A 46,178-nucleotide genomic window follows, 5' to 3' on the forward strand; every position below is an offset into this window, starting at 1 on the left:
ACACCCGTTCCCATACCGAACACGGAAGTTAAGCTCTTTAGCGCCGATGGTAGTTGGGGGCTTCCCCCTGTGAGAGTAGGACGTCGCTAGGCAATTAAAACAGTCAGCTGTGTGCTGACTGTTTTTTTATATTTTTCACAAAAAAGGTCAATAAAAATACTTGAAAATATGAAAATAGTATTGTTCTTTTATATATTATATGTTATATTTATATATGTCTTAAAGAGGTCCCGTGGTGTAGCGGTTAACATGCCTGCCTGTCACGCAGGAGATCGCCGGTTCGATCCCGGTCGGGACCGCCATTTATTAAATATACAGTTCTTATGATATGAATATATCGTAAGAGCTTTTTTTATTTTGAACTGAGAATTAGCAGAATTGCTGATATTACTACGATTGGCACTATATTGGTGCGAGTAGCATATCTATAGTAAGTATAGGTTTTTCAAGAGAGGATGGAGATGTGTCCAGGCGAAATTACACTATTGGTAAGCAATTACGTTATGGCAGCTTGCTATTAATAATCTGTGTCTTTCTAGTTGGCTGTGGTAATCCAATTATTGATATAGAAGAAGCGAATTCGTATCATTGGCAAAAACATATGAATGAAAATGAATTTGAGCAATTAAAGCAAGGTATGTCCTATATGGAAGTAGTTGAAATTGCTGGCGGTGGCGCTAGTGAGATGATTCGAAATAATTATTATCAATGGAATGATGAAATACTATTAACACAAGCTTATATTGTTCAATTTAAAGATGATAAATTAGTAGGAAAAGAGGTTATTGCTGTGAAGGGATATTCAACAAGGGAGTAAACACGTCTTCGACATAGAGACGTGTTTATTTTTTTGAAATTAACCCGATACTTTGAACATTTGCGTGTGTTTCGGTAAACTAGAAGTAATGAGCTAGGAGAGGACATAGAGATGAAATTTGAAAAAATAATGAAATCACTAGAAGATACAGAGCATTTTGCCATGAAGCTAGCAAATTTACTTGTGGCACAAGATACAATTACATTAGAGGGCGACTTAGGTGCTGGGAAGACGACATTTACAAAAGCTTTAGCAAAAGGGCTAGGCGTAACTAGAACGGTTAATAGCCCTACATTTACTATTGTGAAACAATATGAGGGCCGTTTACCCTTTAATCATTTGGATGTATATCGTTTGGCTGAAAGTGATGAGGATCTTGGGTGGGACGAGCTATTTTATGGTGATGCGGTATCCGTTATCGAGTGGGCACATTTAATTGAACCGGATTTACCTAAAGAGCGTTTAGGAATTGAAATTTACCGTGTTAGTGAATACGAACGACGATTTGTGTTAATGCCTTATGGCAAGCGATATGAGGCAATATGTGAGGAGCTAATGAGATGATTTGGTTGGGAATTGAAACAGCGAATGCGCCACTTTCTGTTGCAGTTGTTAAGAATGGAAAAGTGTTGGCAGAGGTTGTACAAAATATAAAATTAACGCATTCTGCAGGAGCAATGCCAGCAATTGAAACGATACTAGCTAATGTTGGTGTAAAGCCAAATGAGTTAGATGCAATTGCTGTATCAGAGGGGCCAGGGTCATATACAGGTGTACGAATTGGTGTAACGCTTGCTAAAACATTGGCATGGACATTACAGAAGCCATTAGTCGGTGTTTCAAGCTTAAAAGTATTAGCAACAAATGCAGCTCTTTTTGAAGGACTAATATGCCCTATATTTGATGCACGTCGTGGCAATGTATACACAGCTGTTTATAAAGGGTCAAAGCTTGATGTAGTTATAGAGGATTATCATGATCATATTGAAGGACTGTTAGCCCGTTTGAAGGCTTTAGATGCTCCTATATTATTTATAGGAGTAGATGTCGATCTATTTTGGGATAAAATTGTTGAAGTCCTTGGACATAATGCGTATCGTGCACCTCTTCATGAGGACTTGCCACGTGCGAGTGCAGCCATTAGTTTAGCAAGCACAGCGAAATTACCGAGTGTGGAGGAAGTCCATCATTTTACTCCGCAATATAAACGTATTGCTGAGGCTGAAGCAAACTGGTTAAAAGAGCAAAAGGAGAAAGCACATGAGTAGTAATATAATGTATCGTAAAATGGTATCAGAGGATGTACCAGCGGTTTATGCGATTGAACTTGCTACATTCCCAACGCCATGGACATTGGATTCTTTTTACTATGAGATGAATGAAAATCAATATGCACACTATGTTTTAGCAGTAGATGAGAACAATAGCATAATAGGTTTTTGTGGAATGTGGATGGTCATAGATGCGGCTCAAATTACAAATGTGGCTGTTACAGAGGCAGCTCGTGGTCGAGGAATTGGAGAAGGCTTAATGCGGGAAGCGATGCGTATTGCACGAGAGCACGGAATGGACGTTATGAGTCTAGAGGTACGTGAAACGAATACGGTGGCACAAAATCTTTATCGCAAGCTTGCCTTCCAAGATGGTGGCATACGTAAAGGTTACTATACAGATAACGGGGAGGATGCCCTAGTCATGTGGGTGAATTTATAATGGAAAATCGAGTTATTTTAGCAATTGAGTCCAGCTGTGATGAAACGGCAGCGGCTGTTATTCGTAATGGTTCTGAAATTGTTTCAAATGTAGTTGCTTCGCAAATTGAGAGTCATAAGCGTTTTGGTGGCGTTGTACCCGAGATTGCATCACGTCACCATGTAGAGCAAATTACGGTTGTTATTGAAGAGGCATTAAGACAAGCAAATATGCAGCCATCTGATTTAGATGCAGTAGCTGTTACAGAAGGTCCTGGTCTGGTCGGGGCATTGTTAATTGGCATTAACGCAGCAAAAGCGTTTGCATTTGCTAACAATGTACCGATTTTGGGCGTACATCATATTGCAGGTCATATTTATGCCAATGCACTTGTCCAACCAATGGAGTTTCCACTATTAGCCCTTGTAGTATCAGGGGGACATACGGAACTTGTTTATATGAAAGAACATGGATCATTTGAAGTAATTGGAGAAACGCGGGATGATGCGGCAGGGGAAGCCTATGACAAAGTTGCACGCGTGTTAGGCTTACCATATCCAGGAGGTCCTCGTATAGATCAATTAGCACATGAAGGCCAAGAAGCCGTTGCTTTTCCACGTGTATGGCTTGAGGAACAATCCTATGATTTTAGCTTTAGCGGTTTAAAATCAGCAGTTATTAATTATAAGCACAATATGGATCAACGTGGTGAAGAGATTTCTCCAACAGCAGTTGCAAAAGGCTTTCAGGAAAGTGTAGTTGAAGTACTAACTGCAAAAACATTGCGTGCAGCGCGCGAATATAAAGTTAAGCAAGTAATCGCAGCAGGCGGAGTAGCTGCTAATAAAGGTTTGCGTACATCCCTTGAGGCGGTATTTTCTAAAGAGGGTATTCCGTTTTTTGTACCACCATTGAAATTATGTACAGATAATGCAGCAATGATAGGGGCTGCTGCAACCCCAATGTTTGAAGCAGGTATTCGAGGAAATATGATGATGAATGGTCGCCCAGGTATGGAATTGAAATCATGGGTTGAATAAGCACTTGAATGAGATGGCTCAGAGTTTGATCTGAGTCGTCTCTTTGTTTATTTTTATAAAAATATTATGGCATATAAAATCATGAATAATGCTAGAAAATATATACGTATATTAGAAAAATAATTAATTGACAAATTTTTCAGAAAATTATCCACAGGAAGGGAAAAAAAAGTGCATAAAAAAACTGCGAACATTCGTACTTATGCACAAATTGTGGATAACTTGTGTATAAGTTGTGATTATTCTATATATAGTAGCCCATTTTACACAGAACCATGTGGATTAAATAATTTGAAATTGTGGACAGTGTGGAAAACTCTGTTGATATGTTGGTATTACTAGTTTTATAGTGTGTATAAAGTTGTGGGCATTTTTTGTCGAAAAATAGCACTTGACCAATATATATGAAAAATAAAGGCCAGTAAAGAAAAAAGCCATATGACATAGCATATGACTTTTCGAGATTTTATAAAATAATATTTTCTAGTTCCTCATTTAGCTCGAGCCATTCCATTTCAATGACTTCATGCTGCTCTTTTATAATAGCTAACTCACCTTGTAGTTGTGAAATTTTCTCATGGTCAGTGAAAATTTCAGGGTCACAGAGAGCTTCTTCTAAACGAGCGATTTCTGTAGCTGCCTTTTGCATGTTAACCTCTAATTCTTCAATTGAACGTCTAATTTGGCGCTCACGTTTTTTTGCTTCTCTATCTATTTTGGAGGTAGAGGTCTTTTCAGTAGCTGTTGCTTGTATTTGTGGCTGAGAAGCAGCCTTCATTTGAGCAATTTCAAAAAGTTCCTGTTTTTTCTCAAGAAAATAATCATAATCACCTAAATACTCAAAAGAACCTTCACCAGATAGCTCAACAACTTTCGTTGCAATTCGATTAATAAAATATCGGTCATGTGATACGAATAGGAGCGTTCCGGGATAATCAATTAAGGCATTTTCCAGCACTTCTTTACTATCTAAATCTAAGTGGTTGGTAGGCTCATCAAGAATTAAGAAATTCGCCTTTTGCATCATTAACTTTGCTAATGCCAGGCGAGCCTTCTCACCACCAGATAAAGAGTTGACGGCTTTATCTACATCTTCTCCACTGAATAGAAAGCGACCAAGTACAGTGCGAATGTCTTTTTCATTCATTAATGGCCATTCATCCCATAATTCTTTTAAAACGCTTTTATTGCTAGATAGCTTTGCCTGTTCTTGGTCGTAGTAGCCAATTTGCACATTGGTACCATAACGAATTTCCCCTGCAAGTGGGGATAAATCTTTGACAATTGTTTTTAATAATGTCGATTTACCAACACCATTTGGCCCAACTAGTGCGATGCGATCTTCGCGAAAAGTTCGTAGTGTAATGCCACTAGATATTTGCTTGTCACCGTAGCCAACAGCTAAGGAGTCAATTGAGAGCACATCATTGCCACTTTGTCTTTCTATCGTAAAGCCAAAGCTAGCTGATTTTTCGTTACCGTCAGGAGAGTCCATCCATTCAGTACGTTCGAGCATTTTGCGTCGGCTTTGTGCCATCTTTGTCGTAGAGGCACGGGCTATGTTTTTTTGAATAAAATCTTCAAGCTTTGCTTTCTCATCTTGCTGGCGTTCAAACATTTTTACATCGCGCTCATAGTTTTTCGCCTTTTCGTCTAAATAAGCACTGTAGTTTCCAGTGTATTTCGTAACGCGGTGACGAGAAACTTCATAGACGATAGAGACAACTTGGTCTAAGAAGTAACGGTCATGTGAAACGATTAAAATAGCGCCTTCATAGCCTTTTAAATAAGTCTCTAACCAAGATAGTGTTTCAATATCTAAATGGTTTGTAGGCTCATCTAGAATTAATAAATCTGGCTTACTTAATAGAAGCTTTGCAAGAGCTAAACGAGTTCGTTGTCCTCCTGACAATGAGCTAATTGCTTTTTCATAATCCTCTGGGTAAAATTGCATACCATGAAGAACAGAACGCGTATCAGATTCGTATTGATAGCCTCCTGCATCTTTAAAATCATGCTGTAATTGGTCATATTCGGACATGACCTTTGCATACATTTCTGGATTTTCGTAAACCGTTGGATCAGCCATTTGCTGTTCAAGGGAGCGTAATGTCTTTTCCTGTCCAAGAAGCGGTTCGAAAATTGTCATCATTTCGTCCCAAATTGATAAAGTTGAATTTAGACCCGCATGTTGTTCTAAATAGCCAACTTGTACACCCTTTGGAATAATAATATCGCCAGAATCATATGACAATTGACCAGCGATGATTTTTAGTAAAGTGGATTTACCAGCTCCGTTACGTCCGACTAATGCTACACGATCACGGTGTTGTACTTCTAGTTTGACACCACTTAAAATTTCATCTGCAATAAAGGATTTATATAGTTGATTGACTTGTAATACAATCATTCTTGACACCTCAATTCTTTCTTAGTGTAAAGGATGACGGAATTGCTTGCAATGTCAGTGCTTTACTTATTCTATGCTGTCATGTAAGATTGAAACGATTTCTCTTTAGTTAGTGGCGTAAAACACGCCGTTAACTAAAGGGAAATCCTCCACTTTTATAAGTGGGTGATGAATATGATATGCATTGAGCTCAGTGTGGGTTGAAACCCGTCTGAATCAAGTTAGCGGACCAGCGTATGTCATAGTTTTTATGAGGAGACTCTCAAGCATGCTCAAAAGATTCTAGATGCATGTACGCTGAAATGCAGTTGATTCATATAAGCATGTTTCAAAATGAGTATTCAAATACGCTTAGGTGCATTTGATGTGTTTATAAGGAGGAAAAAGTTTGAAACAAGAAGTAAAAATTCCACAAGCCACAACTAAAAGACTTCCTCTTTACTATCGATTTATCCAAAACTTTGCGCAAGAAGGAATGGAACGTATTTCATCGAAGGAATTGAGCGAGGCGATGAAAATCGATTCTGCAACGATTCGTCGTGATTTTTCTTATTTCGGTGCGCTTGGCAAAAAGGGATATGGCTATGACGTTCAGCATCTATTGAAGTTTTTTAGCCAAACACTTGATCAGCATGAGACAACAAAAGTAGCGTTAATCGGTGTGGGGAACTTAGGGAATGCATTTTTAAAGTATAATTTCCAAAAAAATCATAATACTCATATTGTGGTTGCATTTGACTCAAAGGCACCAAAAGAAGGGAAAATGATAAGTAATATTCCCGTTTATCATCCCGATTTATTAGAAGAAAAGTATGCTGAATATGGTGCAGACCTTGCTATTTTAACAGTATCTTCACGCTCTGCTCAGAAGATGGCTGATCGATTAGCAGCAATGAATGCAAAAGGCATTTTAAACTTTACGCCAGAGCGTATTACCGTACCAGATACTATGAAATTATTAACGATAGATTTGTCGGTAGAATTACAAGCGCTCATTTATTTAATACGAAATAGCGATAAATAAAGGTATTCACAAATCTGTAAACTGTTACAATTGATGGTGTTTAAACTATTGAAATAAATTCGCCAAACGAAAAAATTTAAGTTAAAATGATATATATATAAGAGGAGGTGGCTGCAATGGTTGTGCACTTAAGTGCTTTTACACCAGTTAGCCTAGTTATTATCGGTGTGGTTGCAATTCTAATATTCGGACCAAAGAAATTACCTGAGCTAGGTAAAGCAATGGGTTCTACACTTCGTGAATTTAAAAATGCAACAAAAGGTTTAGCTGATGACGATGACGATACAAAAAAGAAAATAATTGAACATAAAGAAAATGATAACGTTAAGTAAGTTAAGGATGTCAAGTTAATATGAATCCAAGAGAATTAACAGTCGTAGAGCATTTAGAAGAACTAAGAAAACGGCTCTTTATTTGCGCTGTTTTCTTTGTTATTGCACTTATAGTTGGCTTTTATCTAGCCGAACCAATTATTAAACATATTCAATATAGTAAAGAAGCAGAGCAACTAACTTTAAACGCGTTTAAAGTGACTGATCCCCTTGTCGTATACTTGCAAGTGACGGTCATTGTAGCGTTTGTTATAAGTTCCCCGTTGCTTCTTCATCAAATTTGGTTATTTATTACACCAGGTTTACATGAGACAGAACGTAAGGCTACTTTAAAATATATTCCATATTCGTTTTTTCTATTTTTAGCAGGAGCTTCATTTTCTTATTATGTTTTATTCCCATATGTCATGCACTTTATGATGGGTTTATCTGCGAATTTAGATATACAGCAAACAATTGGTATTAACGAATATTTCTCATTTTTGTTTCGCCTAGTCATGCCGTTCGGAATCATTTTTCAATTACCTGTTGTGACATTGTTTTTAGCGCGTTTAGGTATATTAAATCCTGAATTGATGGTGAAATTCAGAAAGTATGCATATTTTGTGTTAATCGTTATTGCGGTATTTCTTGCACCACCAGACTTTATTTCTAACGTTATCGTAGCGATTCCGCTATTTTTAATTTATGAGATTAGTATTATCATTGCACGTAGAGGCTATCGTAAGTTTTTACAAGCCGAGGCGTTGCTTTTAGAGGAAGAGCGTAAAGAAGCAGAACGCGAGCAAGTTGAGCGTTTGTTAGCTGAACAACGACGACAAATTGAAGAATTAAATGACTAATAAAAAGAGCTAGATGTTTTCCACATCTAGCTCTTTTTTTATTGCATTTTTTGCAGTTCTTCTAAAAATTTTTGCAGCGGTTCTGCGTTTAATTGTACAAGTGTAACGAAGCCGTTCAGCATGACGTGTGCAATAATGGATGTCCAAATCCTTTTTGTTTTATGGTATAAGAAAGCAAAGATTAAACCACAAATCGTATATAACAGGATGTGTGAAAAATCAAAATGAATTAGCGCAAAGAAAATGGCACTGACTATGGCTGCCACCCAGAAATTCGTCGTTTGGACAAGTGAGCCGAAAATAACACGGCGGAAGACAAATTCCTCTAAAATTGGGCCAAAAACAACAATTGCTAAAATGGCAATTGGAGCACCTTTTGCTATCGCCACAATATCAGCGGTGTTTTGTGAGCCACCTTCGATTCCAAATACAGCCATTTCTATAGCTGCACCAATCATTTGCCCGAAGAACACAAGGAAGAAACCTAAAACTCCCCAAATAATTGTAAGTGGAATAGTCTCCTTCTTACCTTGATAGATATCCCAAAACGATTGATCGCGAGTAGTTAAAATCAAACTTAAAATCAATGCAATGGCAAAGCTGAGTGCGATATACCAGCCTTGTGTAATAGGGGCCGCTTGTGCATGAGGTAAACCCGTTGTACTCATCACAAATTTATGAAACGGTAAAAGTAACCACTTTCCTGATAATTGCATGACAATGTAAATGATTAAAACATAGAGAGCCGTTTTTTTATGCTGTACGTTTTTTAAAGTATTATTCACAGTCAAAATCCTTTCCATTCATAAGCTACCTTTCTATTGTAGAGGAATATGGAAAGAAAACAAAATTTTTCGTAGTTCTGGCTTGCAAAAAAACAGTTGATTGATTATCATAATAAATGTATTAGCACTCGTTGATATAGAGTGCTAATAAACTTTTAAGAAATATTTAATTAATAGGAGGTTGTTTCACTTGTTAAGACCACTAGGAGATCGTATTGTCATCGAACTAATCGAGGTAGAAGAAAAATCTGCATTTGGAATTGTACTACCAGACTCTGCAAAAGAAAAGCCACAAGAGGGTAAAGTAGTAGCAGTTGGGACAGGTCGTATATTAGAAAACGGACAACGTGTAGAGCTTGACGTTAAAGTTGACGACCACATTATTTTCTCTAAATACTCAGGTACAGAAGTTAAATATGAAGGCAATGAATACTTAATCTTACGTGAAAGTGATATTCTTGCAATTATTGAATAGTAGTTATTATATTAATTAGGCTTAACGAATATTCCATTTCAGGAGGGTAAATTCAAATGGCAAAAGATATTAAATTCTCAGAAGAAGCTCGTGCATTAATGCTTCAAGGTGTAGATAAATTAGCAAATGCAGTAAAAGTGACATTAGGTCCTAAAGGTCGTAACGTCGTTTTAGAAAAAAAATTCGGTTCACCGTTGATTACAAATGATGGTGTAACAATTGCAAAAGAAATTGAACTTGAAAATCCATATGAAAACATGGGTGCAAAATTAGTAGCAGAGGTTGCTTCTAAAACAAATGAAATCGCTGGTGACGGTACAACTACTGCAACAGTTCTTGCACAAGCGATTATCCGTGAAGGTCTTAAAAATGTAACGGCTGGTGCGAACCCTGTAGGAATCCGTAAAGGGATCGACAAAGCGGTAGCAGCAGCTCTTACAGAATTACATGCTATTTCTCGTCCAGTAAGCAATAAAGAGGAAATCGCACAAGTTGCGGCAATCTCAGCAGCTGACGACGAAGTAGGCCAACTAATTGCAGAAGCAATGGAACGTGTTGGTAATGATGGTGTTATTACAATTGAGGAATCTAAAGGTTTCACAACTGAATTAGATGTAGTAGAAGGTATGCAATTCGATCGTGGTTATGCGTCTCACTACATGGTAACAGACACAGATAAAATGGAAGCGGTTCTTGATAACCCATACATTTTAATTACTGACAAAAAAATTACGAATATCCAAGAAGTTTTACCGTTATTAGAACAAGTGGTGCAACAAGGCCGTCCACTATTAATGATTGCTGAAGATGTTGAGGGTGAAGCTCTTGCAACACTTGTAGTTAATAAACTACGTGGAACATTCAATGCTGTAGCAGTAAAAGCACCAGGCTTCGGTGATCGTCGTAAAGCGATGCTTGAAGATATTGCAATCTTAACAGGTGGTCAAGTAATTACAGAAGAATTAGGCTTAGATCTTAAAACTGCTGATATTACATCATTAGGCCGTGCTGCGAAAGTTGTTGTAACAAAAGACTATACAACAATCGTAGAAGGTGTTGGCGGTACAGAAGCAATCGAGCGTCGTGTCGGCCAAATTCGTGCACAACTTGCTGATACAACTTCAGAATTCGATAAAGAAAAATTACAAGAACGCCTAGCAAAATTAGCAGGTGGTGTAGCAGTCATTAAAGTTGGCGCTGCAACAGAAACAGAATTAAAAGAACGCAAACTTCGCATTGAAGATGCATTGAACTCAACACGTGCAGCAGTGGAAGAAGGTATCGTATCAGGTGGTGGTACTGCACTTCTAAACGTATACGCAGCAGTTGAAAAAGCAGCTGATGCAGTTGATGGCGATGTAGCAACAGGTGTGAAAATTGTTCTTCGTGCATTAGAAGAACCAGTTCGCCAAATCGCAAACAATGCAGGTCTTGAAGGTTCAATCATTGTAGATCGCCTAAAACGCGAAGAAATCGGTGTTGGTTTCAACGCAGCAACAGGCGAGTGGGTAAACATGATGGAAGCGGGCGTAGTAGACCCAGCAAAAGTAACACGCTCAGCACTACAAAATGCAGCATCTGTAGCAGCTCTATTATTAACTACTGAAGCTGTTGTAGCAGATATTCCAGAACCAGCAGCACCAGGTATGCCTGATATGGGCGGCATGGGTGGAATGGGCGGCATGATGTAATAAGCCGCTTAACCCTTTGATCTTTTGTATAAGATGAAACGGAATAAAAGCATTTTAACGGAGGCTTCTCATAAGTTCACTGAACTTGTGGGAGGCTTCTTTTTTGTATTTCCATAAGTATGAAAACGGATTTGTCTATTCGGCATAATTAATGTACATAGGAAAACAATAAGAAAATCTTAAGAATTGGTGCATGAGTTTGTTAAGATTTAATTAGTATTATATTCTAATACGAATCCTATAGGGGAAATTATAAGAGCCTAAAGAGATGGAGGAGTGAATGTAGTGAACATTTTGATATGTGATGATGATAAAGAAATTGTAAGGGCTATTAGCGTTTATTTGGAAAATGAAGGCTATCAAGTATTCAAAGCTTACAATGGTATAGAGGCAATCGATCTTATTCGAGATCACGTTATTCACCTAATTATTATGGATATAATGATGCCAAAAATGGATGGCATTACGGCGACAATGAAAATTCGGCAAGATAATATGATTCCGTTAATTATGCTTTCTGCTAAGTCGGAGGATTATGACAAAATACTTGGATTGAATATTGGAGCTGACGATTATATGGCCAAGCCGTTTAATCCATTAGAACTTGTGGCTAGAGTGAAATCGCAGCTAAGAAGGTATACGGCATTTGGGAGTCTTGATGTGAGCAGTCATGTATTTCAAACGGGTGGTCTAATGATTGATGATGAAAAGAAAGTCATTACGGTTGATAAACAAGCAGTTCATTTAACGCCAGTGCAGTATAAAATTTTAAAACTACTCACAGCAAATACGGGGAGAGTATTCACAATCGAAGAGATTTATGAAAAGGTATGGAATGAAAGTGCCATTAATCCAGAAAATACGGTGGCGGTACATATTCGGAAAATTCGAGAAAAAATTGAAATTAACCCGAAAGAGCCGAAGTATTTAAAAGTTGTATGGGGAGTTGGGTATAAAGTTGAAAAATATTAGTCATGCATTTATTACGAAAGTTATTGTGTTTCTAATTGCCATCGCTTGTTTAACTGGTACTGCGAAGGTAATTATCAACATGGAATTAAATGAAGTTCATCTTAGTAGTATCAATCAAGATAATTATTTTGAAAGCATAGCATTCGCCGATGAAAGTTATAGCCTTATCAGCACTTTAGCGCAATTAATCGGAACATATAAAAGTGAAGAATATATTTTAAGCGGTAAGGCACTTACAAAAGAAGAAATGAGAGAAATCGAAGAAGAATTATATAATGATTTCCAATATTCATCCAAATATAATGGAAATTTGAGTGAAGTGGAAAATAGAAAGATATATCAAGAATCATATGCAGATGACATACAAAGTAAAAAAGAAGAACGCATAAGAGAACAAGTACGAGTGTTTTATCGGTTACTCAGCACATTAGATGCATCTGACGGAATCGTTTATTACGCGAGTGATAGTGAACATGTATTCTCTAATAGTGAACTAAATAAGAAAGAGCAATTTGCATCATTTGGTGCTTATATGCAATTTGCGAATTATCAACAAAAGCTTTATCCAAATGAAATGAAAAAAAATAAATACTTAGATTACATTACACAAGATATTGAGAAGTTGAATCCGCAAACAGACGCTATTTATGTGGCATATAAAGAATCTTACTTAGAGCAAAAAATGCAAGAATGGGAAAAGAATAAAGAGGTTGCTAAAAGTTATCTTAATGAATTCATTTTATTTCTGGCAGGGTTTATTGTATCTTTTGCTTATTTAGTAATAGTTATTGGAAAAACGTCATTTAAAGATAAAGAAATTCATTTTCATGTTTTTGATAAACTATATAATGATGTCAACATTGTCATAGTCGCTGGTTTAACAGGGTTGTGGGTGGCAATGATTGTTGAAGTGTTACGTGAAATGAACATACTTCTCACGGTCCCTATTTTTATCATTGCACTGCTGATGATTTTATCGCTTGTTAAGCATATCAAAAACAGATCATTACTTCAGCACACCCTTATATATCAAATCTTTAAAAAGATTTTTATTATGATAAAACATGTTTTTGATAGTGGCAGTATGGCTGTGAAAATCGTGCTGCTTGTTATTGGCTATCCTTTAGTAGCTGCAGCAACATTTTTCATGTTTCCCATTACGCTAGGTGTAGCTGCTTGGTTTGCGTTGAAAAAGGTGAAGTCGTTTAATCGCATTAAAGAGGGCGTAGAGCAAATTAAAAATGGCGACCTTCATCATCGAATTGAAATAGATGGAAAAGGCGAGTTTAGCCAACTTGCTGCGAATATTAATAGTATTACAGGTGGCTTAAAAAAATCGGTGGATAGTGAGATTAAAAGTGAGCGCTTAAAAACAGAGCTCATTACGAATGTTTCGCATGATATCCGAACGCCTTTAACATCAATTATTACGTATGTCGATTTATTAAAAATAGAAAAAGACCCTGAATTAATTGCTGAATATATAGACGTATTAGATCAAAAATCGAAGAGACTCAAGTACTTAACCGATGATTTATTTGAAGCGGCTAAAGCGTCAAGTGGCAGTATGCCTGTGCAGTTAGAACGGATTGATATCGTAGCTTTACTAAAGCAAGGCATAGGGGAAATGGGCGAGAAAATAGAAGCATCATCATTAAACTTTAAGTTAGCCCACCCTACAGAAAAAGTGTATGTGAAGGCTGATGGTAAACTTCTATGGCGCTCCATCGAAAACTTATTCTCGAATATTTTTAAATATGCACTACCTGCATCAAGGGTATATATTGATGTAGAAGATATAGGAAATGAACTACTCGTAACATTTAAAAATATTTCAGCATATGAATTAAATATTTCCGTAGATGAGCTAATGGAACGTTTTACACGAGGCGATGAATCGAGATCAAGTCAAGGTAGCGGATTAGGCTTGTCGATTGCTGAAAGCCTTATTCATATCCAACAAGGTAAATTTTTAGTGCAAGTTGATGGTGATTTATTTAAGGCGATGATTTATCTGCCGAAATTTGAATGATGTAGCAAAGGAATAGGATACGTAAGTTTTCCTATTCTTTTTCTATAATGAATTTCTGTTCTTCAACAACGACTGCAATAATTTTTTCTTGTTCTTGAAAACTTTGACTTCTGCTAATAAGTTCGTTATAATTCGTTGTGTATAAAAAATGCTTTAAGGAGGATGTTAGAAAATGACACTACGATTCCAAACTTTGAACCAGTAATTGAATACTGTCAAAGGCTCTGTTTGTGTATGCAGAGTAAACGGGATTAGTCTGTCCTTTTTTAATTATCTTCATTTCATATTGTGAAATTGTTATTCACCAATTTTCAGTAATTGTTCCCACTTAGTTGTGAGGGCTAATTATGTGATTTAAGTGGATGAAAATATGTAATGATAGAAAGGCGACTTGTTTTTCCTTTCTTTATTTTTGTCCAATTTAACCTTTTATTTGGTTTTACCAAAGGCAGGTTTCTTGTTCTTACTGACAATTTAATGAAATATGGATGGTTCTTTCCCTTTACTTTTATGATCACAGGCAGGTGCTTGTGATCTTTTCGTTTTTTAAGCGGGATACAATGTGATAAAGGTACTTGTTTTAAATAAGCTTAATTTGCATATGCTCCCGTTTTCCGTTGGGTAGAACAATTGCCATTACTGGGATGGTTGATGAGGTAGTGATTTGGGTAAGATTGGTTTTGGATATCAATTTTGTTGTATATTCAATCCTAGGTTAGTTTGATATTACCTAAGAAGGGAGCAATTCTTAATCCAATGTTCTGCTCGATAATGGAATATTTTTAAAAAATAAAAGTTCACCCAAAAATAACATACTAGTAAGGAGTAATTAAATGGAACAAAATCAATCTATAAAATATGAATTCCTATCACAGGATCCTAACGTTAAAACATTACCGATTATGCTGTCGTTAATTATCGGTGCTTTCTTTGCAGTATTAAACGAAACATTGTTAAACATTGCATTAACGACTTTAATGCATGAATTCCACATCACTCTGCCAACTGTTCAGTGGATGGCAACAGGGTTTATGCTTGTAATGGGGATAGTTATTCCAATTTCTGCCTTGATGTTACAGTGGTTTACAACGAGGCAATTGTTCATTGGTGTAATGGTCACTTTCACAATTGGAACCATCATTTGCGCAATTGCACCTAGCTTTCCTGTTTTATTAGTAGGTCGATTAATTCAAGCAGTTGGAACAGGGCTATTGATGCCGATTATTTTTAATGTCTTTTTATTATTATATCCACCAGAAAATCGTGGGAAAATAATGGGGATAGTAGGTTTAATTTTTACGTTTGCACCGGCAATCGGACCGACTTTATCGGGTGTTATTGTTGAATATTTAGGCTGGCGCTATTTATTTATTATTGTTATCCCTTTCGCCTTATTTTCAATTGTCTTTGCTTCTAAATATTTAACAAATATTTCGGAGGTCACAAAACCGAAAATTGATGTATTGTCTATCATCTTTTCAACGATTGGCTTCGGATCAATTATTTATGGGTTTAGTGCTGCTGGAGAAAAAGGTTTCCTCAGCCCAAGTGTATTTGTGACGATTATCATCGGAATCATTGGTGTTGTATTATTCTCTTTAAGACAGTTTAAGCTAAAAGAGCCTGTTATGAATTTACGAGTATTTAAATATCCAATGTATACACATGCAGTATTAATGTTTTTAATTATTATTATGGCGATGTTTGCATCGGAAATCATTTTACCGATATTTATGCAAGGTCCACTAGCCTTGACTGCTGCAGCGGCAGGACTCGTTTTACTGCCTGGGAGCTTGCTAAATGGACTTATGTCTCCATTCATGGGGCAATTGTTCGATAAATTTGGCCCCCGTGTATTGATGATTCCAGCAACACTTGTTTTAAGTGGTACAGTGTTTACGTTAAGTAGGTTAACAGCTGAAACACCTATTTGGATAATCGTATTATGCTATATTTTATTAATGCTTAGTGTTTCTGCGATTATGATGCCTGCGCAGACAAATGGCTTAAACCAACTACCTAAATCTTTATATCCACATGGCACTGCGGTTATGACCACTTTACAGCCTGTTGCAGGAGCGATTGGTGTTGCTGTTTTTATTAGTATTATGAATGCCAAACAAAATCACTTTTTATCAAAGGCGACCAATCCGAGTGATCCAGTTACAGTCAGCCAAGCTATGGTTGCTGGTGTAGAACTTGTGTATCTTATAGCTTTTGTAATAACGATATTAGCGATTATTTTGTCATTTACCGTTTACCGTGCGGTTCCAAAAGAAATGTTTGAAACAGAAGAATCAGACTCTAAATTTTGACCAATCTTCTCAGATGGAAGTCTGCAAATCGAAGCTACTCATTAGTTGTGCAAACTATTGAGTAGCTTCTTTTTTGTGAGGCTTCTACTTAAACGACTAAATACGTAAGTTAAAGCTCATGGTGTTGTAAATATAGCTTTATTGGACTAAAGGAGGATTTTATATAATGAAGGAAGTTTGTTAAAGTTATGATAGTATTATGGAAAATGTGAAGGGGCTGATTTAAGTGGAATGGTTACTGCTACTTGCGATTTTTATTTGGTTCATTTTATTTTTACGGAAAAAGCTTTCATTTAAATTTGGTTTATTTCCAAACGTATTAGAGATAAAACCAATTAAAGGGCTAAAAAAACTTAATGATCACCTAGAACGCTCCCTTCATAAAAATTATATGGATAATGTAGAAGAGAGAGTAAGGAAAAATAATAGGTTAAAAGAAAATGAGTACCAGTGGCGTCTGCTAGATTTAAAACGTTATTTTATTTTGACATCTCTTTTAAAAGAGTCCCCAATGTTTAGTGACAAGGTAGACGAATTGTGGCATCAAATGCTCATGTTTACCCGTGAGTATGATGAGTTTTCCAAAAACTATATAGGGACAATACTTCATCATAGCCCAAGTGTAAAAGTACAGCCTAATCCCGATTTACGTGGATTTTTTGATTGGATGTATGCGGAACTTTTTTTCATTAGAAATGAAAACATCCATCTTTATAAAGGGTTTTTCAAGTACCCTGTACATCCAAAGATTATTGACGAATTTAAAAATTTGTCAGAAGATAAACTACTAGATTGTTATTTTAAGCACAATACGAAATATATAACTACTGTTCGCGCGCTTATTTCAGCCATGAAGAAAACAGCAAATGGAGTAAAAAAATATGAAAAGCACACTATACGTGAAATGATGAAAAAAAGAAAGACGCAGCAAAACTATAACGCGATGCTCGTACCTTTCTTATCTGTTTCGTATTTTCATTATGATGAATTTGCAAGCTATATGAAAATAAGTAGTAGCAATAGTTCTTCAAGTTGTACAAATTGCGGGACAGCAAGCTCTTGTAATTCTTGTTCGTCCGATAGCTCCTGCTCAAGCTGCGGTGGGGGTGGAGATTAAAACATCCTAAGGGATATAGGGAATAGCATTCAGGCACTTACCTAAAACTTTGCATTGCATCGTTTGGGTATGTGCCTTCTTTGGGAACCTAGCTCGGATTAATCGCCTTCAACCTTTAAAACCTCATATTGGAAACCTTGATATACATAGTTTTGTTTCTGGTACATGTCTCTTGCTGTATCTTCGCCATCAGCTACTAAAATAACGATTTTATGATGAAATTTCTGCATGACATATTGCTGAAGTTGCGTACCTACTCCATTACGTTGAAAGGCTTCCAGTACAAATAAGTTATCAATTTCAACTGTTGTATCTTCCTCGATAAGCTCCATAGAACCAGCTGGGAAACCGTCAAAGTAGGCTAGTAGCTGATGTTTGGACGGATCATGGAAACGTCGTTTTAGTAATGCTTGTTTTTCTGTGGCGAAAGTTTCGCCATATTTTAAATCCTCTTCATACTGTAGCTTTAAAAATACCTCTAAATTGTCTTCAGTCACGGGCTGAACATCGACATGATGGTTTACCCTTGTTGCAAATTGGCTTGGTTCAATTGTATATAGTTCTAAAAAACCAATGTCATATTTTTCTTCAGTTAAATAACTGTGAATATCGGGGGATATCTTCTCGTTAGATGGGAAAATAAATTTTAAGTGCTTTTGATTGTGTTTTTGATGAAAGGTACGTAGCATCTGTTCAATTTCTTTAAATGTTGTTAATGATGGCATCATTTTAAATAGAATGTAATTACTATCATAACGACTTAGCATTTCTGGATAATGAACATGCTGACAAAATTCATCTTCAAAAATGATAGGACCAATTTTTTCTATATGGTCAAAAGTAATGTTGTTCATTGTAAATCTCCTTAGTTCATATTTATTAAAATACTTCTGAACAGGTAAAAAAACCCCCATTGCTGTAAGTGTGAATGCAATGGGGGTTTTTAGCAAGGAAAATTATGGATGATTTTATTTTAAATTTCATGTTGTTTTTTAAAACATTATAAATTAATATATTAATTGAAAATGAAAATCATTATCAATTAAATTAATAGATAGAGGTGAAGTTTTGGATAAACAGGATGTTAGCAGAATAGGCATGGGCAATATTTATTATGTGATTATCCTACTTTTAATCGGTGCCATATTTATATCTGCCGTTTATTCTGTATCAATTGGGCAAGTCAGCATACCCTTCAAGCAAACTATGAGCATACTAATGCACGCAATATCCAATGGCAAATTTGGATCGCTTGAAAATGTGGACAGTGATTCTTTTTTGAATATAATTTTACAGGTGAGGATGCCACGGGTGATTTTTGCCTTACTTATTGGCATAGGACTTGCTTTATGCGGGACTGTTATGCAAGCAGTCGTACAAAATCCACTTGCTGATCCATACATACTTGGTATTTCTTCAGGAGCTTCATTAGGAGCGACATTTGCGATTTTAGTAGGGTTTGGCAGCAGTGCATTGTTATCACAGTTTGGTGTAGCTTTCGGAGCATTTGCTGGAGCCATGATTACATCAATGGCAGTGCTTCTATTATCGAGTATTGGTGGAAAGGCAACGTCAATAAAACTTGTATTATCAGGTGTTGTCATTGGGGCATTATGTAGCTCTTTCTCAAGCCTTATTATCTTTTTTGCAAATAATGCAGAAGGTATTAAAACAGTTACTTTTTGGTCAATGGGAAGTTTAGCCTCTGCAAGCTGGGATAAAACGCCCATTTTGGTGATTGTTATTGTACTGGGGGCCACACTGTTCCTTTTCCAGTATCGGGTGTTAAATACAATGCTATTAGGTGATGAATCAGCTATAACGTTAGGTATCAATTTAAGCGCATACCGTAAATTATATATGATTCTTACTTCACTTATAACAGGCACAATGGTTGCCTACGCAGGCATGATAGGCTTCGTAGGATTAATTATTCCTCATATTACAAGAGGAATATTTGGTGCAGATCATAAACGATTAATGCTAGGTACATTACTTTTAGGAGGTCTATTCATGATTTGGGCAGACATTTTGTCCAGAACTTTAATTCAAAATGTTGAATTACCTATTGGGATCATTACTTCTGTTATTGGATCACCATTATTTATCTATATGATTGTAAAAAAAGGTTACAACTTCGGAGGGTAGAAAAATGGAATTAGTTGCACAGGAAATGGAAGTTAAGATCGGCAAAAAGGAAATCGTTAAAAATATATCTATACAGGTTAAAAAGCAACAATTTGTGGGCTTAATCGGACCAAACGGATGCGGAAAATCAACTTTATTAAAAAGTATATATAAAAGCCTTGTTCCGCAGAAGGGAATGGTATTTTTAGATAATCTAGATGTTTTAAAAAGTTCAGAGAAAAAGATTTCAAAACACTTAGGTGTAGTTGGTCAGTTCAATGAAATGCATTTTGATTTAACGGTTCAGCAAATGGTGCTGTTAGGAAGAACACCACACAAAAAAATGCTAGAGTCTGACACACAACAGGATTTTGATATTGTAGAGGAAGCGTTAGTACGAACGAACTTGCTAGATTATAAAAATCGTAGTTTTCTATCATTGTCTGGTGGTGAAAAGCAACGTGTGATTTTAGCAAGAACAATTGCGCAGCAGCCTAAATTTATGATTTTAGATGAACCGACAAATCATTTGGATATTCGCTATCAAATTGAGATTTTATCTTGTGTGAAGGATTTAAACATTGGTGTATTAGCAGCGCTCCATGATTTAGAGATGGCAGCACAGTACTGCGATTATCTTTATGCGGTAAAGGATGGGGAAATATATGCACACGGTACACCAGAAGAAGTACTAATACCAGATACCATTGAAGCTTTATATCAAATAAAATGCCAGACATTTATTAATCCTGTAACGAAGGGATTAGGATTTGCATATGGTCTTTAGGAGGATCACAATGAAGAATAAACTATTATTAGGAATTGGTTTAGCAACAATATTAATGTTAACAGCTTGTGGTAACACAACAAAAAATACAACTGAGGAATCCGAAGCAACAGAGCATTATCCACTGACAATTACAAACTATTCAAAGGCAGAGGGTGGTTCTACTTGGGAAAAGAAAGATCAAGTATTCGATAAGGCACCTGAAAGAATAATGGCCAACACGCGCCCAGCGGCAGAATTATTATTGTATTTAGGCTTAGGTGATAAAATTGTCGGTGTTGGTGCAAATTTTGGAGCAGTGGATAAGGCTGTAGAGAATGAGTATTCAAAGTTAAATATTTTAAGTGATGAGTACGTTGGAAAAGAAGTGACATTAGGTACTAATCCAGATTTAGTTTTTGGTCGAGGTGGTTTATTTGATAATGCTGAATGGGGAGTAGGTACAGTTGATTCACTTAATGAATTAGGTGTGAAAACATATGTATTAGAATCATCAGTGACAGGTGGTACGTATGATTCAATTTATAATGATATTGAGAACATTGGTGAAATCTTTAATGTTCAAGACAAAGCAGCGAGCTTTATTAAAGAATTAAAAGATAGACAACAAGACATTTCTTCAAAATTAGAAAGCATTAAAGACAAAAAAACGTTTGCTTATTTGCATACGAACGATCCAAAAGAGCTTTTTGTTTATCCAGCACACGATGAAACGTTCTTTAACGATGCATTCAAAATGGTAAAATTAGATAATGTTTTCAAGGATGAGACAGGCGATGTTAGCATTGAAACGTTAATTGCCACAGATCCAGATGTTTTAATTATTCCAAACTGGGATGGTTCTGATCTTACAAAAGTGAGGGAAGAAATTTATGCGAATCCGAAACTATCTAGTATGAAAGCTATTAAAAATAAGCAGATGTATATTGTAGATTACAATTATATGTTCGGATATGGTTACAACACGATAGATGGAATGGAAGCTCTAGCAAAAGAAATGTACCCAGATTTGTTTAAATAACGGAGCTTCTTTTTGAAAGGAAAACGTTGAAGTGCCTGGCACCACGAATCCGTACCTAGTACAGAATCGGCTCCTAAATCGGAAAAATCCACTACGCTTTCCGCGGGCACGGTGTAAGCCGCAACCCTCGCTGACGCGCGGTTTGTTGCGTCTTACAACTCGTGCTGTGCCCGCAGGAGTCTACGTGGATTTTTCCTTAATGCTTCCAAAAAAATGCAAGGAAATTGTTTGAGTGCCTGGCATCTCATCTAGGCACCTTATTTATATTCATTTAAATAAAAAGACAAAAGGCATCAAGTTCATTTTCTTGATGCCTTTCGCTATACGCTGAGCAAAGTTATAGAAGCTGATGTCTATGCAAAACGGTTAAATTTATTTGTGATGCTCGATTCCAGCAGATGGATACAGGGTGTCGTTCATCAAGGTAAAAAAGTTGTGTAGAAATGTTATGAACTATCTGTTCATCCGTCGTATCGATTAAGTGTGGTGATGGATGTGGACATAAGGCAGTTTTATAGAGAGCTTCTTTTAATGTCCACAGTTCATAAAATTTTTTTAATCGTAGCGGTTCCTCAATTTCCTCAATGCTTGTTATTTCATTGTCAGTCAAGGCATAGTGCATGACATCTTTCGTAACAGGATTAATTTCCTCTACATCAATGCCGACATGACCATTTGCCGTTACTGCAATGACAAGCCAATCTCCTGAATGGGAAAGATTAAAATCACCCCTCCAACTAACATTTCCTACAGCATAAGGCCGACCAAGTTCGTTTCTTACAATCTGTACATCTTGTGTAGCAGTCAATTGCTGAATGGCCCATCTTGAAATAATGCTTCCTATTAAGGCTCGTTGTCGGTCCTGCCAATGTTGGTATTGCAATATCCTGATTTGCTCATCAGGAGGCAGTTGCGCATAATACTTCTCCCATTCAAATGCTGTGAATTGTGGTCCAATGGGGAGTGCAAATACTTGTACGCCATTGAAACTTAACATTATCGAACTGCAACGGGTTTAGGTTCAGGGAAATAACCTAATTCGATACCATACGTAATCATCGTGCGGATAAAGGCTGAATTTGGTTCTGCACATACAATACCCGAGTTAACTAAAAAATCCTGTGTTTTTTCACTATTAAATATAAATGGCGAATCACTTGCGCCATCACCTTCAAGTTGTGCAATAGCTAATGATAAATATTCTTGTAATGCTTTAGGATGCTCCGAATTTAAAAGCCAATCTTCATATTCATTTGCCGAAACTATATCTAACTCATATCCCATGTCCTTTATTGCTTCAATAAAATCAAGATAGGCTAGGGGTACAGGGTTACATAGGTGGAAAATGTGCCCATTGGATTTTGGTTGGCGGGCTAATGCTATAAGTGCTTGGCTCGCATAATTGATTGGCGTAAAATCAACATGCCAATTAGCTGTCGGTGTTTTTCCTAAATGAAGCATCGATTTGATCATTCGGTAAAACGCATTATCATCTATATTGCGCTGGAATTTTCCTGTTTGGGAATGACATGTTAAATTGCCAACACGATAAATGGAAACCGGAATTTTATCGCTCACGGCATTTCTAACAAGATTTTCAGCCTCTAACTTACTTTGGGTATAAACATTTGTAAGTGAAACATCGTAGTCAAATTCACCAAGTGCTTGCTTTTCTCCCCATTGTGTAGCTGCAAGTTCTTCAGGAATGCCAATTGTTGAAACATAGTGGAAATGCACACCTGCTTTACTTTTAGCAAGCTCGAGCAAGTATCTAGTCCCTTCAACATTGACATCATTAAAATGAGTGGCAGCCCCGAAATGTCTTACATCTGCACCACAATGAATAATTGCATCAATTTCCTTAGCAAGTGTACCGTAATCTTTATTTGATAAATTAAGTTTGTCTTTACTCAAATCACCTTGTATGACAGTCACTCGATTATGTAGCATTGCCACAATGTCTTCACCGAAATAAAATGCCATGCTATCTTTAAGTTTTTCATTAAGTGTTGTGTGTGCGCTTTGTCTAATTAAGCAGTAAATATGTGTACTTGTATTAATTAAAAGCTCATTTAAAATATGACTTCCTAAATAGCCTGTTGCGCCAGTTAACAGCACCGAATTCATAGCTAAAGGTGTTGGTGTTTGCGCAACGGAAAGACGGCTTGGTTCTATCAAATCTTTACGAACAAAATCTATTTGTTGTTGTTGTGTATCATTAGTTTCTGGTTGATAGTTACAAACATAATGATCAAGTTCGGCAATCGTTTGATATTGGAAAAAGTCTTGTATTTTTAAAAACGGAATATGCTTTTTCACTTGTACTAAAATTTCCAGTACTTTTAATGAATGCCCACCGATATGAAAGAAATTATCATGAATACCTACACGTTCAATACCGAGTACATGTTGCCAAGCTGTCGCTAGTAGCTTCTGTATTGGGTTCTCGGGTGCATCATAATGACTTGGTAGAGGAGCTGTTACCTCAATGGCCGCTAATTGCTTTCGATCGATTTTGCCAGTAGGGGACAAGGGCATTTTCTGCACTTCAATTAATCGTTCAGGTACCATATAATCTGGTAAATGACCTGCTAAATACTGTCTAATTGCTGTTTGTTCTTCCTTACTACCGCCAATTAAAGTGTAATAGGCAAACAAGCTATTATTTCCATCGTCCATTTTCTTAGCAAGTATAACGCCCTCTTGAATGCTAGGGTGATTACTTAATACCGTTTCAATTTCCCCTAGCTCAATTCGGAACCCTCTCACTTTAATTTGAGAATCTTTGCGTCCTACAAATTCAATTACACCGCTCGGTAATAAACGAACTAAATCACCTGTTCGATACATTAATCTTCCAGGTTCAATTGATAATATATGTGGGACAAACGCTTCGGCAGTTTTTTCTGGTTGATTTAAATAGCCAGCAGCTAGACCAGCACCAGCTATGTAAAGTTCCCCTGCTTCATTGACAGGGCAAAGCTGACCATCCTTATTGATAATATACATTTCGTAATTGGCGATAGGCTTACCAATAGGAATGCTTGATTGATTATCAATTACAGTATCCTTCACTTTATGGTAGGAGGACAGCACTGTACATTCTGTTGGCCCATATACATTAATAATTTCAGTTGTTGTTCCGAATTTTTCTTGCCACTTTTGTATAACGGCAGGCATAAGTGCTTCTCCACCTACAGATAAATATTTTAGAGACGATAATTTATCTTGGTGTTCTATTGAGAGATGAGTAGCTAGCTGCGTAAAGAATGCATTAGGAATTGTGGCTGTTGTCACTTTTTCACGCTCAATCATTTCAGCAAATGCCTCTATTGATACGCGTTCAATACTTGTGAGCATATGTAATCGAGCGCCAGAGAAAAAAGCAGTAAATGTTTCAGTGACGGATGGATCAAAACTATAGGAGATAAATTGCGAAAAGACATCATATTTACTTGCTTGGTAGATTCTTTGATTGTCAGTAATTAAGTTGATCACAGATTCATGCTTAAGCATTACGCCTTTTGGCTTGCCTGTCGAGCCGGATGTATAAATAATATAGGCTAAATCAGCAGGGCTGAGATCGATATGGATATTGTTTATTGAAAATGTGATTTCCATTCGATTAAGTGTAAACACGTTACGAGTTTGGGAATCGTTATGTAGTAAATCATTAAGTAATTGAGTATGTTCTTCTTTTATTAATATAAATAACGCACCTGTATCATTTAACAAGTACTGACAACGCTCTTTAGGATAGCTAGGATCAATCGGTACATATATACCACCTGCTTTTAGAACACCAAGTAAACTAATAATAGTTTCTTGACTACGTTCCATAACAATCGCCACTTTTTCACCTTTTTGCAAACCGTTGTCTCGGAGCATATGAGCGATTTGATTGGAGCGTTCATTGAGCTGACGATAGGTCATTGAGCCACCATGAAATGATAATGCAATTCTATCAGCAAACTGTTCTACAGCTTGATAAAATACTTCAGGTATTGTTTGATCTTTCGCATAAAAGGCTTTTGTTTGATTTAAAGCTTGATAAACTTCTTTATCTGCTTCTGTTAACAATTGCGTACAATGGGCTGGTAGGGTTTGTTGCTCATTATAGTTCGTTTGATAATCTGCTGTAAGTAAATTAAGTTCTCTATTCAATCATCACAACTCCTATTTTTGAAAGTAGAGGGACAGTGCCCAATTAGTGCAACTAGAAGTAAATATTATTGCTAGGAAATGACATGAATAAACGCCTCGCCGATGCGGTAGCATCGACGAGATGAATAAAGCTATAAGGTTTGTTTAATAAATCATTTCACAATAAAAGTATTTACAACAGTTAATAATTCATCTGATAAATCTGTTAATACTTGTGCTTCTTCTGAAACTCTTTGCACTGTGTTGAGCTGAGTAGCAGATGTTTCAGCTACTGTGCTGGTATTGTTTCTGGATTTTTCAGAGAATTGCTCCATATCTTGAACAGCTGATGTAACCTCTTCCATACCAGCTGCCATTTCCTCAATAGTTGCTGATAATTCTTGAATCTGACCAGTAACATGATGTATTGAAGTTAAAATTTGGCCAAATGATTTTTCGGAATCATTGATCATTATTAAGCCGTTGTCCACTTCCTCTACCGCATGTATCATGACATTTACAGATTCATTGGTATCATGTTGAATACGTGAGATTAGCGTAGAAATTTCTCTTGCTGATGCCTCTGATTGCTCTGCCAGCTTGCGCACCTCGTCAGCGACTACAGCAAAACCACTTCCTGCTTCACCTGCACGAGCAGCCTCAATCGCAGCATTTAATGCAAGTAAATTTGTTTGTGAAGCAATACCAGTAATAATACCAACGATTTCTTGGATTTTATTTGAGTGTTCACCAAGCATCTTGACAGATGATGCTGATTGATTTACAGCTTTACTAATTGCATTCATTTGAGCGACAGATTTGTTCGTTGACTCATTGCCTTTTTCCGCTTCCTCAGATGCAAGAATAGAGGACTCAGAAATCTGATTAGATGTCATGGCTATACGTTGAATACCAATGCTCATTTCCTCAATCGTAACCGAACTTTCTTTCGCCTTTTGAACTTGTAAATCCGCAACACTTGCTATTTCTTGCATCGATGAAGCTACATTATTATAAGAATCCGTTGCTTCCTGCATATTACTTGATAAAACTTGTGCAGTATTTGAAACACGTGAAGAAACATTTGTTGCGCTTTGAATGACTGTTCGTAAACTTCCAATCATTACATTAAAATTATTTGTTAGCACGCCAATTTCATCATTGGATTGAACAGGTAAAGCTTCTAGCTCTAAATTACCTTCAGCAACTTTTTTAGATTGTAAAGATAGCTGTTGAATAGGAGTTAGTTTCTTTTTTAATAGTGAGTAAACGACGATGGAAGATCCAATAAGGAATAAAACAGTAATTAACAGCACCCACATTGCTTCCGAAAGTGCTTTACCAGTTACCATCGATACATCATAGTCAATAGCATATGCAGCTAACATTGAACCATCATCATCTAATATTGGAGTAAGCCCTGTTTTATAGCTTCCAAACTCATCTTTATAGATCTCTGTAGCAGTTGCCTCTTTAGTTTCAAAAACTTCTTTTATTCTTGCAAGGAAATCTGGGGAGAGACCCATGGCAATCATATCTTGGTTATATTCTGCACCAACTTCAAGAACACTTGAGGATAGAACCGGCGCATTAATATTTTCACCATCTACTGTAATAAGAAAGAGATTGGTAATAATATCTGATTTATCATTGATGGCATCCATTTCTTCTGTTAAACGAAGGACATCATTATTATTAGCATTTGGTTGTTGCAGTGCAGATTTCAATGCTTCTTGATCTATTGTCTTTGATAAAATCATGCCTTTATCATAGAGGGATTCATCCATATCTTTTAAGTTACTGTTTTTCACTATATAATAGGAAAACCCCATAGTAACTAGTCCAAATAGCAATAAAATACTAACCATTGTAAAAGTTAATTTTTTGCTAATTGACATTTGTTGCTTCTTACTTTTCTTCATACTCTTCCTCCTAAAATTGTAAAAAACATATTTCAAGTGAAAAAGGGACGGACGATAATATGAAAGCCAAATGTAATGGAATAGTACAATGTTACAATTGACCGTTATGATAAAATCATATATAGAAGTCCGTTCCTATACTTTTTATCATTATTTCATTGCTAGTAAAATAATCCATTCATCCCCTAACCATAAACAACTATACTGCCAAAAAATACGATTCACAACCCAAAAATCCTACTATTTCAACTGTGAAATTTCAGTGAGTGAATTAAAAATATAGTGTTTTTATAACAAAAATTAACGGGGGGCTCGCATATTATTAATAGAAAATGCACTAATAATAGTATAATTTGTTTCTAGTAACCAACTTTTAAAATTACTGATTGTTATTTTAGACAAATATTATTACAAATGTTTGAAAAAAGTTGTGAATACTTTGTGTAATAGAAAATAAAAAAGGCTTTCCACTTGTTCATAACTGAACTTATGGAAAGCTTTTTTTATTATCTCGGGTTACCAAAGATGCCAGGTAAAATATTAGGGATACCTGGTAGTAATGGAGGAAGTCCAGGGAGTCCAGGTAATTGACCACCTGGATATTGTCCACCAGGGTATGGCATAGGCGGGTACGGTTGTGGGTATGGACGTGGTGGATATGGCTGAGGTGGGTATGGTTGCGGATAAGGACGCGGTGGATATGGCTGTGGTGGGTACGGTTGTGGCGGATATGGTTGAGGTGGGTATGGTTGCGGATATGGTGGTGGGTAAGGAGGTGGATATGAGCCGCCGCCAGGAGGGAAACCTGTCCCTGCTGCTGTAATTTGGCTAACATCGACCGTTATTACTTGACCAGAATCTAACTGAATTTCGGCTGTTCTTCCGTCTTTTCCAAATGTTCGAATCAATGTGCCTGAATATGTGCCTGTTGGGAGAGTAACCCATATTTTCATACCAGGTCGGAATTGCTGATTAAAATCTTCCGGAGCTAACCTAGGATTGACCAATGAAACACACCTTTCTTCATTTTCTTCTCTAACATATGTCCCGTATTATATTTGTCATAGGCAAATGGCTCAATAAAAAAATAAGGAAGAGATATTAAATTTAAAATTGTTATAAAAAATACCGATTTTAATTATAATAGTAAGAAAAGACTTAAAGGGTGTTTCGATGGCTATTATAAAAATTAAAAAAATAAAGGTACAAAACTTAAGAAATGTACGAAATGGTGAGCTGACATTAGCAGTCGATTTTACTACGCTTATGAAAGCAAATGTTGTCGGCGTGTACGGGCAAAATGGTTCAGGGAAAACGACGATTGTTGATGCATTTAGCTTATTAAAGACGATTATTTCTGGTTGGATTGCTGAAGTGAAATTGCCTTCTCAAGACAAGCGTTTAATTATGGCAGGAGAAAACACTGCTAGTATAGATTTTGAATTTCTAGTGGACAATCAATTCGGTACATTTTTTGTGAACTATTATGTAACATTGCGTGAGGATGAGAAACGGCTATATATTATTGCAGAGCGACTCACATATAGAGAAGATGAAAAAGGAAAACGATCGAAAGTTTTAGTAAGTGTTACAGAAGATAACGTTCAAATTCGAAAAAGCTTTTTACGAGATATGAATGAAAAAATGCGAATTAAAACGCTCGTTATTCAACAACTAACGCGAAAACAATATATGTCATTTATCTTCCATAAAGATTTAAAGCCTTTGCTACAAGAAAAGCTATCAGAATTAGAAATGCAGTTGCTTCATAATTTAGCAATTGATTTTAATCAAGACTTACATGTTATCAACAATCAAAATATCGCGCCTTTATTTGAAGAGCGCATTATGCCCTTTAGTATCCATCTTGAAAAAACGCGGGGCTCCATTTCCTATGATTTGAAAGGACCGGCATTACTGCCAAAGAATGCTTTCAATGTATTATGTGAAGTGATTGAACAAAGCAATCAAGTATTATCAACGATTATTCCTGGACTTACTATTAAAATTCATGTCATTACAGAGCAATTATTAGATAATGGTGAAAAGGGAGTGCGATTTGAGTTTCTATCGCAACGTGGTGATCGGGAACTACCGTTGCGAACAGAATCAGAAGGGATTTTGAAAATTATCTCTGTGCTTAGTGTACTGATAGCTGTTTACAATAATCCAACTGCTTGTGTCGTGATCGATGAATTAGATTCTGGCGTTTTTGAATATTTGTTAGGCGAGTTGTTAACAGTGATTGATGAGGGCGGAAAAGGGCAACTTATTTTTACGTCTCATAATTTACGTGTGTTAGAGGTGCTTGCCATTAAAAACTTATGGTTTACAACAACGAATGAGAATTACCGATATATGCAGCTAAAAGGTATTAAAGAGGTCAATAATGCACGAGATGTCTATTTACGTGCTATACAGCTAGGTGGACAGGATGAAGAGGTTTATAAAGAAACGAAAACGTTCAAAATTAAACGTGCTTTTAGAAAAGCTGGTGTGCAACATGACTAAAAAAGTGCTTTTAGTGATTGTAGAAGGACAAACAGAGCAAATAATTTTAGAGGATTTTTTGGATGAGCATTTTGCCAATTCTACTATTCGCTTTGATGTGCAACGTGAAGATATTTTGACGAAGTGGGATGCAAAAAAGCGAATCCCCAATATTAAAAATAGTGTCAGCCGAGTAATTCATAACTATCTAGAAAAGTATAAGTTTTTAGCGAAAGATTTATCAGCAGTCATTCATATTACTGATGCAGATGGTTGTTTTATCGCTCCAGAGTTTGTCAAAATCAATGCAGATATTGAACAAAATCTATATTATACTGAGGGCGCCATTTTTGTAAAAACAGAGAAACGTAAAGAGCAAATTGAACAGCGAAATGAAATGAAAGCTAATAACGTGAAGACTTTGCTTGCAAATGACCATTTTAGTATTGATCGATTAAAAGTACCTTATCAGCTGTTTTATTTTGCTACAAATTTAGAGCATGTATTATGGAATGAGCGCAATGAGGTTGCAACGGAAAAAATGCTGAAAGCAGATGAATTTATGGAAAACTTATCAGGCTCTATTAAAGAGTATCTTTTGGAATTCCTGCATGTAGATCCGGCACTACCTTACAGAGAAAAAATGAAAGAAAGCTGGTCTTACTTAACAAAGGGATGTAATTCTTTGCAACGCAGTACGAATGTGCCATTGTTATTTGACATGATTACGTCTAATGCGCAGAAATAAAGAATACACAAACTTCTCATAAAAGTTGGGATTTTGTCTACAGTATTTTTGCATATGAATACCATTGATTTCCGTTACGGGCGGACGCTTTCCGCGGGCACGACGTAAGCCGCAACCCTTGCTACGTGTGGTAAGTTTCGTCTTACATTTTGTGTTGTTCTAGAGGAGGCGTCCACCTTTCACTCCATCAACTGAATAAAAAAGCTCCGAGTTTTGCTTCTTGATGCCTTATGTATACAATCTGAAACCTCTCATTAATGGAGAGGTTTTTTCAATGGTATAAAAATTTTATATAATGTGTAACAAATATTGGATACCGACGACTTATTTAGGAATGTAGAAAGCGGGGTGAAGGTTTGCATAAAAAGGAATTACAGATTGAGCAGCTATACGATGCCTATCATCGTGATGTCTATCATTTTGCGCTTTATTATACAAATAGCAAACAAGAGGCTGAGGATATTACGCAAGAAACCTTTTTTAAAGTACTTAAACAATTGCACCACTTAAATGATAAAGAGAAGGTTAAGACGTGGATTTTAACGATTGCACGAAATACAGCAGTAGATATACATAGAAAACAAAAAATTAAGCGTTTATTAATGGAGAAACTTAATAAACAGCCTATTTTAAAAGAAGTAACAGAGCCTCTGGAGATTGTTGAACAAAACGAGCAATGGCAGATTGTACAGCAAGCATTAATGACATTAAAGTCACATGATCGAACAATTATTATTTGTCGCATGTTAAAGGACTACACGATTCAAGAAACAGCAGCTATTCTTGGAATTTCAGAAGTGAAGGTACGTGTTGACTTTCATCGTGCAATGACAAGACTTCGTAAAAAAGTAGGGAGGAGAAACTGATGGAGGACCGTGAGTTATTTGAAACATTAAAAAATCATCCCAATATTGAGCCAGATCAAGCATTTTTAAATAAGTTGCGTCAAAACTTACAAAACAATCAAGGATTAAAATCAAAAAGGATAACTGTTGCAACAATTCTTACGATTCCAATGACAATAGCGGTTTTCGTATTTTTACTTATGATTACTACAGGTCAATCTTTAGAAATCAAGAGTGCGGCAGCGCCTATTATCAGTCAAGAGAAGAAGCTGCTTTTTACTGGAGGTTTATGTGTAATATTCTCCCTGCTAATATTCATCATTTTTGTGTTTAGCAAGGGTTATACAAAAGGGAAACTTATCTATCTGGCATTTGCTCTATCACTAGCTGTATGGCTAGGGAACTTAATGTACGCCAATTGGCTGCGTGTAGCTGAACCGATTGTAGTACCGTTTCAAAGTGGAATTTCTGAATCTAGTGCTAGCAGATTTTTAGGTGGAGACAGTGAGGTATTACTAAGCTTTTTAAATCAAGATGTTAAACAATTGCAGGAGGGGAATGTTGATGAAAGATCCGTACGGTAATTTATTTAGTGCATTATGTTGGATTTTTTTAGACATGAAATTTTTTGGACTACCTGACATTTTACCGGATTTTATTGGCTATATGTTTTTTGCTTATGGCATTTATTTATTGCCAACTTCTCATCAATTGAAGCGCTGGACCAAAAATTTTGCCATTGTTTTAATTGTATTCTCCTTTTTCGTGGAGCTCGACCAATGGATAGGGACGGAACTGCTAGGGCAAATAGGTGTACAGTTGATGCAATTTTTATTGATTCTTTTTATGTATTTTCTATTTCAGTTATTATTGCACATTCATGAAAATAAAGCATTAGAGGCTAAAACATTTAAAACGTATCAAATATATATGGGGCTTATGCTATGCGCGTTTGTCATTCAAGCATTTTCAATCAATGTAGATGTAAGCATGCAAGATAAGGTTCTTACTATAAGTGCAATTCTACAGGTTATAGCTTTTCTTAATTTTAATTTTTATTGCCGTTCTGGTACTAAATACTTCAAAAGCAAACAACAAGGAAATGTCCAATCACAATCACTATAAAAAGTAATGAATTCAGAGTGGAGATTAATCGTTGATTTCCGTTCCAGGCGCTCCCTTTCCGAAGGAGTGTCGCGCTTACACTCCAATCAACTAGAAAAGTCTACATATTATAATGTTGCTCCTAGCATGGTGAAAATTTTAGAGGTAAAAATAAAACTACCTCGTCCAAAGTCATCTGCTAACGGGACTGCCCTAATAAAAAAATTTACAATCAATGCAATTTTATTGAGACAACTTAATGCTTTTACCTCAGTTAATTGGAGAGAAAAGCGTTTGCACATAGAGGAAATCACCGGCAGAAGTCCTCTATAATTATTTGTACTAAAAATTGGTTGCGCTACAGATGTGATTGCTTCAAGGTGACATGTTTTCTTATTTTATATCATAAGCTTTATGGCTATGGTTTCATTACGTAAAAAGGAGGCAAATTGCATTCAAATACATGTTGTACGAGCAGGAGAGTCCTTATATGGAATTGCAAATGCGTATGGCACGACGGTTCAAAGTATAGTAGATGCCAATCAAATTCCAGAGCCTAATCGATTAGTTGTTGGCCAAGCACTTGTGATTCCAATCGTCGGTAGCTTTTATTATGTACAGCCTGGGGATAGTTTATGGTCTATAGGGCAACGCTTTGGGATTAATTATTTAACACTTGCACAGGTCAATGGCATAGATCCAAACCAGACTTTATCAGTTGGTTTGCGTCTTTATATTCCACCAGCACCGAAAACTAGAGCAGAAACATTGGCATATTTAGAGCCAAGAGGGACAGCCGTTAGTGAAGCATTATTAAATTCAGCCCGAGAAGCATCTCCTTATTTAACTTATCTTGCCTTATTTAGCTATGAAGCACGGAGAGACGGGACATTGAAGCAACCTCCAAGAAACGGTGTGTCTGAAATTGCGAAAGACTCAGGAGCAGCTGTTGCAATGGTTGTATCGAATTTGGAGAACTTTCAATTTAGTGGCGACCTTGCAAGAGATATTTTCCAAAGTACCGCAGTACAAGATTTACTTTTTGACAATATTCTTATAGAAGCAAGGCGTTTAGAAAGCATAAAAGATATCCATTTTGACTTCGAAAATTTGCCCCCTGATCAGCGGGAAGCGTATAACAATTTTTTAAGAAGAGCCGTGGAGCGGTTCCATGCAGAAGGGTATACGGTATCAACAGCACTTGCTCCAAAAACAAGTGCCAATCAAAAAGGACCATGGATTGAAGCGCATGATTATAAAGCACATGGGGAGATTGTGGACTTCGTATTGCTGATGACTTATGAATGGGGCTATTCTGCTGGACCCCCTATGGCTGTTTCACCAATTCGCGAAGTTGAGGCGGTTGTCAAATATGCTGTATCAGAAATACCACCAAGTAAAATATTGCTTGGACAAAATTTATATGGCTATGATTGGACACTGCCGTTTGTACAAGGAGGTCCATATGCAGAGGCCGTAAGTCCGCAAAGAGCTATTGAGATTGCAAAAAAATATAATGCAGCTATCCAATATGATTGGAATGCTCAAGCCCCTTTTTTTGAATATTATGATGAGCAAGGAAGAGCGCATATAGTCTGGTTTGAAGATGCACGGTCGATTCAAGCGAAATTCAATTTAATTAAGCAGTACAAGCTTAGAGGTATAGGCTACTGGAAGCTTGGGTTACCGTTCCCGCAAAATTGGTTATTGATAGGCTCAAATTTTAATGTGGTGAAGAAATGACAATGATAGGGATAATGGTATACCCAATCTATTTTCTTCTTATTGGAAATAATCTGTAAATACTATTTCCTATTTTGGGAATATAATATATAATTAGGTAAATTGTATTTTAGGAGGGATATTTTGGGTAAATTTAAAAAGTTGGGGATTATCCTAACATCTACTGCATTTTCTGTCGGAGTACTTTCTCCAATGGCACAAGCTTCTGCTAATGTTAAGGATTCTCCAGAGAGAATAGAGATTCAAGTAGCCTCAACAGAAACAAAGGTAACAAAAAGTACACTTATTAAAAAATTACGTGAGCTTTTCCCAGAAAAGTTCAATTTTTTAACAGATAATGATTTCTATACGGGGCGAGGACATTACTATAACGACGATAAAACGATTCGTTATGATTTGAGCTTCCAAAAAACAGTAAATGGTAAAGATGTGTATGGTAGTATTACTTTTATGGGTGATGATTTAGAGCTAGAAAGTTTCTATTACCAGCCTGCAAATGTTGCAGACGCGCTGTATCCTGCTAAATATTCAAAGGAAGATGCACAAAAAATTGCACAAGATTTCTTGAAAAAATTCCCGAATACAGCAAACTACAAATTGCAAGAAAATGATTTTGATTATGGATTTAATTACACGCGACCATTATCAGAGCCAATTAGTTATGCATTCTCGTATGCACCGACACATAACGGTGTAACACTTAGTAACCATGCTATTTCTATTGGTGTGCTTGCTAATGGTGAAGTTGTAAACGTATATCGCAATTCAAATGTATCTAAAAAGGCAACATTCGATGGTTTAGAACAGAAAAAGAGCGAGGCAGATGTTCTAGCACAAGTTCGTGATAACTTTGCTGTAGAGTTACGTTATTATTTAGACTATAACTATCCATCTGATAAGCGTGAAGTGAAGCTAGTGTATATGCCAACATCGAGCTTCTATGGTGTACATGCATTAACAGGACAATGGCAAACAGCAAATGGCTTCGTGGCACAAGCACCAAGCGTAAAAGGTGTTGAAAAGCTATCTTCAGAACAACTTAATCCGAGAAAACCTGGTATGACGGTTGAAGAAGTAGAAGAATTTGCAAAATCCTTCTTAAAAGTGGACCCTGATAAGGCAAAGCTACAAATTGATATGGTTGATGAAAGAGAAAATGAAAATGGTGAAACACTTTACTCTGTAAATTACATGTATATGTATGAGAATGGTGGATCGGGTGCTTCATTTGAAATTAATAAGGCAACTGGTGAAATTACACAATACTATGACATCAGTAGAGATTTCATGCTGACAGATAAAAAAGCAGAAAAGATTACGAAAGATGCTGCGTTGGCGAAGGCTATTGACTACTTAAAAGAGTGGGCTCCGTCCTATATCCATAACTATGCAAAACCGTTAGATGATTATGGATATGATAATTATAGCAACCAATATGGCTTCTCATTCCCGCGTGTTGTAAACGGGATTCCTGTTGTTGGTGATGAAATTTATGTGAGCGTCGGTACTGACGGTTCATTACGTGGATTAAACATTAATCAACAAAAAATTGATAACTGGCCATCTGTAAGTAAGGTAGTCTCAGCTGATAAGGCAAAGGAAACATTTAGCAATGCGTTAAAGCTGAAGTTACAATACACTAAACAGGATAAAGAAGATAGCAATCATTATGATTTAGTGTATGCACCGTCATATGAGGGCAGCATATATAATCAAATTGATGCACTAACAGGTAAATGGGTAAATAGTGCTGATGATTCAAATAATAAACCGCAAATTTCTCATCCAACAGCTGCAGAGGAATTAAACTACTTATTAGCACAAAATGTGTTGGAAGTGAAAGATCCAGCGAACTTTAATGCTGATACTGCAGTGACGAAAGGTGAAGCATTAAAAATTATTCTTAAATCTTTGACATATGGCTATTATGGCTATGGAAATGAAGAAGAATCATATCAATCGTTTAATAATATTGACCCTAAACATCCGTTATATGGAATAGTTGAACAAGCAGTAAGAATGGGCGTTTTACAACCAGCAGATGAATTTGCTGTTGATGCAACATTGACTCGTCAAGAGCTTGCAGAATGGTTTATTCGTGTACTACGTCTAGAAGGTGCTGCAAAGCATAACGATATTTACAAGTTGAACTTTGCTGATGCAAGTACTATTGATCCGGCATATGCAGGTTACGTAGCATTAGCAAGTGCAATGGGCTTAATCGATGCACAACAAAACAACTTTAATGCAACAGAAAAAGTAAGTTATGCAGATTTAGCTGTTTCAACACTTCGCTTGGCTCGTGCCATTCATGAAAATAATACTGGGCGCAATTACTTCTATTAATACGATTTGATTGATGGTTCTCCATCTATAGAAGATGATAGAAAAAAGGATATCTCCTGTTTTTAGGAGATATCCTTTTTGCGTTTACTTAGTATGTTTTTAGGGAAGAATAATGACAGAAAAGGAGTGGAAAAATGATGCGTAATTATAAAATGTTATTAGTATTCTCATTAGTAGCTGGATTACTTTATGGCTGTAATAAGGATGAGGTAAAGGACGTACCTACGAATGCTCCAACAGGGGAAAACACTAATCAACAGGCTGGTGAAAATGTAACGAATCAAGTGCCCTTTAACTTTATAGAATTTTCATTGGACGTCGATTATTCAGCAACAGAATCTTATGAGGTTGAGTATGAGAATAAGAAGAACGGTATAGAGGCTAAATTGGAAGATGACCGTAATAATGAAAAAATTCAAGGTGATGAGGCTTATACGAAGTTAGAACCATTATTTAAGCAACTAACTTTCGATTCTACAACATCGAATGATGAAGTTATTGAGCAAGTCATTAAAGTGTTTAATATTACAGATGACTATCAATCGATTGAGGTAGAAGTAGAGTTTGCTGATGGAACAGAAAAAGAATTTAAACGAATGAAATAATAGAAGCGCCCTATACACTAATTTGTATAGGGGCTTTTAGCTTTTGAAAAACCTTTTTATTAAATTAATTTAGTTAAAAATGATTGCTGTTAGGGAATATCTGTGATATTATTATCTCGAATTAAAGATATTTAATTTCGAGGTAAATAGAAAGAGGGCATCTTATGAAGGAAGAAAATCGGTGTTTAAAAGCTTTTACGATTATGTTCCGTGCTTATCAATCGATTCAGGATGCGACCAAAAAAGATTTGCTTCAATATGATTTAAACCAGACTGAGTTTGGGGTATTAGATTTTTTATACCACCACGGTGAGCAGCCGATTCAAGTAATTGGTAAAAAAATTTTAATTGCAAGTAGTAGTATTACGTATGTTATTGATAAGCTGGAGCAAAAAAGTTTCGTTTGTCGACGTGCTTGTCCTAAAGATCGACGTGTTACTTATGCATTGTTAACAGATGAGGGACAGGTCTTAATGGATAGAATTTTTCCACTCCATGAGCAAAAGATCAATGAAATTTTTGAAGTATTAGACCAACAGGAGTTGGAAACAATGAATGTAGCTTTGAAAAAGGTCGGTCTTAATGCCATTAATAAATAAATAAATTTTTTTAAACATATATCTCGAATTCGAGATAAATAGGAGGAACTTAATATGAATCATTTAAAAGGAATTCACCATGTAACTGCTATTACAAGTAGCGCAGAAGAAAATTATAAATTTTTCACGTATGTATTAGGCATGCGTTTAGTTAAAAAAACAGTCAATCAGGACGATATTCAAACATATCACTTATTTTTTGCAGATGACAAGGGTAGTGCTGGAACAGATATGACATTCTTTGACTTCCCAAACATACCAAAAGGTGTACATGGAACAAATGAAATCTCTAAAACATCATTCCGAGTGCCAACAGATGCAGCATTAGCTTACTGGGTAAAACGATTTGAGCGCTTAAATGTCAAACATACAGGCATAAAAGAACAATTCGGCAAGCAAACATTATCATTTGTTGATTTTGACGATCAGCAGTATCAACTAATTTCTGATGAAAACAACAAAGGAGTTGCTACAGGTACACCTTGGCAAGATGGTCCTATCCCACTTGAATACGCTATTACAGGATTAGGTCCGATATTTGTGCGAGTTGCAAATTTTGACTATTTCAAAGAAATGCTAGAAAAAGTTATGCTTTTCACAGAAATTGAAGCTGAAGGAGACTTCCACTTATTTGAGGTAGGCGAGGGAGGTAACGGTGCACAAGTTGTTGTGGAATATAACACAATCCTGCCAGCAGCTCGTCAAGGTTTTGGTACTGTGCATCACGCAGCATTTCGCGTAGCAGATCGTGCTGTTTTAAATGAATGGACAGAACGATTAGAAGGCTTTGGTTTCAATACGTCTGGTTATGTTAACCGTCACTTCTTTGAATCGCTATATGCACGTGTAGCACCACAAATCTTATTTGAATGGGCGACAGACGGCCCTGGTTTTATGGGTGATGAGCCTTATGAAACATTGGGGGAAAAACTATCATTACCGCCTTTCTTAGAGCCTAAGCGCGCACAAATTGAAGGGCTTGTTCGTCCAATTGATACTGTAAGAAGTACAGTTTCATTTGAAAAAGAATATGAGTAAGGTGTCATTAATTATTAAGGAACACAATTCTACTAAAGCATAATGGATGATTGGAGTACGTCAAAATGGAATTTACAAAGTTAATTGATAAACGTCGATCGGCAAATAATTTTATAGACGGTGTTGTAATGACGGAGGAGGATATCCGACCAATTTTAGAGGACGTCAAGCTTGCACCTTCAGCATTCAACTTGCAACATACAGAATATATCGTTGTGTTGGATCAAGAATTGAAAGAGAGAGTTCGTGAGGCTGCATATGGACAATATAAAGTACATTCAGCTTCCGGTGTTATTTTAGTATTAGGCGATAAGGAAGCATACAAGCAAACGGCTCACATTAGTCAGGGTATGGTTGATTTAGGTATTATTACAAACTTTGAGCTTGAAGGTCTCATTGATGATAATGCGAAGTTTTACGAAGAACGTGGTGAGGAGTTTATGAAGGAGGACGCGATTCGCAACGCATCCCTTTCAGCTATGCTCTTTATGTTAGCAGCAAAAAATCGAGGCTGGGATACATGTCCAATGATTGGCTTTGATCAACAACAAATGCGCACATTATTGAATGTACCAGCAACACATGAGATTGTCTTGATGATGACAATTGGCAAGGAAAAGGAAAGTAGTCACCGCTTACGTGGGTATCGTAAACCAGTTGAAGAATTTGCAACCTATTATTAGGGCGGTATAAAATAAAAAAGCTTAACAAATATTAATGATAGTAACCATTTAGGAGGAAACAACATGAAAGTAGTAGCAATCGTAGGTAGTATCCGTAAAGAATCTTATAATATGCAATTAGCAAAATTTATACAAAAACGTTATACAGAAAAGCTTGAGCTAGAAGTATTAAGCTTACGTGATTTACCAATGTATGATCAAGATATCGAAAATGAAGCCCCACAAACAGTATTAGATTTTAAAGCAAAAGTAAAAGCAGCTGACGCGGTACTTTGGTTAACACCAGAATATAACGGAACTGTGCCAGGGGTTATGGTGAACGCTATTGACTGGTTATCTCGTGTAGACAAAGTAATGGTTGGCAAACCATCCTTCATGATGGGTGCATCAATGGGTAATTTAGGTACTGTTAAAGCGCAATTACATTTACGTGATATTTTATTCTCACCTGGAATTAATTCTCCATTACTTAGCGGTAATGATGTATATATCGGTGCTGTACACACAAAATTCGATGCTGAAGGCAGTTTAACAGATGAAGGTACTGTGAAATTCCTTGATACAGTAATTGAAAACTTCTTAGACTGGGTTAAAAAATATATTTAATAATAAAAAATGCCAATAAGTATATGATATACTTATTGGCATTTTTTTGAAATGGAGGTTGATTTCCGTTGCGGGCGGACGCTTTCCGCGGGAGTCGCCGCCCGCAACGGAAATCACGAGTGCCTGTCACCTCTCTTAGATTTCTAGCATAATAGCAGCTCCTCAATCGTAAAAATCCACTACGCTTTCCGCGGGCATGATGTAAGCTACAACCGTCGCTGTCGCTCCGCCTGTTGTGTCTTTCATTGCGTGCGTTCTCGCAGGAGTCTACTTGGATTTTTACTTAGTTATAAACATCTTACAGTTTTCAGAATTGTGTGGGTGCCTGGCACCTCTCTTTTTCTTCTGCATAAAATCTTCACACTTTCACGATATCATTTTGAAATATAGGTGGTTAAGGCATGAAAAAACTTTCATTGAAGCTTGGAATAATCTTTTTTATTACATTGTTTTGTATAGAAACATTTATGATGTTTTTTTTACATGTTTCTTTGACTAACTCGCGTGTTGAAGAAGAATTAATAAACTTACAGACAACTGGTAATTCACATCGAACGATTTTAGAGCAAAATTTCGATGAGGAGACGTTATCACATATATTATTAATGGAATCAAGAGAAAATACAGACGTTGTTATCACAGATAATGCTGGAACAACTTTAGCCGCTTCATCTTCACACCCTGAAATACATGCTTATTTAAAGAAGCTTAAGGGTAGAGTGCCTTATAGTGGTCAGGTATTGGAGAAAAATTGGCAGGGTGAAAAATATATTGCAACGATTAGTCCTATCCTAAAACAGCAAAAGACCATTGGCTATGTGTTTATGTTTCAAAATACAGATTCCATTCATGCGTTAATGGAACGATTAAACAAACATTTTCTAATTGTCGGCCTCGTTTCAGGATTGGTGACGATTGCCGTCATTATTGTGTTATCTCGAAAATTAGCCCAACCATTAATGGCTATGAAGGAAGCGACGTTGAAAATGAATAAAGGAGATTTTACTGTCGCCCTTTCCACTAATGGCAAAGATGAATTAAGCGATCTTGCGAATGCCATTCAACAGTTATCCGATGATTTAAATCATTTAAGAGAGGAAAGAAAGGAATTTTTAGCAAGTATCGCTCACGAGCTAAGAACACCTATTACCTTTATAAAAGGCTATACAGATATTCTTTACAAGCGAGATTTAACGGAGCAGGATCGCCAAAAATATTTAGGTATTATTATGGAAGAAACGAATCGACTCTCAACGTTAATTAAAGACTTATTTGATTTAGCAAAAATGGATGAAAACGCGTTTGTAATTAACAAAGAATGTCTTCATTTAGATGAGTTAGTGGCAAGTATAGAGGTGAAGCTAAGACCTGCTTTTCAGGAAAAACAGATTCACTTTTTTGTTGAATGTGAAGAGGGATTAATATTAAGGGCAGATTCAGTAAGGCTAGAACAAATTATGTTGAATCTGTTAAATAATGCTTTGGCTTATTGTTCCTCAGGAGATTCAACTTTCTTAATAGTAAAAAGGCAGAATAACTTAATAAAAATCATTGTTAAAGATACTGGAAAGGGAATTCCAAAGAAGGAATTACCTTATATTTTTGAACGCTTTTATAGGGTAGAAAAATCTCGAGCGCGTGCACATGGCGGATTGGGATTAGGTCTTGCTATTGTTAAAGAACTTGTCCAAGCACACGGAGGAGAAGTAACCGTTGTTAGTGAAGAAAACAAAGGGACTACTTTTGAATTATTATTTAAGGGGTAGGAACGAATGAAAACATTATTATTAATTGACGATGAACCAAGAATGTTAGAGTTACTAACTCTTTATTTAGAACCTTCTTTTCATTGCATAGCCATATCATCAGTTAGAGATGCTTTAGACTATTTAGAAGAGAATCATGTAGATTTAGTATTGTTGGATATTATGATGCCAGATATGGATGGTTGGCAAGCTTGTCAGGAAATAAGAAAGTATTGGAATGTACCGGTAATTATGCTAACAGCAAAAGCAGAACAGGCTGATATTATAAAAGGCTTAAATTTGGGAGCAGACGACTACATTTTAAAGCCTTTCGACGAGGAAGAGTTAGTAGCACGTATACATGCTGTTTTAAGAAGAACAAAAACTGAGGAACCCGTAGTTATTTTTGAAGGGCTACGATTAAATAAAGAATCCGTTGAATTGTCTTTTCAACAAGAGGTTATTCTTTTAACGCCAAAGGAGTTTGCGATGATAGCGCTATTTCTTGAATATCAAAATAAAGTTTTTTCAAGAGAACATTTAATTAATTCAGTTTGGGGCTATAACGTCACAATTGAAGATCGAACAATTGATTCGCATGTCCGCAATTTACGGGAAAAACTGCGAAAAAGTGGCTTTCCTGTAGATGATTATTTACAGACAGTGTGGGGAATCGGCTATAAATGGCATAAGATAGCTGATAAAAAGCAATAGACAAATAATTAGTAACAACCTCTGAAGGAATAAACCTTAGAGGTTGTTTTGTTTTTATTTTGACGCTAGTTCGCTTTCTGTAACCCATTTATGATTTTTCATTTCTTCCCCAGTTGTTGTTAAAGGGAAATCAATCATATAAACAGTCGTTTGTACCGCTTCATCAATGCGAACAGTAGCATTTTCCATGCCTTTCATATGCGTAGCATCTGTTTTAACTTCAGTGCCTGGAGACAATGGGGCAACACCTGGATCTATTAATTCCTCATGTATTACCCATTTATGATTTTCTATTTTCTTTCCACCGGTAGTCGGTTCATAGGAGATAATATAGGCAGTTGTATCATATGCCCCAACAATCGTTGCTTCGGCGCCTGCCATCCCTGCCATATGTCCATCCTTAATAATAGCAGTACTGCCTACAGGGAATTTAGGGTTTTCAGCAGTTTTTAAAGTGGATGGAACTTCACCCGAGCTTGAATGATTCATCTCTTCTCCATGGTCTGCTTCTGCACTATGATCTATTGCTTCACTATTAGTAGGCACCGACTTCGCTGTATCGTTAGAGCAAGCTGATAATATTAGTAAAGCCGTTACTGCCATTAAACTTAGGAACCAGTTTCTTTTTAATACCATATGCATTTCCTCCTTATCATTTATTGTTTTAATGTAACAAGTAAATGTGCAGAAATTATGGATTAAGTTTTGTACAAAAATCCATTGGTATGAAGTTGAAAAGAGGAAAGATTGATTCCTAGATGTAAGGAGCTATAGACTACGATAATTATGTATGATAGAATCGTCATAATTTTAAAATTTCAGAAACTAATGGTGTGACGCTTGTTAACAAGTGCCACTTAAAAGGGAAGTCGGTGTAAGTCCGACGCTGTCCCGCAACTGTAACGAGGAGTTCTATGATGTAGTAGCCACTGTTTTTAGAATGGGAAGGCAATCATAGTAACGTTGAATCGAAGCCAGGAGACCTGCCAATTAGTTTATACCTGTAATGCCCACGAGGATGCAAGCAATTACGGACAATTGATGGATACTTCTCCAACTTTGTTTAACCTAGGGTATTTCTATGCATTCGTGCGTAGAATACCCTTTTTTATTGCTTCGTATTTATCAAGATTGATAAGGAGTTAATAAGCAAATGAATAAAAAATTTATGTTATTTTCATTGACCCTTCTTTTAGTACTGATTGCTTCAATGACGGTTGCTATAATGATTGGCTCAGTGTCAATTACACCACTACATGTATGGAAGGTTATTTTCTCGAAAATTCCTATTTTCTCAAATACGATAGAGCATGATTGGAGCCGCTCACAGGAAATTATTATATGGCAAATACGTGTCCCACGTGTCATGCTTGCAGCTATTGTTGGAGCAGGCTTAGCTATTGCTGGAGCAGCTGTGCAAGCACTTGTCCGTAATTCAATTGCAGATCCATATATTTTAGGTATTTCTTCAGGTGCGACAGTTGGTGCCACGGCTGTCATCATTTTAGGTGCTTTTTCATTTTTAGGTATCTACGCCCTTTCAGTAGCTGCTTTTCTAGGCTCCTTTATAGCAATTGTGTTGGTATTTTTCTTGTCACGTGTAGGGGGGCGTATATCTATTTTCCGTTTGTTGCTAGCAGGAATGGCAGTATCGTTTATCTTATCTGCTACTTCAAATTTTATGTTAATGATGTCTAAGGAAGAGGGCGGTATAAAAGCCGTTATGTATTGGATGCTTGGAAGTCTTGCAGGCGCAAAATGGAGTAATTTATTCATTCCAGCGATTATTTTTTTCATCGTTTTTGGTTTGTTATGGCTTCATTATCGAAATTTAAATTTATTACTACTTGGCGAAGAAGCGGCGGTCACATTAGGTGTTAATCTTCAACAATTTCGAATTCAATTGATACTACTCGTATCTTTACTAACAGGTGTGCTTGTTGCAGTAAGTGGCTCCATTGGGTTTGTTGGTTTAATAATTCCACATATCGTGCGATTAATAGTGGGGTCTAATTATAAATATGTCATCCCTATTAGCGCATTATTAGGAGGGATTTTCTTAGTTTGGGCTGATGCGATTGCACGCGTGATAATAGCTCCAGAAGAAATGCCAATTGGCATCATTACTGCCTTTTGTGGCGGTCCATTTTTCATTTGGCTACTACGCCGTAACAATTATTCATTTGGTGAAGGAGATTAAAGGCTATGACATTAGAGGCGAAGCATGTATCATTCTCCATTCATGATCAGCGCATATTAAAAGAAGTAAGCATTCAAATAAAGGAAAAGCAATTTGTCGGTTTAATTGGTCCTAATGGTAGTGGAAAGTCTACACTATTGAAAAATATGTATCGGTTATTAAAGCCCGAAAGTGGAACTGTATTATTGAATGAGGAAGATATTTTTAAGCAATCAAGTAGAGCAATTGCAAAAAATTTAGCCGTTGTTAGTCAAGAAACACCTGTGTTATTCGATTTTAAAGTCAAAGATTTGGTGAGCATGGGAAGAACGCCACATAAGAAGCTTTTTGAAATGGACGGTAAGGAAGACTTCAATATTGTAAAAGAGGCATTGTCTCAAACGGGTATTGCCCATTTAGAAACGCGCAGCTTTAGTTCTCTTTCTGGAGGAGAAAAAAAGAGAGTGATGGTTGCACGTGCACTAGCACAACAGGCGCAAGTGCTTATTTTAGATGAGCCTACTAATCATTTAGACATTCAGCATCAATTACAATTAATGGACTTAATTCAAACATTGCATTTGACTGTTGTCGCTGCCTTACACGATTTGAATATGGCAGCTATGTACTGTGATCAAATCTATGTTTTACAACAAGGTAGTATTGTTCATTACGGTACACCAGAAGAAGTGTTAACGCCTAAACTACTTCGAGATGTTTTTGGAGTTTACGCCGATATTCAAACACATCCACTGACAGGCAAGCCTTCTTTAACATATGTATCTGAACAATTCACAAAAACTACATAAGTGCCAGTCACTCAAACAATTCTGAAACAATTTGCATATAGCACTGCAAGTTGGGTATTTATAAATAACCAAGTAAAAATCCACGCAGACTCCTGCGGGAACGCACGTAACGTAAGACGTAACAAGCGGCGCGCAGCGACGGTTGCGGCTTACAACGTGCCCGCGGAAAGCGAAGTGGATTTTTGGGATATAGGAAGTCTGATGCTTTTGTTAGGTGTATATGCGGAGTGCCAGTCACACAAATAATTTACTGTGTAAGTATTGAATTTTATGGTTAACCAATTAAAAATCCACGCAGACTCCTGCGGGAACGCACGTAACGTAAGACGTAACAAGCGGCGCGCAGCGACGGTTGCGGCTTACAACGTGCCCGCGGAAAG

41 protein-coding genes, 1 tRNA gene, 1 rRNA gene and 1 riboswitch are annotated in these 46,178 nt (G+C 36.6%); of the genes, 35 read left to right on the forward strand and 8 right to left on the reverse strand.

Annotation, left to right across the window (positions count from 1 at the left end; translation table 11 throughout):
* From rrf to tsaD, 7 genes are all read left to right on the forward strand, one after another.
* A 5S ribosomal RNA gene (gene rrf / locus ACIQXJ_RS23185) occupies nt 1-92 on the forward strand; the annotation flags it as partial.
* Between the two features lie 134 nt (nt 93-226).
* A tRNA-Asp gene (locus ACIQXJ_RS23190) sits at nt 227-302 on the forward strand.
* Nucleotides 303-463: 161 nt separating this feature from the next.
* Nucleotides 464-817, forward strand: coding sequence for a hypothetical protein (locus ACIQXJ_RS23195; protein WP_403058426.1), 354 nt, complete (start codon nt 464-466; stop codon nt 815-817).
* 111 nt (nt 818-928) lie between these two features.
* Nucleotides 929-1,381, forward strand: a complete 453-nt coding sequence (gene tsaE, locus ACIQXJ_RS23200; protein ID WP_403058423.1) for a tRNA (adenosine(37)-N6)-threonylcarbamoyltransferase complex ATPase subunit type 1 TsaE — start codon at nt 929-931, stop codon at nt 1,379-1,381.
* Nucleotides 1,378-2,085 carry a tRNA (adenosine(37)-N6)-threonylcarbamoyltransferase complex dimerization subunit type 1 TsaB gene (gene tsaB, locus ACIQXJ_RS23205; protein ID WP_403058420.1) on the forward strand — a complete coding sequence of 236 codons (708 nt, stop codon included), beginning with the start codon at nt 1,378-1,380 and terminating at the stop codon, nt 2,083-2,085. Before tsaE ends, tsaB begins: the two co-directional genes overlap by 4 nt.
* Nucleotides 2,078-2,530: a ribosomal protein S18-alanine N-acetyltransferase gene (gene rimI, locus ACIQXJ_RS23210; protein WP_403058417.1), complete on the forward strand. Its 453-nt coding sequence runs from the start codon at nt 2,078-2,080 to the stop codon at nt 2,528-2,530. The genes tsaB and rimI overlap by 8 nt, the downstream gene beginning before the upstream one ends.
* A complete protein-coding gene (gene tsaD / locus ACIQXJ_RS23215) occupies nt 2,530-3,549 on the forward strand; it encodes a tRNA (adenosine(37)-N6)-threonylcarbamoyltransferase complex transferase subunit TsaD (RefSeq protein ID WP_403058414.1) in 1,020 nt (339 codons plus the stop codon). The genes rimI and tsaD overlap by 1 nt, the downstream gene beginning before the upstream one ends.
* 466 nt (nt 3,550-4,015) lie before the next feature.
* Here the strand turns inward: tsaD and ACIQXJ_RS23220 are convergent, their stop codons facing one another.
* Complete coding sequence (locus ACIQXJ_RS23220) at nt 4,016-5,959, reverse strand: ABC-F family ATP-binding cassette domain-containing protein (protein ID WP_403058411.1); 1,944 nt, start codon at nt 5,957-5,959, stop codon at nt 4,016-4,018.
* Between the two features lie 388 nt (nt 5,960-6,347).
* Between ACIQXJ_RS23220 and ACIQXJ_RS23225 the strand changes: the two genes are divergently transcribed.
* The 3 genes from ACIQXJ_RS23225 (at nt 6,348) to tatC (ending at nt 8,157) form a co-directional block, all read left to right on the forward strand.
* Nucleotides 6,348-6,983, forward strand: coding sequence for a redox-sensing transcriptional repressor Rex (locus ACIQXJ_RS23225; protein WP_228134173.1), 636 nt, complete (start codon nt 6,348-6,350; stop codon nt 6,981-6,983).
* 116 nt (nt 6,984-7,099) lie between these two features.
* On the forward strand, nt 7,100-7,315 hold the full coding sequence (locus ACIQXJ_RS23230; RefSeq protein WP_228134172.1) for a twin-arginine translocase TatA/TatE family subunit: 216 nt from the start codon (nt 7,100-7,102) through the stop codon (nt 7,313-7,315).
* Nucleotides 7,316-7,335: 20 nt separating this feature from the next.
* Nucleotides 7,336-8,157: a twin-arginine translocase subunit TatC gene (gene tatC, locus ACIQXJ_RS23235; protein WP_403058409.1), complete on the forward strand. Its 822-nt coding sequence runs from the start codon at nt 7,336-7,338 to the stop codon at nt 8,155-8,157.
* A 38-nt stretch (nt 8,158-8,195) separates the two neighbouring features.
* Here tatC and ACIQXJ_RS23240 read toward each other — a convergent pair whose 3' ends face one another.
* Nucleotides 8,196-8,960, reverse strand: coding sequence for a CPBP family intramembrane glutamic endopeptidase (locus tag ACIQXJ_RS23240; protein ID WP_403058406.1), 765 nt, complete (start codon nt 8,958-8,960; stop codon nt 8,196-8,198).
* 172 nt (nt 8,961-9,132) lie between these two features.
* On the opposite strand from ACIQXJ_RS23240, the gene groES reads away from it, so the two are divergent.
* From groES to ACIQXJ_RS23270, 6 genes are all read left to right on the forward strand, one after another.
* Nucleotides 9,133-9,417, forward strand: a complete 285-nt coding sequence (gene groES / locus ACIQXJ_RS23245; protein ID WP_173478892.1) for a co-chaperone GroES — start codon at nt 9,133-9,135, stop codon at nt 9,415-9,417.
* Between the two features lie 56 nt (nt 9,418-9,473).
* A complete protein-coding gene (groL, locus tag ACIQXJ_RS23250; RefSeq protein ID WP_173478891.1) occupies nt 9,474-11,108 on the forward strand; it encodes a chaperonin GroEL in 1,635 nt (544 codons plus the stop codon).
* Between the two features lie 285 nt (nt 11,109-11,393).
* The gene (locus tag ACIQXJ_RS23255; protein ID WP_403058403.1) at nt 11,394-12,080 is read left to right on the forward strand and encodes a response regulator transcription factor; all 687 of its coding nucleotides are present in this window, start codon (nt 11,394-11,396) and stop codon (nt 12,078-12,080) included.
* Entirely contained in the window at nt 12,067-14,112 is a 2,046-nt protein-coding gene (locus ACIQXJ_RS23260; protein ID WP_403058400.1) for a HAMP domain-containing sensor histidine kinase, read from the forward strand. The genes ACIQXJ_RS23255 and ACIQXJ_RS23260 overlap by 14 nt, the downstream gene beginning before the upstream one ends.
* 833 nt (nt 14,113-14,945) lie before the next feature.
* Nucleotides 14,946-16,427, forward strand: coding sequence for an MDR family MFS transporter (locus ACIQXJ_RS23265; protein ID WP_403058397.1), 1,482 nt, complete (start codon nt 14,946-14,948; stop codon nt 16,425-16,427).
* 226 nt (nt 16,428-16,653) lie between these two features.
* Complete coding sequence (locus tag ACIQXJ_RS23270; RefSeq protein ID WP_403058394.1) at nt 16,654-17,544, forward strand: glycine-rich domain-containing protein; 891 nt, start codon at nt 16,654-16,656, stop codon at nt 17,542-17,544.
* A 98-nt stretch (nt 17,545-17,642) separates the two neighbouring features.
* On the opposite strand, the gene ACIQXJ_RS23275 is transcribed toward ACIQXJ_RS23270, so the two are convergent.
* Entirely contained in the window at nt 17,643-18,398 is a 756-nt protein-coding gene (locus ACIQXJ_RS23275) for a GNAT family N-acetyltransferase (protein WP_403058391.1), read from the reverse strand.
* A gap of 244 nt (nt 18,399-18,642) precedes the next feature.
* Between ACIQXJ_RS23275 and ACIQXJ_RS23280 the strand changes: the two genes are divergently transcribed.
* From ACIQXJ_RS23280 to ACIQXJ_RS23290, 3 genes are read left to right on the forward strand one after another with little or no spacing between them, the layout of a single operon-like run.
* Nucleotides 18,643-19,692: a FecCD family ABC transporter permease gene (locus tag ACIQXJ_RS23280; RefSeq protein WP_403058438.1), complete on the forward strand. Its 1,050-nt coding sequence runs from the start codon at nt 18,643-18,645 to the stop codon at nt 19,690-19,692.
* Nucleotides 19,693-19,696: 4 nt separating this feature from the next.
* The gene (locus ACIQXJ_RS23285) at nt 19,697-20,458 is read left to right on the forward strand and encodes an ABC transporter ATP-binding protein (protein ID WP_403058388.1); all 762 of its coding nucleotides are present in this window, start codon (nt 19,697-19,699) and stop codon (nt 20,456-20,458) included.
* Nucleotides 20,459-20,468: 10 nt separating this feature from the next.
* Nucleotides 20,469-21,479, forward strand: coding sequence for an ABC transporter substrate-binding protein (locus tag ACIQXJ_RS23290; protein ID WP_403058385.1), 1,011 nt, complete (start codon nt 20,469-20,471; stop codon nt 21,477-21,479).
* A 337-nt stretch (nt 21,480-21,816) separates the two neighbouring features.
* Here the strand turns inward: ACIQXJ_RS23290 and ACIQXJ_RS23295 are convergent, their stop codons facing one another.
* From ACIQXJ_RS23295 to ACIQXJ_RS23310, 4 genes are all read right to left on the reverse strand, one after another.
* Entirely contained in the window at nt 21,817-22,476 is a 660-nt protein-coding gene (locus ACIQXJ_RS23295) for a 4'-phosphopantetheinyl transferase family protein (RefSeq protein ID WP_403058382.1), read from the reverse strand.
* Nucleotides 22,476-25,643, reverse strand: a complete 3,168-nt coding sequence (locus tag ACIQXJ_RS23300) for a non-ribosomal peptide synthetase family protein (protein WP_403058379.1) — start codon at nt 25,641-25,643, stop codon at nt 22,476-22,478. The genes ACIQXJ_RS23295 and ACIQXJ_RS23300 overlap by 1 nt, the downstream gene beginning before the upstream one ends.
* A gap of 152 nt (nt 25,644-25,795) precedes the next feature.
* Nucleotides 25,796-27,544, reverse strand: a complete 1,749-nt coding sequence (locus ACIQXJ_RS23305; RefSeq protein WP_403058376.1) for a methyl-accepting chemotaxis protein — start codon at nt 27,542-27,544, stop codon at nt 25,796-25,798.
* A 506-nt stretch (nt 27,545-28,050) separates the two neighbouring features.
* The gene (locus ACIQXJ_RS23310; RefSeq protein WP_403058373.1) at nt 28,051-28,551 is read right to left on the reverse strand and encodes a hypothetical protein; all 501 of its coding nucleotides are present in this window, start codon (nt 28,549-28,551) and stop codon (nt 28,051-28,053) included.
* Between the two features lie 166 nt (nt 28,552-28,717).
* Between ACIQXJ_RS23310 and ACIQXJ_RS23315 the strand changes: the two genes are divergently transcribed.
* From ACIQXJ_RS23315 to ACIQXJ_RS23380, 14 genes are all read left to right on the forward strand, one after another.
* Nucleotides 28,718-30,055 carry an AAA family ATPase gene (locus tag ACIQXJ_RS23315; protein ID WP_403058370.1) on the forward strand — a complete coding sequence of 446 codons (1,338 nt, stop codon included), beginning with the start codon at nt 28,718-28,720 and terminating at the stop codon, nt 30,053-30,055.
* On the forward strand, nt 30,048-30,782 hold the full coding sequence (locus tag ACIQXJ_RS23320; RefSeq protein WP_403058367.1) for a hypothetical protein: 735 nt from the start codon (nt 30,048-30,050) through the stop codon (nt 30,780-30,782). Before ACIQXJ_RS23315 ends, ACIQXJ_RS23320 begins: the two co-directional genes overlap by 8 nt.
* 356 nt (nt 30,783-31,138) lie before the next feature.
* Nucleotides 31,139-31,648 carry an RNA polymerase sigma factor gene (locus ACIQXJ_RS23325; RefSeq protein WP_401014704.1) on the forward strand — a complete coding sequence of 170 codons (510 nt, stop codon included), beginning with the start codon at nt 31,139-31,141 and terminating at the stop codon, nt 31,646-31,648.
* Nucleotides 31,648-32,211, forward strand: a complete 564-nt coding sequence (locus ACIQXJ_RS23330; protein WP_403058364.1) for a hypothetical protein — start codon at nt 31,648-31,650, stop codon at nt 32,209-32,211. The genes ACIQXJ_RS23325 and ACIQXJ_RS23330 overlap by 1 nt, the downstream gene beginning before the upstream one ends.
* Nucleotides 32,192-32,752, forward strand: a complete 561-nt coding sequence (locus ACIQXJ_RS23335; protein ID WP_403058361.1) for a hypothetical protein — start codon at nt 32,192-32,194, stop codon at nt 32,750-32,752. Before ACIQXJ_RS23330 ends, ACIQXJ_RS23335 begins: the two co-directional genes overlap by 20 nt.
* Before the next feature lie 432 nt (nt 32,753-33,184).
* Nucleotides 33,185-34,474 (forward strand): LysM peptidoglycan-binding domain-containing protein, encoded by a 1,290-nt coding sequence (locus ACIQXJ_RS23340; RefSeq protein WP_403058435.1) that lies wholly within the window; start codon nt 33,185-33,187, stop codon nt 34,472-34,474.
* A gap of 123 nt (nt 34,475-34,597) precedes the next feature.
* On the forward strand, nt 34,598-36,820 hold the full coding sequence (locus ACIQXJ_RS23345) for a YcdB/YcdC domain-containing protein (RefSeq protein WP_403058358.1): 2,223 nt from the start codon (nt 34,598-34,600) through the stop codon (nt 36,818-36,820).
* A 134-nt stretch (nt 36,821-36,954) separates the two neighbouring features.
* Nucleotides 36,955-37,425, forward strand: a complete 471-nt coding sequence (locus ACIQXJ_RS23350; RefSeq protein WP_403058355.1) for a YusW family protein — start codon at nt 36,955-36,957, stop codon at nt 37,423-37,425.
* A 164-nt stretch (nt 37,426-37,589) separates the two neighbouring features.
* Nucleotides 37,590-38,024, forward strand: coding sequence for a MarR family winged helix-turn-helix transcriptional regulator (locus ACIQXJ_RS23355; RefSeq protein ID WP_401014689.1), 435 nt, complete (start codon nt 37,590-37,592; stop codon nt 38,022-38,024).
* 54 nt (nt 38,025-38,078) lie between these two features.
* Nucleotides 38,079-39,062 carry a ring-cleaving dioxygenase gene (locus tag ACIQXJ_RS23360; RefSeq protein ID WP_403058352.1) on the forward strand — a complete coding sequence of 328 codons (984 nt, stop codon included), beginning with the start codon at nt 38,079-38,081 and terminating at the stop codon, nt 39,060-39,062.
* A gap of 65 nt (nt 39,063-39,127) precedes the next feature.
* Nucleotides 39,128-39,745: a nitroreductase family protein gene (locus tag ACIQXJ_RS23365; RefSeq protein WP_403058349.1), complete on the forward strand. Its 618-nt coding sequence runs from the start codon at nt 39,128-39,130 to the stop codon at nt 39,743-39,745.
* Nucleotides 39,746-39,808: 63 nt separating this feature from the next.
* On the forward strand, nt 39,809-40,351 hold the full coding sequence (locus ACIQXJ_RS23370) for an NADPH-dependent FMN reductase (protein ID WP_403058346.1): 543 nt from the start codon (nt 39,809-39,811) through the stop codon (nt 40,349-40,351).
* 401 nt (nt 40,352-40,752) lie between these two features.
* Complete coding sequence (locus ACIQXJ_RS23375; RefSeq protein ID WP_403058343.1) at nt 40,753-42,117, forward strand: sensor histidine kinase; 1,365 nt, start codon at nt 40,753-40,755, stop codon at nt 42,115-42,117.
* A gap of 6 nt (nt 42,118-42,123) precedes the next feature.
* On the forward strand, nt 42,124-42,810 hold the full coding sequence (locus ACIQXJ_RS23380; protein WP_403058340.1) for a response regulator transcription factor: 687 nt from the start codon (nt 42,124-42,126) through the stop codon (nt 42,808-42,810).
* 54 nt (nt 42,811-42,864) lie between these two features.
* On the opposite strand, the gene ACIQXJ_RS23385 is transcribed toward ACIQXJ_RS23380, so the two are convergent.
* Nucleotides 42,865-43,446 carry a YdhK family protein gene (locus ACIQXJ_RS23385; protein ID WP_403058337.1) on the reverse strand — a complete coding sequence of 194 codons (582 nt, stop codon included), beginning with the start codon at nt 43,444-43,446 and terminating at the stop codon, nt 42,865-42,867.
* A 176-nt stretch (nt 43,447-43,622) separates the two neighbouring features.
* A riboswitch (cobalamin riboswitch) is annotated at nt 43,623-43,816 on the forward strand.
* Nucleotides 43,817-43,963: 147 nt separating this feature from the next.
* Between ACIQXJ_RS23385 and ACIQXJ_RS23390 the strand changes: the two genes are divergently transcribed.
* Nucleotides 43,964-45,010, forward strand: a complete 1,047-nt coding sequence (locus ACIQXJ_RS23390) for a FecCD family ABC transporter permease (protein ID WP_403058334.1) — start codon at nt 43,964-43,966, stop codon at nt 45,008-45,010.
* Between the two features lie 5 nt (nt 45,011-45,015).
* Nucleotides 45,016-45,798: an ABC transporter ATP-binding protein gene (locus ACIQXJ_RS23395; protein WP_403058331.1), complete on the forward strand. Its 783-nt coding sequence runs from the start codon at nt 45,016-45,018 to the stop codon at nt 45,796-45,798.
* Nucleotides 45,799-46,178 lie beyond the last annotated feature (380 nt).

This window comes from Lysinibacillus sp. NPDC097868, from assembly GCF_044761135.1.
Lineage (GTDB): Bacteria > Bacillota > Bacilli > Bacillales_A > Planococcaceae > Lysinibacillus.

What these genes read in the sequence shown, in the direction of transcription:
- tsaE (WP_403058423.1), top strand. Translation starts at nt 929, where the DNA reads ATGAAATTTGAAAAAATAATGAAATCACTAGAAGATACAGAGCATTTT.
- tsaB (WP_403058420.1), top strand. Translation starts at nt 1,378, where the DNA reads ATGATTTGGTTGGGAATTGAAACAGCGAATGCGCCACTTTCTGTTGCA.
- rimI (WP_403058417.1), top strand. Translation starts at nt 2,078, where the DNA reads ATGAGTAGTAATATAATGTATCGTAAAATGGTATCAGAGGATGTACCA.
- tsaD (WP_403058414.1), top strand. Translation starts at nt 2,530, where the DNA reads ATGGAAAATCGAGTTATTTTAGCAATTGAGTCCAGCTGTGATGAAACG.
- ACIQXJ_RS23220 (WP_403058411.1), bottom strand. Translation starts at nt 5,959, where the DNA reads ATGATTGTATTACAAGTCAATCAACTATATAAATCCTTTATTGCAGAT.
- ACIQXJ_RS23230 (WP_228134172.1), top strand. Translation starts at nt 7,100, where the DNA reads ATGGTTGTGCACTTAAGTGCTTTTACACCAGTTAGCCTAGTTATTATC.
- tatC (WP_403058409.1), top strand. Translation starts at nt 7,336, where the DNA reads ATGAATCCAAGAGAATTAACAGTCGTAGAGCATTTAGAAGAACTAAGA.
- ACIQXJ_RS23240 (WP_403058406.1), bottom strand. Translation starts at nt 8,960, where the DNA reads ATGGAAAGGATTTTGACTGTGAATAATACTTTAAAAAACGTACAGCAT.
- groL (WP_173478891.1), top strand. Translation starts at nt 9,474, where the DNA reads ATGGCAAAAGATATTAAATTCTCAGAAGAAGCTCGTGCATTAATGCTT.
- ACIQXJ_RS23265 (WP_403058397.1), top strand. Translation starts at nt 14,946, where the DNA reads ATGGAACAAAATCAATCTATAAAATATGAATTCCTATCACAGGATCCT.
- ACIQXJ_RS23275 (WP_403058391.1), bottom strand. Translation starts at nt 18,398, where the DNA reads ATGAACAACATTACTTTTGACCATATAGAAAAAATTGGTCCTATCATT.
- ACIQXJ_RS23280 (WP_403058438.1), top strand. Translation starts at nt 18,643, where the DNA reads ATGGGCAATATTTATTATGTGATTATCCTACTTTTAATCGGTGCCATA.
- ACIQXJ_RS23285 (WP_403058388.1), top strand. Translation starts at nt 19,697, where the DNA reads ATGGAATTAGTTGCACAGGAAATGGAAGTTAAGATCGGCAAAAAGGAA.
- ACIQXJ_RS23290 (WP_403058385.1), top strand. Translation starts at nt 20,469, where the DNA reads ATGAAGAATAAACTATTATTAGGAATTGGTTTAGCAACAATATTAATG.
- ACIQXJ_RS23295 (WP_403058382.1), bottom strand. Translation starts at nt 22,476, where the DNA reads ATGTTAAGTTTCAATGGCGTACAAGTATTTGCACTCCCCATTGGACCA.
- ACIQXJ_RS23305 (WP_403058376.1), bottom strand. Translation starts at nt 27,544, where the DNA reads ATGAAGAAAAGTAAGAAGCAACAAATGTCAATTAGCAAAAAATTAACT.
- ACIQXJ_RS23315 (WP_403058370.1), top strand. Translation starts at nt 28,718, where the DNA reads ATGGCTATTATAAAAATTAAAAAAATAAAGGTACAAAACTTAAGAAAT.
- ACIQXJ_RS23320 (WP_403058367.1), top strand. Translation starts at nt 30,048, where the DNA reads ATGACTAAAAAAGTGCTTTTAGTGATTGTAGAAGGACAAACAGAGCAA.
- ACIQXJ_RS23330 (WP_403058364.1), top strand. Translation starts at nt 31,648, where the DNA reads ATGGAGGACCGTGAGTTATTTGAAACATTAAAAAATCATCCCAATATT.
- ACIQXJ_RS23335 (WP_403058361.1), top strand. Translation starts at nt 32,192, where the DNA reads ATGAAAGATCCGTACGGTAATTTATTTAGTGCATTATGTTGGATTTTT.
- ACIQXJ_RS23350 (WP_403058355.1), top strand. Translation starts at nt 36,955, where the DNA reads ATGATGCGTAATTATAAAATGTTATTAGTATTCTCATTAGTAGCTGGA.
- ACIQXJ_RS23355 (WP_401014689.1), top strand. Translation starts at nt 37,590, where the DNA reads ATGAAGGAAGAAAATCGGTGTTTAAAAGCTTTTACGATTATGTTCCGT.
- ACIQXJ_RS23360 (WP_403058352.1), top strand. Translation starts at nt 38,079, where the DNA reads ATGAATCATTTAAAAGGAATTCACCATGTAACTGCTATTACAAGTAGC.
- ACIQXJ_RS23365 (WP_403058349.1), top strand. Translation starts at nt 39,128, where the DNA reads ATGGAATTTACAAAGTTAATTGATAAACGTCGATCGGCAAATAATTTT.
- ACIQXJ_RS23370 (WP_403058346.1), top strand. Translation starts at nt 39,809, where the DNA reads ATGAAAGTAGTAGCAATCGTAGGTAGTATCCGTAAAGAATCTTATAAT.
- ACIQXJ_RS23375 (WP_403058343.1), top strand. Translation starts at nt 40,753, where the DNA reads ATGAAAAAACTTTCATTGAAGCTTGGAATAATCTTTTTTATTACATTG.
- ACIQXJ_RS23380 (WP_403058340.1), top strand. Translation starts at nt 42,124, where the DNA reads ATGAAAACATTATTATTAATTGACGATGAACCAAGAATGTTAGAGTTA.
- ACIQXJ_RS23385 (WP_403058337.1), bottom strand. Translation starts at nt 43,446, where the DNA reads ATGGTATTAAAAAGAAACTGGTTCCTAAGTTTAATGGCAGTAACGGCT.
- ACIQXJ_RS23390 (WP_403058334.1), top strand. Translation starts at nt 43,964, where the DNA reads ATGAATAAAAAATTTATGTTATTTTCATTGACCCTTCTTTTAGTACTG.
- ACIQXJ_RS23395 (WP_403058331.1), top strand. Translation starts at nt 45,016, where the DNA reads ATGACATTAGAGGCGAAGCATGTATCATTCTCCATTCATGATCAGCGC.